The following is a 44102-nucleotide window of genomic DNA, read 5'->3' on the forward strand; positions in this document are numbered from 1 at the left end:
GATGACCCCCGCCCAGAAATTGAGAATGGCTGCGTAAGTTCTACGATCGAGCCCCCATAAAAATGGGGGGATTACCCTGACCCTGCCTGCCATCGCCACCATGGCCGTGGTGCGGCAGATGGGCTGACGCCCGGAGCGGGCACTGCCGAAAGAAGGCCGTCGCAAAAATGCGGCGGCCTTTTTGACTTGCGGCCCCGGCCAAAGGCCGCCACCATCCCGGCCAAGACGGAACCCATCGGGCATAGCTAAGGTTAACCTTATGAACATGCCCTAGGAGGAATGGCTCATGTGGACTTACGAACTCTTGATCCTGATCATTGCCGCGGTGGCGGCACTGGCATTCATGGCCAAGCAACGCCCCCAGCCTCGAAAGGTCCGCGCAATCGCCCCCCGCCCCCGCGCGAACAGATTGCATAACCGCCGGTATTGAGGCGTCAGCGCGGCTAGAAACGCCCCGCTACGGGCACCCCCGCGATTCCGCACTCGGCTCTCGGCCCCCGTCCTTGTCTCCCCGTCGGTTTCCGCCATGATGCTGGCAAAACCGGAGGGAGCCGACCTTGGACACCATTGAATATTTCTATTCCGCCCATTCCGCCTACGCCTATCTGGGGCATCGCAAGCTCTTGGAGATTTGCACGGCCCGCGGTGCGCGGCTGATGCATCGCCCCTTTGACCTCAACCCCGTGATCGCCTCAGGCCGTGTCAGCCATTTCCGCGGTTTCACGCCCCATTACATCGACTATTTCTTTGGACGAGAGATTGAGCGTTGGGCGCAGTATCGCGGGCTGGAGATTCTCAACCACCGCCCGACCCACCACGACAACCCGCTGAACCTTGCAAACGGCTACCTGATCGCCGCCGCTCAGGCAGGGCGGGATGTCGACGCGCTTTCTTTCGCGATTCTTCAGGCCCATTGGCGCGATGATATCGACCTCGCGAATCCCGAGCATCTGCGCCGCGCGACTGAAACGGTCGATCCCGATTGCGACGGGCTGATCGCACGGGCGATGGAAGAGGATGTGCAGGCAATCCACGCGCAAAACACCGAAGAGGCCATTGCCCGCGGCATCTTTGGCTCGCCCAGCTATTTTCTGAATGGTGACATGTATTACGGCCAAGACCATCTGGAACTGCTGGACCACGCCTTTGACCAGCCCTACCGCGACACGGGCTTCTACAACCCGCCGCGAGACGGATAAGACGCCCCGAAAGGGCCGTGTTCTTCAATTTTGGGTAGTGGCGGACCGAGGAGGATTCGAACCCCCGACCCCCTGATTCGTAGTCAGGTACTCTATCCAGCTGAGCTATCGGTCCACTGAGCGGGGGTTTAGTCTTAGCCCCGGGGAGTTGCAAGCCCTCGTTTCAAGGAAATGCAATTTTCTTCAAAAATCTACAGGGCGCCGTCCCCCTTGGGGAGTGTTATGTCAAAAGCCGTACCTTCCGGCCCGCTGCTGCGCAGCGCGAGGCTGCCACCGTGGCCACGCACCAGTTCGGAGGCGATTACCAGCCCCAAACCGGAGCCACCCTTGCGCGCCCCGCCCTGGAAGGCGGTGAAGAGATGCTCCCGCGCCTTGGGCGGCAGGCCGGGGCCGGTATCGCTGACGGTGATGCACCATGCTTCGCCCATATCCTCGGCCCGCAGATAGACTTCGCCCGGTTTGCCGGTGGCGGTGATCGCCTGCCGGGCGTTACGCATGAGATTTGCCAGCACGCGGTACATTTGTTCAGGATCCGCACGCACGGTGAGATTCGCGGGAATATCAGCGGCAAAGCGCACGATGCTTTCGGGATCGGCAAGGCGTTCGCCGTCTATGACCTCTTCCACCAGTTCTTCGAGCGGCATGAGCGTCAGCGTCGGCCCCGGCTCTTCGGCCTTGCCGAAGGCCAGCGTCGATTCGCATAGGTGCACCGCCCGGGTGATCGACCCCACAAGCTTGGGCGCCATGCGCTTCACGGTCGGGTCTTCGGACATTTCGATCCGGTCGGTGAACAGCTGGGCAGAGGTGAGGATGTTGCGCAGATCATGGCTGATCTTGCTGACGGCGCTGCCCAATTGGGCCAAACGCTCTTTCTGTTTGAGCGCCTGCGTGAGGTCGGTTTGCAGCTTCTGAAGCGCCTCTTCGGCCTCGCGCAATTCGGTCACGCTGGCGGAGGGTTCAATGATCCGCCGCGCATCTTCGGGTGCGGCGGCATAGCGCTGCATATGCCCCGCCACCCGTTTGATCGGTTTCAGCAGCAAGGCCCGCATGGCAAAGAACAAAAGCACCGCCGTGATGACCGAGATCACCGCCGAAAGGATGAGGATGCGAATCCCGTAGTCGAGCATGGCGACACGCATGGGCGCTGTCTCCATCGTGACCTCAATCAGCAGCCCCGCTTCGCGCACCGGCGCGCCGATCACGCGGACCACCTCATTCCCCGGGCGGAACAGCCGCAGCATCGCATCGCGGATCAAGATCGTCGCCGAGGCATCGCGCAAATCATAGGTCTGCGACACCATGCGCGGCATGGGCGACGCCAGCACCAATTGCCGCGCCTCATCCCGGCGCAGCACCACGTTGAACACCTCGGCGTTGCGCAGCAGCTCCTCTTCCAACTCCGGGTCGAGCATATCGTCGGCCAAAAGCGCCAGCGAGGCGATCTGCGCCCGCTCCAACCGGGTCAGCATATATTCCTCGCGGAACCGCGCGATGGAGGGGACAAAGATCAGCACTTCGGCCAGCATCACAAAGATGGTGGTGAGGATCAGCAGGCGGCCAGAAAGCGAGTGGATCATGGGCGATCTCAGGGCAAGAGGCGCTGCACGGCGCGCACCACCGTTTTGACCAGAGCGCTTTCGAACAGGCGCGGGCTGAAATAGGCCCCCGCCGCGCGTTTGTTAATCTCCGAGATCGTGGGGTAAGGGGCAACCATAGCAGCAATCTGGCTCATCTTCATCTTATTGACCAGCGCAAGCGACCACAGGGTGATCAATTCGCCCGCCTGATGGCCGACGATGCTGGCGCCAACCGGGCGGCCCTTGACCACCATGACTTTGATGAACCCTTTGGTCTGACGCTCGGCAATCGCGCGGTCGTTGTGGTTATAGTGGAACCGCACGACCTCCAGCTTGTCGCCATGCTCTTCGCGCGCCTGCGCTTCGGTCAGCCCCACCTGCGCCAGCTCCGGCGCGGCATAGGTGACCCATGGGATATGGTGCAGCTTCGTCTTGCTCGGCAGACCAAAGAGGATCGAGCGGATCACCACCCCGGCATGATAGCCCGCCACATGGGTAAATTGCAGCCCGCCTGCCACATCGCCGATGGCATAGACCCGGCGGTTGCTGCTGCGCAGGCTGTCGTCGACCTTGATGCCTGCCTTGGTGGTCTCCACTCCTGCCTTATCCAGATCGAGCCGGTCGATGTTGCTCTTGCGCCCCACGGCCATCAGCAAATGCGAGCCCTTGATCACGCGGCCATCCTTGGTCTCGACCGTGATCGCCCCCGCCGCACCGCTGACCTTGGCCGCATCGCTGCCTTCCTCGAAAACCACCCCCTCGTCCCGCATGGTCTGCAACACCACCTCGGACAATTCGGGGTCATCCTTGCCAAGCGCGCGACTGCCTTCGATCACGGTGACCTTGCAGCCCATCCGCACATGGGCCTGCGCCATCTCGATGCCGATAGGGCCGCCCCCGATGATAATCAGATGCTCGGGCTTCTCGCGCAGATCAAAGAGGGTCTCGTTCGTCTCATAGGGCACATCCTCCAGCCCCGGAATCGGCGGCACCAGCGGAGAGGAGCCGGTGGCCACGACGATGCGCCGCGCGGTTATGATAGTATCGCCCGCCTGCACCTCTTTATCGGAAATGAAACGCCCGTACTCGCGGATCACCCGCACGCCCAAGCCCTCGAACCGCTCAACCGAATCGACCGGCGCGATTTGCGAGATGACATCGGCCACGTGATCCTTGGCGGCAGCGTAATCCACCACCCCGGCGGCAGCCTCCACCCCGTATTGCGCGCTGTGTTGCTGGGTATAGGCGGCCTTGCCGGTCTTGATCAGCGCCTTCGAGGGCACGCAGCCATAGTTCAGGCAATCGCCGCCCATCTTGTGCCCTTCCAGCAGGGTCACATCCGCGCCCATCTTCACGGCCCCCGCTGCCACCGACAACCCGCCAGAGCCTGCGCCGATGATCAGAACGTCGGTCTTGATACGGTTGGTCATTTCAGCAGATCCTTCTTACCGGTAAATGTCTTGATCGCCACGGGCAGCAGCGACAGCACGCAAAGACCCAGAATGGGCAATAAAATATGAGGCTCGAAAATAATCCCAAGGTCGGGCGACTCACCCCGGGCGAAAACCGCACCTAGCCCTGCGCCCACCGAGGTAAAGACCAAGGCCCCCGGCATGATCCCGAAAAACGTCGAGATCACGAAGCGAAACAGCGGCACACCGAGAAAGGCCGGCAGCAGATTCGCGACAAAGAAGGGCACCACCGGCACCAGCCGGATAAAGAAGAGCATCGACCACTGGTTGTCGTCGATCCCCGCCTTGATCTTGCGCACCATGCCCTCAGAGGCGTCCATCCGCTCTTTCAACCGTGCGCCAAGGCCCCATTGCGCGGCCAGAAAGATCACCACCGCGCCCAAGGTCGCAGCACTGACGTTATAAAGCACGCCCGGAAACAGCCCGAAGAGGAAACCGCCCGTCAAAGTGGCCGCCGTGGCCCCCGGCAGGGAGAAAGCCACGATCACCACATAGGCGGCGACAAAGACAAGCGCGGTCAGCAGGTAGTTGCTGTCGCGAAAGGCGATCAGCGCCTCGCGATTGTCGCGCAGCGCGTCGAAACTCAGGTAATCGCGCAGGGTAAAGGCCCCGATGGCTGCGACGACGGCGATCAGCGCAAGGGGCAGATAGCGCATCAGCGCGGGTTTACTTTGGTCATTGCGGCTCATTTTCACACTTCCTTGGGCCTGCATCAGACCAATTTCGCTTTCCTCAATGATGGCGTGAAGCGGGGCGCGGGAACAGGCTCCTCACGCGCGCTTGATGGGACTTGTGCGGGAAAGGGCGATTTTGCAAAGTTACGGGGTGAACTGAAACAATTCCGGCCCCGCAAACCGGCATTTTGTTGCAAAGCGCGGTTTTTCCCTATCAGGGGGTTTGACTTGCGCGTCACGCCGCATTAGAGGACGGGCTTGAATTGACGCTGGCCGCGGTGGAACCTTCAAGTGATTCCGTGCCCAGCCAGCTTTAGATGGAGACGGAGCGATGAAACGCACCTTTCAACCCTCGAACCTCGTGCGCAAGCGGCGCCATGGTTTCCGCGCGCGCATGGCCACCAAAGCCGGCCGTAAGATCATCAACGCACGCCGCGCACAGGGCCGGAAATCGCTGAGCGCATAAGCGCCCTCGATCTTCGGAACCAGAATATGACACCGCCGGAGGCGCCCTTGAATGGCACTTGCGCCACGAAGGGGAACCCTGCCCCGGCGGTTTCCCTGCGTCTGGAGACCCTGACCAAACGGGCTGATTTCCAACGTGCCAGCCGCGCCAAACGCGTGGCCACCCCCGGCTTCATTCTACAAATGCGACCCCGCCGGGAGGATGAGCCCAGCGCGGCGCCCATTCGCGTGGGATTCACCTGTTCCAGGAAGGTCGGCAATGCCGTGGCCCGCAACCGCGCCAAGCGCCGCCTGCGCGAGATCGCGCGGCTCACCCTGCCGCAGGCCGGGCGCGCGGGCATGGACTATGTCTTTGTCGGGCGGCGCGAGGCGACAGCCACCCTGCCCTTTGATCAGTTGCTCGCCGATCTGGCCCGCGCGCTGGATATCCTGCATGGGGTCCGAAAATGACTCCCCTGGCCGCGCTTCTTGCCCTGCCGGTGCGCGGCTATCGGCTGATCTTCAGCCCATGGGTCGGGCATAACTGCCGCTATCAGCCCACCTGCAGCGCCTATGCGCTGGAAGCCTTGCAAAAACACGGCGGGCTACGGGGCGGATGGCTGGCCGCCCGCCGGATCGCGCGCTGCCACCCTTGGGGGCAAAGCGGGATCGATAACGTTCCCGATTAGCACCGAGCTTGCGGCAAAGGGGCAAAATGCCCTAGGTGAAGCCAAGCTGATAGTGAGAGACCGACGATGCTGGACGAAACCGACGAGATTCACCCCCTCTTTGCCGGTGCACCGCAAAGCACCGAGTTCAAGAAACTGCGCAAACGCATCGTACGCATGACCCGCGAGGCGATTGATCAATACGGCATGGTTGAGCCGACCGCCCAAGGCGCACCCAAGCCGAAATGGCTGGTCTGCCTGTCAGGCGGCAAAGACAGCTATACCCTGCTGGCGGTTCTGCACGAGCTGCAATGGCGCGGCCTGCTGCCGGTGGAGCTTTTGGCCTGCAACCTCGATCAGGGGCAGCCAAATTTCCCGGCGACCGTGCTGCCGGAATTTCTTGAAAAGATGGGCGTCCCGCATCGCATCGAATATCAAGACACCTATTCAATCGTGATGGACAAGGTCCCCGCCGGGCGCACCTTCTGCGCGCTCTGCTCCCGCCTGCGCCGGGGCAATCTCTACCGGATCGCGCGGGAGGAGGGCTGCTCTGCCGTGGTGCTGGGGCATCACCGCGACGACATCCTCGAAACCTTTTTTATGAACCTTTTCCATGGCGGTCGACTGGCAACCATGCCGCCCAAATTGGTTAACGAAGAAGGCGATCTTTTTGTCTACCGCCCCCTCGCCCATGTCGCGGAAAGCGATTGCGAGCGTTTTGCCACGGCGATGAACTACCCGATCATTCCCTGCGATCTCTGCGGCTCGCAGGACGGGCTTCAGCGGCAGCAGGTGAAGGCGATTCTCGACGGGTGGGAGGCCAATAGCCCGGGTCGTCGGCAAGTCATGTTCCGCGCGCTGATGAACGCCCGCCCCTCCCACCTGCTGGATCCCAAGCTTTTTGACTTCGCCGGGCTCATGCGGAACGTTGAGGGTACGGAGCAAGAACAATTTTAGATAACAATCCGCAAAAAAGCGGGTTCTGTTAACCCACAGCACACCCTAAAGGCGATATCCCTCCCCCGTCAGCGCAGGCATTGCGCGTATTGGGAAGGGATATCGCGATGGCAATTCACCGGCTTTCCGGGCTCACGCAACTGCGCCAGTCGTTCGCCGCTTTGCTCAGCGGTCAGGCTGCTTTGGCCTTCTTCCCCGCGCTGACGCTGCTGGCCTTTTGGATCGGCGGCGAAATGGCCCTGATCGCCGCCTCCGCTGCGCTGCCGCTTCTTTTTCTTGCGAGGCAGCGCTTTGGCGGGAATTCTCAGCCCCCCCAAGACGCGCGCGGCGGCATCCTACAGCGCAGCGCTTTTGAGGAGTTGGCCGAACAAGTTTTTCAAACCGCCCAATCTCGGGGGCGTTTGTCGGCCACATGTTTCATTGCGCTCGAAGGGCTTGACCAAATCTTCGAACGCCACGGTCAGACCGCCGCCGACACGGTCCTGCGGCAAAGCGGCGAACGATTGCAAGGAGCCCTGCGCGACGATGATCTCATCGGCAAGATGGGAGAGGCGCGGTTCGCCGTCTGCACGGCCCCTGTACGGCAGCTTGACCTTGAACTCTGCATTCAACTGGCCGGGCGGCTACAATCCGCTTTGGAAGAACCGTTTTTCGTCGATGGGGTTACGATCTACCTCACGGCCTCCGTCGGCTTTTGCCTTAACACCCGCACCCCGGGCGGGGATGCCGCCGCATGGCTTGCCGCCGCTGCCACCGCCCTGCGCAGTGCGCAGCGGCGCGGCCCCTCCTCCATTCGCGCCTTTTCCGACCAGATGCGCCGGGAAACCGAAAGCCGCGCCGAACTGCGCGAAGAGGTCGCGCAGGCCTTAGACAGTGGCCAAATACAACCCTGGTTCCAGCCGCAAATCTCAACCGACACAGGCCAGATCACCGGCTTTGAAGCCTTGGCGCGCTGGAACCATCCGGTACAGGGCATGATCCCACCATCGGATTTCCTGCCCGCCGTCGAAGAGGCCGGTCTGTTGGAGCGTTTGGCCGAAGTCATGATGTACCACTCTTTCGCGGCCCTCAAAGCCTGGGATGGGTCCGGCACCGTGGTGCCGCAGATCGGGGTGAATTTCGCCGGAGGTGAACTTGCCAACCCCCGGCTCATCGACAAAATCACTTGGGAGCTGGACCGGTTCGACCTGTCCCCCGACCGGCTCGCGATCGAAGTGCTGGAAACCGTCGTCGCCTCAACTGCCGACGATGTGATCACCCGCAATATCAACGCCCTGCGCAAGCTCGGATGCCGCATCGATCTTGACGACTTCGGCACGGGCCATGCCTCCATCGCATCCATCCGCCGCTTTTTCGTCAGCCGGATCAAGATTGACCGCTCTTTCGTCATGAAAGCCGACCGCGACCCCGACCAACAGCGCATGATCAGCGCCATTCTCACCATGGCCGAACGACTGGGCATTGAGACCCTCGCCGAAGGGGTGGAAACGGTGGGGGAGCATGTCTTGCTCGCCCAACTCGGCTGCGACCATGTGCAGGGATTCGGCATCGCCCGCCCCATGCCCTTTGAACAAACACTCGATTGGATCGCCCGCCACAACGCGAAACTGCAAGACGTGCCGCGCATCATGAATGGGCGTGCCACCTAGCGGGCTCTGTGCTTAGCCCGGGCCCGGGGGTATTAAGCGACGGAGGTCGCGACTGGCGAAGAGGTCTGAGGCAGAGGAGAACACCCCGCACCCCGAAGTACGGTCGCGCCCTCCGCCCCCTGCCTCGCTCAATGCCGGGGCCACCGCTCCCCCGCAACCGCCCCCGGCGAAACTTCGCAAAACCCATGCCAGATGGACCAAAACCACCCTGCATCCCCCTTCATCCCGCCCGATTCCACTTGACCTTTGGCCCCGCACTCTGTTGAACCCCCGTGATATTCAAAGACATCAGGTGGCGGTCCCCATGGACGAACAGAACAAGAATCTCATCCTTGCCACGGCGCTCAGCTTTGCCGTCATCCTCGTGTGGTTCCTTCTGTTCCCGCCCCCTGAAGCCGACCCGGCATTGGAACCCGGCAGTGAGATCAGCGAGACTGTCGAAGGCACTTCGGCTCCCGCCTCCACCGCCGATACCGCGGCCGCGCCCGGCACGGAAGATGGCGAAGGCGCCGCCCCCGAAGGCCGCCGCGCGGCACTGGCGGCAGCGCCCCGCGTGGCAATCGCGACCGACAAGGTAAGCGGCTCCATCTCGCTTATGGGCGGTCGGATCGACGATCTGAAATTGAACGATTACCAAACCACGCTCGACGCGGATGCCGAAATCGTGACCCTGCTCTCCCCCGAAGGGTCGAGCGATGCTTACTATGCGCTGCACGGTTGGGCCGCCGGTTCGGGCCTCGCCCCCGATGCCGTGCCGGGTGTCGACACGCTTTGGACCCTGAGCGCGGGCGAAACGCTAGACGTCGACAGCCCCGTGACCCTCACTTGGGACAATGGCGCCGGGCAGGTCTTTACCCGCACCATCTCGGTCGATGACCAATATATGTTCGACATCACCCAGAGCGTGACCAACAACGGCGAAGGCGCGGTGAACCTCGCCCCCTTCGGCATGATCGCGCAGCACGGGCTGCCCGAAGACCTGAAAAGCTTCTTCATCCTGCATGAAGGCGCCGTGGCCATGGCCAATGGTGAACTTGCCGAAGTCGATTGGGACGATATCGCCGAAGCCGATGTGAACAGCACCTGGGGCCGCCCCGCCGTGGTCACCGAAGGCGTCACCGAGGGCTGGGTCGGCTTTACCGATCACTATTGGCAGGCGGTGCTGATCCCCGACGCGGGCGAAACCTTTGAACAGGCGCTCACCTATGACCCGCGCGCGGACACCTACCGCGCCTTCACCCGCCAGCCCACCCGCTCGGTCGCGGCAGGCGAAAGCGTGAGCACCTCCAGCAAGTTTTTCGCCGGTGCCAAGGAATGGGAAACCCTTCAGGATTACCAATCTTCCGGCGTCGCCAAATTCATCGACAGCATCGACTGGGGCTGGTTCTTCTTCCTGACCAAGCCGATCTTCTGGCTGCTGCATGAGCTGAACAAACTTATCGGCAACATGGGTGTCGCCATCATCGGCCTGACCCTGCTGATCAAGGCGGTCCTTTTCCCGCTGGCGTACAAATCCTACGTCTCCATGGCGCGGATGAAAGAACTTCAGCCCGAGATGGAAAAGCTGAAGAAAGAAGCGGGCGACGACCGGCAGAAGATGCAGCAGGGCATGATGGAGCTCTATAAGAAGAACAAGGTGAACCCAGCGGCGGGCTGCCTGCCAATCCTGCTGCAAATCCCGATCTTCTTCTCGCTCTACAAGGTGATTTTCGTCACGATCGAGCTGCGCCATGCCCCCTTCTTTGGCCCGTTCCAAGACCTCAGCGCGCCCGATCCCACCTCGATCATGAACCTCTGGGGTCTCTTGCCCTATGCCGCGCCCGAGCCGGGTTCGATGCTGGCGCTGATCTTCATCGGCATCCTGCCGCTGCTCTTGGGTATCTCCATGTTCTTGCAGCAAAAGCTGAACCCGGCGCCCACCGACCCGACACAGCAGATGATCTTTGCATGGATGCCTTGGGTCTTCATGTTCATGCTGGGCGGTTTCGCGAGCGGCTTGGTGGTGTACTGGATCGCCAACAACACGATCACCTTCACCCAGCAATATCTGATCATGCGCAGCCAGGGGTACAAACCTGACCTCTGGGGCAATATCAAAGGCGGCTTCAAACGCACGCCCAAGAGCGCTGCCGCCAATGCGGATGCCAAGCCCAAATCGGGCAAGTCGAAAAAGTGATGCAGGTCACCGCGCTCAACCGGCATCCGCTCAAGGCCCATGGCCGCGAGACGGTTGAGCGTGTGACCCTGCGCGCGGGGCAATCCATGCCCTATGACCGGCTCTGGGCCGTGGCCCATGATGCCTCCAAAGCCGCGCCGGGAGACTGGGCGCGGTGTTTGAATTTCACCCGGGGGGCCTCTTCGCCGCAGTTGCAGGCGATCACGGCCAAGCTGGATGAGACGACTGAGATGCTCAGCCTGCGCCACCCAACGCGCGGCGAAATCACCTTCCACCCGGATCGCGAACAGGCGGCTTTCCTCGACTGGGTGCGCCCGCTCGTGACCGAAGGCCGCGCCGCTCCAGTGGATATCCTGCGTCTCGATGGCCGTGGCTATACCGACAGCGCGGAGCCAACGCTGTCGCTTAACAGCCTCACCTCCCATCGCGCCGTCGAAGACTTGGCAGCAGCCCCGCTGCAAACCGCCCGCTGGCGCGGCAACATCTGGTTTGACGGCGCCGCCCCTTGGGCCGAGTTCGACTGGCTGGGGCGTGACTTGAAAATCGGCGAAGCACGGCTGCATGTCTCCAAACGCATCACCCGCTGCCTTGCCACCACCGTAAACACCGACACCGGCGCGCGCGACGTGGACACGCTCGCCGCACTCGACCAATTGGGTCACCGGGATTTCGGTGTTACCCTGACCGTCACCAAGGGCGGAGAGATCGCCGTGGGCGACGAACTGGAGCTGATCTGATGCAAGTGAACTACACCATCGCCGAAGAGCCCGACGCCCCGAGCGCCGAGAAGGGCCGGATGCTTTTCGCCGGGGAGACGACATTCGTCAAAGGCGTGGTGGCGATGGATGGGTTGCCGCCCCCCGACCGGATGGAGGTCTGCTTTGCCGGGCGCTCCAACGTCGGGAAATCGACGCTGATCAACGCGCTGACAGGGATGAAAGCGCTGGCACGGGCGTCGAACACGCCGGGCCGGACGCAAGAGATTAACTTTTTTACCGCCGGGGAAGAGCACTACCTCGTCGACCTGCCGGGCTATGGCTATGCCAATGCGCCGCTACCGGTGGTCGAGAAATGGCAGCGCCTGCTGAAACAATACCTCTCGGGCCGCCAGACCCTGCGCCGCGCTTTCGTGCTGATCGACGCGCGCCATGGTGTGAAGAAGGTCGACAATGAGATCATGTCTCTGCTCGACAGTTCCGCCGTGACCTTTCAGGTCGTGCTGACCAAAGCCGACAAGGTCAAAGAGGCCGAGCGTGAGAAGATCCTGACGCAGGTGAAGGACGCGCTGAGCAAACACCCCGCCGCCTACCCGGAGATTGTCGTGACATCTTCGGAAAAGGGCTGGGGCATCCCTACGCTGCGTGCCATCATCGCCACGCTGGTATAGCACCTCCCGCCGCTATCGGCTTCCCATGGGTCAACAGATGAGAACGCAAGACATGAACCGCGACTGGATCGCCACCGCCCAAACCCTCAGCCAGGCTCTGCCCTTTTTGCAACGCTACGCCGATGCCACAGTGGTCATCAAACTGGGCGGCCATGCGATGGGCAGCGACGAAGCGATGGATGAATTTGCCCGCGATGTCGCGCTGATGCGGCAGGTGGGGGTGAACCCGGTGATCGTCCATGGCGGCGGCCCAATGATCAACGACATGCTGGCGCGGTTGAACATCAAGTCTGAATTCGTGAACGGCAAACGGGTGACCGATGCCGCGACCATGGAAGTGGTTGAGATGGTGCTCTCGGGCCTCGTCAACGCGCGGATCGTGCAGGCGATCTCGGAGCAGGGCGGCCGCGCGGTCGGTGTCTCGGGCAAAGACAGCGGCTTGATCGTTTGCGACCCCGAAGACCCCGCTCTGGGCCTCGTGGGCAATCCGACACAGGTCAACCCGCGCATCCTGCGGGACTTTGCCGACAAGGGCATCATTCCTGTCATCGCGCCGCTCGGCATGGGCCGCGGGGGGGAGACCTATAACATCAACGGCGACACCGCCGCTGGCGCCATCGCGGGCGCGCTGGAGGCCGACCGCTTGCTGCTGCTGACGGATGTGGCGGGCGTCAAGGACGGCAAGGGCGAGGTTGTGACTGACCTGACGGCGAGCCAGATCAACGAGATGATCGCCGATGGCACCATTGCGGGCGGGATGATTCCCAAGGTGCAAACCGCGCTGGACGCGCTCGAAGGCGGTGTGCGGGCGGCGGTCATCCTCGACGGGCGCGCGCCCAATGCCTGCCTGTTGGAGCTCTTCACCGAACACGGCGCGGGCAGCATCATTCGCAAGGGCTAGGCCCAAAGCGCTTGCCCCCTGCCCCTGCTTCGCGCCTATGATGGGTCGAGCAGTGAAAGGAACGACATGCGCCGCCTGATCCTGATGCGACACGCGAAATCGGACTGGTCCCATGGGACCGGCGACCACGACCGCCCCCTGAACGCCCGCGGGCGCGGGGCGGCCCAAGCCCTTGGCAATTGGCTGCGCGCAGAGGCGCTGCTGCCTGATGCGGTGCTCTGCTCAACGGCGGCCCGCACCCGCGAAACCTGCGCCCGCTTGGCGCTGCCTGAGGGTTGTCAGGTGGAGTACCTGCGCGAACTCTACCTCGCCGAGCCTGATCAGATCATCACCAGCCTGCGCCAGCGCGGCACGGGCAACACCCTGCTGCTGGTGGCGCATAACCCCGGCATCGCCGCTGCCGCCGTAGGGCTGTTGCAGCAGCCGCCCACGCAGGAAGCCTTTGATCGCTATCCCTCGGGCGCGACGACGGTGATGGATTTCGCGGTTGAAAGCTGGGCCGATGTCGCCCCCAGCAGCGGCCTGCTGCACGCCTTCACCGTCCCGAAACAACTGGTTTGAAACGCAAGCGCCCCGACCGAATGGCCGGGGCGCAGGTTTGACCTTGGTCCGATTTGCCCGGTTCAGTGCCCGAGAATCTGGCTCAGGAACAGCTGCGTGCGCGGGCTTTGCGGGTTGTTGAAGAAAGCCTCAGGCTCGTTCTGTTCAACGATCTGGCCTTCGTCCATGAAGATCACGCGGTTCGCCACCTGACGGGCAAAGCCCATCTCATGGGTCACGCAGAGCATGGTCATGCCCTCTTCGGCAAGCTCGATCATCGTGTCGAGCACCTCTTTGATCATCTCGGGGTCGAGCGCCGATGTCGGCTCATCGAACAGCATGACCCGCGGGCGCATGCAGAGCGAACGGGCAATTGCCACACGCTGCTGCTGGCCGCCCGAAAGCTGGCCGGGATACTTATTGGCCTGATCGGGGATTTTCACCTTTTCAAGGAAATGCATCGCCGTTTCTTCGGCTTCCTTCTTGGGCGTCTTGCGGACCCAGATCGGCGCCAGCGTGCAGTTCTCAAGGATCGTCAGATGCGGGAAGAGGTTGAAGTGCTGGAAGCACATGCCGACCTCTGAGCGGATCTTGTCGATGTTCTTGAGGTCCGAGCTTAGCAGCGTGCCATCGACCTCAATGGTGCCCTTCTGATGCTCTTCCAGCGCATTGATGCAACGGATCAGCGTCGACTTGCCCGAACCCGAAGGCCCGCAGATCACGATCCGCTCGCCCCGATGCACGGTCAGGTTGATGTCGCGCAGCACGTGGAAAGCCCCGTACCACTTGTTCATGTTGTCGATGCGGATCGCGACTTCGTCGGATACTTTCATTTGTGCGGTCTCAGCCATGCGAGAACCCTCCCTTAACGATGGTCAGTCGCAAGACGGCGTTCCAGCCACTGCGAGTATTGAGAAATGCCGTAGCAGACGATGAAGAACAGCACGGAAGCAAAGAGGAAAAGCTCCCAGTAGACGCCGTTCCAGTCGGTCGAGGCGAGGATCGGGCCGCGGATCATGCCGATGATGTCAAACAGCGAGATCACCGAGACCAGCGTGGTGTCCTTAAACAGGCCCACCGCGATATTGACGATGCCCGGGATCGAGATCTTCAGCGCCTGCGGCAGGATGATCAGCCGCATGGCCTGCGGGTAGTCGAGGCCCAAGCTGTCAGCGGCTTCATACTGGCCCTTCGGCAGCGCGGCGAGGCCACCCCGGATCACCTCGGCGATATAGGCCGAGGAGAACATGGTGATCATGATCACCACGCGGATGAAGAGGTCCACCCCCGAACCCGGCGGGAAGAAATATGCCAGCATCACGTTCGCCACGAATAGCAGCGTGATCAGCGGCACGCCGCGGACGAATTCGATGAAGACCACGCAGATGCCCTTGACGATCGGCAGGTGGGACTGACGGCCAAGCGCCAGCGCAATGCCGATGGGCAGCGACAGCGACACGCAGGTGATGCCCAGCATCATGTTAAGCATGAAACCACCAAGGTCACGGCTGGGGATCGCTTGCAGCAGCGGCGAGGCAGGGCGCAGCGCCTCGCCAATGAAGCCACCGAGATACCAGAGGATCACCGCAGCGACGACGCCGCCCGCCAGCGCCATGGCAAAGCTTTTCTGCACCAGACGGCTATAGACGACATAGCCCGCCACAACGCCCAAGAGCGCGAAGATCGGCCCCCAGATCGGCCCGCCCCAGATCAGCCAGAAGGCAAGGAACGGGTAGACGCCGGTGAAAAGCAGCAACTTGCGCGGCAGGTCGATGAAGAGCACGGGTGCGGCGGCAAGGAACAGCAGCACCAGCGCGAGGGTGGGACGCCAGTATTGATCGCTGGGATATTTGAAGCCGAAGAGCAGTTGATGCCAACGCTCGCTCAGCACCGAGAAACAGGCCCCGGTCGCGCCGTCCAGAATCTCACGACATTCCGACAGGCTGCTTGCCGACCAGACGCCGTTCAACAGCCAGGGCAGAGAGCCGGAGACCAGAAGATAGAGGAAATAGAGCGCTACAATCGTCAGGATCGCATTCGCCCATGTCGGGAAAAGGTTGTCCTTCACCCATTTCAGCGGGCCGCCGACCTTATCCGGCGGGGCCGCAGGCGGCAGCGAGGTTTCACGCACGAAGGCGATGGATTCAGCATGTGTGTCTGACATGGCTTAACGCTCCTTCAGCTTCGTTGCGTTGTTGTAGACGTTCATCACCATGGAGATGCCCAGCGAGATGACGAGGTAGAAGAGCATCAGAAGAACCACGCATTCGATCGCCCGCCCGGTCTGGTTCAGGGTGATCCCGCCCAGCGTCGCGGTGATGTCGGCATAGCCCACGAGGATCGCCAGCGAGGAGTTCTTGGTGATGTTGAGGTAGTTCGAGATGAGCGGCGGGATGATGACGCGCAGCGCCTGCGGCAGCACCACAAGGTTCATGATCCGGCCCGACCGGAGGCCCAAGGCTGCGGCGGCTTCGGACTGGCCCTTGCTGACCGCTTGAATGCCGGCGCGGACGTTCTCGGCAATGAAGGCACCGGTGTAGATCGACAAGGCGAACCACAGCGCGATCAGCGGCGCGCCGATCTGGATGCCGCCGCGGAAGTTGAAGCCCTTCAGCGCGGGGTAGTCGAGCCCGATCGGCATGCCCATGATGAAGAACATGATGATCGTCGGCAGCAACAGGATCGCGACCGAAGGCCAAAGCATCGGCAGCAGGCGACCGGTGTCATAAAGCAGCTTGGTCGCATAGCGGCGGTAGGCAAAGACGCCGATCACCGAGGCGACAAAGGTCGCCACCACGATCATCGACCCCGGCCCCCAGACCGGCCCGGGAATATAGACGCCCCGGTTGGTAAAGGCGAAAGAGCCCAGCATCATGGTCGAGGCCGGATCGTCACCGCGGAAGGCCGAAGGCGCGGGCATGGCGGCGGTCATGATGGTGTAGATGATCAGGATCCAGATCAGCACCGGGATGTTGCGGAAAATCTCGACGTAGCCCGCCATGAGCTTGCGGACCAGCCAGTTGTTCGACAGGCGCAGAACCCCGGCGATGACGCCAAAGATCGTGGCCGTGACACAGGCAAGGAAGGACACCAGCAGCGTGTTGATGATCCCGACCCAAGCCGCCTGAAGGTTCGACGATTGGCTGGTATAGGGGATCAGCGTCTGGTTGATGTCATAGCCCGCCGGATTGCCGAGGAACTGGAAAGAGATGTTCAAACCGGCGGCGCGCAGGTTCGCGGCAAGGTTCGATCCCAGATACCAGATCGCCGTGACCAGCAGCGCCAGCGCGATCACCTGAAAGGTGATCGACCGATAGCGGGTATCGCTCAACAGCATAGATGGCCGGAACGACGCCTTGGGAGGGTCGGAGAATGTCGTCATGTATGTATCCCTGTGTTCCGGCTTGTTTTTTATCGGTGCATTTGGCGCACCTTGGCCGAATCATTTTTGGTCGTAGATCGATTTATCTCGATCGTGGGTTTTTATTGTCTCGTTGGGGTTTCGTCAGTCGTTTTTTGACCGTTCTTCTTGTCAGTAGGGAGCTTTTGTTGACCAGAGGCAGGCAGCCCCACCGGCCAGAGGCGCAAGGGGCGCAGGAACTCCTGCGCCCCTCGCTTCGCGATTTAGCGGAAGGGCGGTGCGTAGAGCAGGCCACCGTCTGTCCACTGGGCGTTCAGCCCGCGTGCCAGACCGATCGGTGTCTCTTCCCCGATGTTCTTGGCAAAGATCTCACCGTAGTTGCCTTCGGCCATGATGGCGCGCTTGGCCCAGTCGGCGTCGAGGCCGATCATCTCACCCAGCGTGCCTTCGGTGCCCAAGAGGCGGGCAACTTCGGGGTTGTTGGTGTTGCCGGTCATCTCTTCGATGTTGGCCGAGGTGATGCCCAGTTCTTCGGCAGCGATCAGCGCGTTCAGCACCCAGCGGGTGATGTCGCCCCAGTCGTTGTCGCCGTGACGGACCAGCGGGCCCAGCGGCTCTTTCGAGATGATCTCGGGCAGCAGCACGTGCTCATCGGGGTTTTCGAAGGTCGCGCGTGTCGCGGCAAGGCCCGATGCGTCGGTGGTGTAGGTGTCGCAGGCACCGGCAAGGTACTGCTGCTGGCCTTCGGCGTTGGTTTCAACCGGGACGGGCTCGTAGCTGATGTTGTTCTTGCGGAAGAAGTCCGCGAGGTTCAGCTCGGTTGTGGTGCCGGTCTGGATGCAGACGGTCGCGCCGTCCAGATCCTTGGCCGAGGAAACGCCAAGCGCTTTCGGGACCATGAAGCCCTGACCGTCGTAGTAGTTCACGCCGATGAAGTCGAACTTCAGGTCGGTGTCACGGCTGAAGGTCCATGTGGTGTTCCGTGCGAGGAAGTCGATCTCGCCCGAGGCCAGCGCGGTGAAGCGGGTTTTGCCGGTTGTCGGCACGAATTCCACGGCGTTCTTGTCGCCCAGAACGGCGGCGGCAACGGCACGGCACACGGCCACGTCGAAACCTTCCCATTCGCCGTTGGCGTTCGGCGCGGCAAAGCCAGCAAGGCCGGTGGTCACGCCACAGTTCAGCTTGCCACGGGCTTTGACGTCATCAAGCGTGGCGGCACCAGCAGCACCGGCCGCAAGGCCAGCAACGGTCAGCGCGCCAAAAATTACGGTTTTTTTCATTTTTACCTCTTCCTGATAGTCCGCCACGTTCACTGGCGGTTAATCCGACGCCAGATGACGCCGAAAGCGATCTTGTGCAGGGTTTCCCCTGCTCAATGAAAAGCAGTGTGGGCGGATTCAGGTTTGAAGGTCAAGGGCGCGATGGGCAAAATCAGGGCGGGTTTTCACATCGAGTCGCAAAGCTTTTATCAAGTTAAGCAGCTTTGCAAAGCACTATTATTGCACATGCATGTAAAAACGCCTGCCGCTTGATTTCGGCCTCTTGCTCGGCCACGTCATCGCGGCCCCATTGCTCGGCCTGCCATGTCTCATCCAGCCGCGACAGGGCCCAAATTTCCTCGGGGTCAAAGGCCTGTTCGAGCGCAGCAAAGCCAAGGATCAGCGAGCCGGTGAGGCTCACAAGGTCATGAAAAGCCGCCAGTTCAAAGGGATCGAGCGCCGCCGTCCGCCGGTGCAACTCGGCCAGGGCTTCGGGCGCTTGCGGCTCATGCATGATGCCCTCCCGCGTCTCCAACCGCACGCCAAGGGTTTGCGCCGCCCAGTCCAGCATCGGATCCCACTCAGCCGATTGCCGGGCGACCAGACCTTCGGGGCTGTCGGCGCGGTAGCACAGAAGATCGCTGTCGCCATAGGCCGCGAGCATCTCGACGACCTCGGCCTTTTGCACCGCGACCTTGTCGATCGCGGCATTGGCGGTCTTGGTCACCGGCATGGTGCGCGGGTCGATTTGTTTCTCCTGCGCCTGCCATTCGGCGGCGACGGCCTCGGCCATGGCGCGGGTCGGCAGGGTCAGCAGGCGCTTGGCCGGGGTCTTCACCCGGCGGCCGTCCAATTCGACGGTGAAACCACCTTCGACCGCGACCACGGCGGCGTCTTTCCAAAAGCGTTTGGCTTTCCAGTCACTCATGCGGGAATGCTCCAGATTTGTTCCAGCAGGGCGGGCAGCGCCGCGAAATCCTCGACCAGATGCGCGGCGGCGGCCAGCCGTTCCGGGCCGTGATAGCCCCATTTGACGCCGATCCCGGTCACCCCGGCAGCGGCGGCCATATCCATGTCGAAAGAGGTATCGCCGATCATCACCGTGGCCTCAGGCCCTACCCCGGCATCGGCCATCGCCTGATGAATCATCGACGGATGCGGCTTGGAGGGATGAGAATCCGCCACCTGCTGCGTGATGAAAAGCCCCTCCAGCCCGTGACCGGCGATCAGCTTATCCAACCCGCGTTTCGATTTGCCCGTGGCGACGCCCAACAGCACCTCCGGCTCTGCGTGAAGACGCCGCAACGTCTCAACCGCGCCGGGGTAAAGCGGCGAGGATTGCGCCACCCCCGCCTCGGCCCGCAGTGTCATATAGGCAGCCTTATAGGCTTCAACCATCGCAAGGTGGTCCCCCGCCGGGCGCGTGGGGGCCAGCACCGTCATCGCCACATCCAGCGACAGGCCGACGATCGACAGGATCTCGGCCCGCGTTGGCGCGGGCGCCTCCACAGCCGCGAAGGCCGCCGTCATCGCCGCGACGATATCGCCTTGGCTGTCGACCAGCGTGCCGTCGACGTCAAAGATCACCAAACGGAGCGGTTTGCTCATTGCAGCGACTCGAAAGGGTCTTCTTCGGCGAGATCCTCGGTCCAGCCGAAGGTGTCCCAGCTATGCGCCATATGGTTGGGCAGTTCAGCGGTGATTGTCACCACCTTGCGCGTGTGCGGATGTTCGAAACGCATCATCCGCGCGTGCAGATGCAGCTTCTTCGAGATGATCCCGCCCAGTTGCGCGCCCCAGCCATCGCCGAGGTTCTCCTGCCCCGAACCGCCGTATTTGCCGTCGCCGACGATCGGATGCCCGATCTCGGCCATATGCGCGCGCAGCTGGTGGGTGCGGCCCGTGACCGGCTCCATCGCCACCCAAGACGCGCGCGAGCCGACGCGGAACAGTGTGGCATAAAGCGTATGCGCGCGTTTCGCGCCCGGCGTGTCGTCCATGTCGCGCGGGTGCACGGCGATCATCTTTTCGCCCTCGCCCTTGCGACCATGGCCGCCCGCCTTGACCAGACCGTATTTGATCTCGCCCAAATACGGGGTCGGTACGCCCGCGACGATGGCCCAATAAATCTTGCGCGTCTCGCGGTGCCGCATCGCCGCCGTCAGCGCCTTGGCCGCCGCGCGGGTCCGCGCCAAGAGCAGCACGCCCGAGGTGTCGCGGTCGAGCCGGTGCACCAGCCGCGGCTTTTCCTCGGCATCGAAAATGAGCGCCTCGGACAGCGCGTCGACGTGGCGGTCGGCCTGACCGGAGCCGCCCTGCACCGCCAGTCCGGCGGGCTTGTTCAGCGCGATGACATGGTCGTCGCGGTAGATCACGCAGTTGCGGATCATCTTGGCGTCCGCCTCGGTGATGCGTGTCCTCTTGGGCGGTGGGGGCGGCGCGGCATCGGGCAGCGGCGGCACGCGCACCTGCTGGCCCGCCTCGAGCCGCGTGTTGGCCTTGACCCGGCCCCCATCGACGCGGATCTCGCCCTTGCGGCACATCTTCTCGATGAGGCCCTGATTGATCTGCGGAAACATCCGCTTGAACCAGCGGTCGAGCCGCTGGTCGCCATCGCCCTCGGCGACGGTCACTGTCTGTACGCGGCTCATGCCAATACCTCTCGGGCCAACCAGAGACCCAGCAAACAGGCGGCCAGCGACAAGATCACCGAGGCCCCCACATATGAAAATGCGACCCCTGCCCGGTCCGCTTCGAGCAGCCGCAGGGTATCGAGTGAAAACGCCGAGAAGGTGGTGAAGCCACCCAAAAGCCCGGTCATCGCAAAGGGCAGCAGCAGCGCCTTATCGGCCAGCGCGACCCAGACCACCCCAATGAGGAGCGAACCTGCAACATTCACCGCAAGCGTGCCCAACGGAAAGCCGACGGCCAGACCGACAAGGTAGCGCAAGCACGCGCCCAGAGCGCCGCCGAGCGCCACCATGATCAGTGTTTTCATCATCGACACCCCATCGCGCGGGTGCGGCCCGAAGTCAAGTTTTCCGCTTGGCCCGCAGTCCGGCAAAGTAATCCTGCCGCTTTTTCAACTCTCGCTCGAAACCGCGCTCGACCGGCTCGTAGAGGCTGGGCCGCTCCATCGTGTCGGGGAAGTAGTTCTGGCCTGAGAACCCATCTTCGGCGTCATGGTCATAGGCATAGCCCGAGCCGTAGCCCTGTTCCTTCATCAGCTTGGTGGGCGCGTTGAGGATATGTTTCGGCGGCGGCTCCGACCCGGTGCTGCGCGCCAGACGCCGCGCGCCCTTGTAGGCCTTGTAGACGGCGTTGGATTTCGGCGCGAGGCAGATGTAGGTCAGCGCCTGCGCGATGGCCAACTCCCCTTCGGGGCTGCCGAGCCGCTCGTAGGTCTCCCATGCCTGCAGGCAAAAGGCCTGCGCCTGCGGATCGGCAAGGCCGACGTCCTCCACCGCCATGCGGGTGATCCGCCGCATCAGGTAGCGCGGGTCCTCGCCGCCCTCCAGCATCCGCCCCAACCAGTAGAGCGCCGCGTCCGGGTCCGAGCCGCGCATGGATTTATGCAGGGCCGAGATAAGATTGTAATGCGAATCCCCCGATTTGTCGTATTGCGCCGCGCGGCGCATGAGGCGTTTCGACAGGCCCGCCTTGTCGAGCGGGGCATCGTCCTTCCACGCGGTCACCTGCTCGATCAGATTGAGCAGCGCCCGCCCGTCGCCATCGGCCATCTCCAAAAGCGCCTCACGCGCTTCGGGTTGCAGCGGCAGGGGGTTGCCCAGCTCGCGTTCCGCCCGCTGCGCCAAGCGTTCCAGATCGCCATGCGGCAGGCGCTCCAGCACCAGCACCTGCGCCCGGCTGAGCACAGCGGCGTTGAGCTCGAAGCTCGGGTTCTCCGTGGTAGCGCCGACCAGAAGGATCGTGCCATCCTCCATATGCGGCAGAAAGCCGTCCTGCTGCGCCTTGTTGAAACGGTGGATCTCGTCGACGAAGAGCAGCGTCCCCTGCCCTTGCCGCCGCCGCATCTTGGCCGCGTCAAAAACCTTGCGCAGTTCCGGCACGCCCGAGAAAATCGCGCTGATCTGCACGAAATGCAGATCGGTCTCATCAGCCAAGAGCCGCGCGATCGTGGTCTTGCCGACGCCGGGCGGCCCCCAGAAGATCAGCGAAGACAGCGCCCCGGCGGCCAACATCACCGAAAGCGGCGCATCGGGGCCGAGCACTTGCTCCTGACCGATCACATCGCCAAGCGATTTCGGCCGCAACCGGTCGGCCAAGGGGCGGTGGCCGCCCTCTTCCGCCTTTTCCGTGTCTCCGAACAAATCCGCCACGCTACCCCCTGAACCGCAGCGCCATGCGCCGGTCACCGCGTTGTATCACCATTTGGATGCGGCGCACCTGCCCCGCGAGCAGCGCCACGAGGGCTGCGGTATCCTCCACCGCTACGCCGTTGACCGAAATGACCACGTCGCCATCCCTGAGCCCCACGCGTGGGCCGAAACGCCCGGCGTCGAGCACCACCACGCCCGCGCTTTCCAAGGGCAGGTTCATCTCGGCAATGACTGCCGGATTGATCCGCGCCGCTTTGAGCCCTGGCAGCAGGCTGCGCGCGCCCAAGGTGACCTCGGCCCGGTCCGGCACGTCCGGCGCGGCGATCAGGGCCACGGTCACCTCCTGCAGCCGCCCCTCGCGCATGACGCCCACGCGCGCGGAATGGCCCAGACCTGCCACCGACATGCGGTAGATCATCTCGGCGGGCGTGTTCACCGGCTGGTCGTCGACGCTGACGATCACGTCGCCAACCATCAGCCCCGCGCCGTTGAAGGGGCTGGCGGGATGCAGCCCGGAAACGATGATCCCGCCCGGACGGTCCAGCCCCAAGGGCCCCGCCATGTCGGCATCGACCGGCTGGCCCGAAAGCCCCGCCCAGGGGCGCTGGAAAGCGGTCTCCCCCGCGCGGGCCTGTGCGACGAAGGCGGCCACCAGATCGGCGGGAATGGCAAAACCGATGCCGTTGCTGCCGCCCGAGCGCGTCAGGATCGAGGTATTCACCCCGATGAGCCGTCCGCCCATGTCAATGAGCGCCCCGCCGGAATTGCCCGGGTTGATCGGCGCGTCGGTCTGGATGAAATAGCCCTGACCTCCCCCGCCCGCGGCGCCTGAGCGGGCCAGCCCCGAGACGATCCCGCTCGAAACGGTCTGGCCCACGCCGAAGGGGTTGCCGATGGCCAACGCAAGCTCGCCCACCTCCACCGCGTCGCTGTCGCGCAACTCAAGAAACGGCAGGTCCTCCGCGCCTTCGAGTTTGAGGATCGCAAGATCGCTGTCGGCATCGCCCAGAAGCACCCGGGCGCTGTACTCGCGCCGGTCGTTCAGCACCACGCGGATGTCGGTGGCGGTACCGACGACATGGTAGTTCGACACGACGATGCCGTCGGCGGAAAGGATCACGCCGGAGCCGAGCGAGTTCTGCACCCGGGGCCGCTCGGAGAAGGGATCGCGGAAGAAACGCTCGAAGAAGGGGTCGGCCTGCAGCGGCGTGCGGCGGGCCTTGGTGATGGTGCGGGCGTAGATGTTGACCACCGCCGGCGCGGCCTCCTTGACAAGCGGCACAAAGCTCAACTGCATCTGTGCGGCGGAGCTTGGTACCTGCTGCGCCATCGCGGGCGCGGCCAGTAGCATGAGGATCAGGGCAAGGGTTCTCATGCCCCAGATATGCGCAGGGACTGGGGCCGGTGCAACTGCGTTTTCCGTCACTCTCCCCTGCAAAAGAAAAGCCCCGCCGAGGGCGGGGCTTTCCGAATAACCATGGCGGGGATCTTATTCCGCCGCTTCTTCCTCGGCCAGACGCGCCTTATCGGCGGCACCCTTGGCGTCGCGGTCGCGGTCAACGAATTCGATGATCGCCATCGGCGCCATGTCACCATAGCGGAAGCCGGCCTTCAGAACGCGGACGTAGCCACCCTGACGGTCTTTGTAGCGCGGGCCCAGCACGTCGAACAGCTTGGCGACATACTGGTCTTCTTTCAGCTTCGACGCGGCCTGACGGCGGGCGTGCAGGTCGCCGCGCTTGGCGAGCGTGATCATCTTCTCGATGATCGGCTTCAGTTCCTTGGCTTTCGGCAAGGTGGTCTTGATCTGCTCATGCTCGATGAGCGAGCCTGCCATGTTCGAGAACAGCGCCTTGCGGTGTTCATGTGTACGGTTCAGGCGGCGGTATCCACGTGCGTGACGCATTGTCTTACTCCAATCGTGATGCCCTCTACGGGCGGTTTTGCTTTGTCTGGCCCGCGATGCGTGTCACGGGCTCTCCTTGGGGCTTGCGCCCGGTCTTCACGGGGTCCCGATTTCTTTGAAAGAAATCGGTGCCGGAAACTTTGAAAGTTTCCGGCGCCCGTATCTTAGAACGAATCCTCGAACTTCTTGGCGAGGTCTTCGATGTTTTCTGGCGGCCAGTCTTCGACGTCCATGCCAAGGTGCAGGCCCATGCCCGACAGCACTTCCTTGATCTCGTTCAAGGACTTGCGGCCGAAGTTCGGCGTGCGCAGCATCTCCGCTTCGGTCTTCTGAATCAGGTCGCCGATGTAGACGATGTTGTCGTTCTTCAGGCAGTTTGCCGAACGGACCGAAAGCTCCAGCTCGTCGACCTTTTTGAGCAGCAGCGGGTTGAACTCCAGACCGTCGTCGTCGTCCTGACGGGACGCCGATTCAGGCTCGTCGAAGTTCACGAAGATGCCCAGCTGGTCCTGCAGGATACGCGCGGCAAAGGCCACGGCGTCATCCGGCGTGATGGACCCGTCTGTTTCCACTTTCATGGTCAGCTTGTCATAGTCCAGCACTTGCCCCTCACGGGTCGGCTGCACGTCATAGGAGACCTTCTTGACCGGCGAGTAGATCGCGTCGATCGGAATGAGACCGATAGGCGCATCTTCGGGCTTGTTCTTGTCGGCAGAGACATAGCCCTTGCCGGTGTTGACGGTCAGCTCCATGTAGACGTCTGCACCATCGTCAAGGTGGCAGATCACATGCTCACGGTTCAGAATCTCGATACCGGCAGATTCGGAGATGTCACCGGCGGTGACGACGCCCGGACCTTTGGCGGAGATCGACAGGCGCTTCGGCCCTTCGACTTCCATGCGCAGGCTGACGCCTTTGAGGTTCAGGATGATGTCGGTCACGTCTTCGCGCACACCGGCGACGGAGGAGAACTCGTGCAGCACGTTGTCGATCTGCACGGAAGTGATCGCCGCACCCTGCAGCGAGGACATCAACACGCGGCGCAGCGCGTTGCCGAGGGTCAGACCAAAGCCCCGCTCCAGCGGTTCGGCCATGACGGTCGCCTGACGGGCCGGGTCATTGCCCGGCTTGACGTCAAGCTGTTGCGGCTTGATCAATTCAGCCCAATTCTTGTGGATCATGCGTCCCTCCATCCTTGTTTGTGCCTCATGTCCAAATGACACAAACGCTCGAGGTTTCTGAAAAGCGGTATGGGGCCGCACGCAAGGCGCGACCCCATGTAAATCAGTCCCGGCTTAAACGCGGCGGCGCTTCGGCGGGCGGCAGCCGTTGTGGGCCATCGGGGTCACATCACGGATCGAGGTGATGTTGAAACCGGCAGCCGCCAGAGCGCGCAGTGCGGATTCACGACCCGAACCGGGGCCCTGAACTTCGACTTCCAGCGTCTTGACGCCGTGATCCTGAGCTTTGCGGCCTGCATCTTCTGCGGCCATCTGGGCAGCGTAGGGTGTCGACTTGCGCGAACCCTTGAAGCCCATGGTGCCAGCGGAGGACCAGGAAATTGCGTTGCCTTGAACATCCGAGATCAGGATCTTGGTGTTGTTGAAGCTCGAGTTCACATGCGCCACACCTGCGGCGATGTTCTTGGAGACCTTACGCTTGGTGCGTGTCTTATCGCGTGCCATTGATCGAACCCTCCCTTATTTCTTCTTGCCAGCAATGGCCTTCGCGGGACCTTTGCGTGTGCGTGCGTTGGTATGGGTACGCTGGCCGCGAACCGGCAGGTTGCGACGGTGGCGCAGGCCACGGTAGCAGCCGAGGTCCATCAGGCGCTTGATGTTCATCTGCGTGTCACGACGCAGGTCGCCTTCGACGGTGTAGTTGGCGTCGATGTGCTCACGCACGGCCAGAACTTCGGCGTCAGACAGTTCGTTGACCCGGCGGGTCTCGTCGATGCCGACAGCTTCGCAGATGGCCTTGGCGGAGGAGCTGCCGATACCGGTGATATAGGTGAGGGCGATGGGAACCCGCTTTGCAGTCGGGATGTTTACGCCGGCAATACGTGCCACGTTAGCTATTCCTTTTCGTTGCGGGTCCGTGATTCCAGACCCTTTTTTCACAACACAAGCCCGAGGCGGTAAGACCATCGGGCTAAGGCTGATCAGGTGATCTTGCGGGGTTGGGCGGAACCCTTGCCGCAATTTGATTCTCTTACGAGATAGGGGTGACTATGAGGTTTTGCGCAGGGCGTCAAGGCCCGCACAAAACCTCATAGCTGATCGGCAGCGCGAAGGCAAAGGACAGCGCCCCCTGCCCCGCGCCGCCGGGAAATCACTTGTCCAGAACCTGCGCGATCGCGCCGCGCACTTCTTCGATCTGGCCCAGACCGTTCACGCCGCTGAGCATGTCTTTGGCATAGTAGTAGCCGATCAGCGGAGAGGTCTGTTTGTAATAGGCCATCAGACGGGTTTTGAGGCTTTCCTCATTGTCGTCTGCGCGGCGCTTGAACTCGGTCCCGCCACAGTTGGTGCATTTGCCATCTTCGGGAATCGGTTTGGTCAGGTCGTTATAGACCTCGCCGCAGCTTGCGCAGGTGGACCGCGCGGTGATGCGGGCGACCAGCGCCTCATCATCGACCTTCATCTCGATCACGGCGTCGAGGGTCTGGCCCTCTTGCGCCATCAAATCGGCCAGCGCATCGGCTTGCGCCAGCGTGCGGGGGAAGCCGTCGAAGATGAAGCCGCCATGTTCGGCCTTGTCGGTCAGCTTTTCGCGGATCAGGCCGATGACGATTTCATCGGTGACGAGCGCGCCGCGGTCCATCACGTCGGCCACGATCTTGCCCATCTCTGTCCCGCTGTCCTTGGCTTCACGCAGCATGTCGCCAGTGGACAGCTGAACCATGTTGCGGGTCTCGACCAGATGACGTGCTTGGGTGCCTTTGCCTGCGCCCGGAGGCCCGAGTAGGATAATATTCATCGACGTACGGGGCTCCGTTTCTTGCGTGTACCTTTGCCTTTGCCCGCGCCCTTGCCGCGCAGCTGAGACTTCTCAAGCAGACCTTCATACTGATGCGCCAGCAGATGGCTCTGAACCTGTTGGATCGTGTCCATGGTGACCGAGACGACGATCAGCACCGAGGTGCCGCCGAAATAGAAGGGGATCGCGAACTGGCCGCGCAGAATCTCAGGCAGAACACAGACCGCCGCCAGATAGGCCGAGCCGAGGACGAGGATGCGGTTGACCACATACTCCAGATACTCAGCGGTGCGCTTGCCGGGGCGGATGCCGGGCACGAAGCCGTTCTGGTTCTTCAGGTTATCGGCCACGTCATCAGGTTTGAAGCTGACGTTGAAGGTGTAGAAGTAGGCGAAGAAAACGATCATGCCCACGAAGAACAGCAGGTAAAGCGGCTGACCGGGGCCGAAGTTCGCCAAGAGCCAAGACATCACCGGGCTGGTGGAGTTGCCCGAGAAGGTGCTGACAGTGACGGGCAGCAACAGCAGCGAGGAGGCGAAGATCGCCGGGATCACGCCCGCCGGGTTCACCTTGATCGGCAAGTGGCTGGTGCCGCCATCGTACATTTTCATGCCGACTTGGCGGCGGGGGTATTGAATGTGGATCTTGCGCAGCGCGCGCTCCATGAAGACCACGAACATGATCGTCGCAATCACCATGACCAGCACGCCAACGATAACGGCGGGGCTGATGGCACCCGAACGGCCCGAGGCGAAGAACTGCGCGATGGCGGCAGGAACCTCGGCAATGATGCCGACGAAGATAATCAGCGAGATGCCGTTGCCGATGCCGCGTGCGGTGATCTGCTCACCCAGCCACATCAGGAACATGGTGCCGCCCACGAGGGTAATCATACAGGCCGCGATAAAGCCGAACCCCATCTGGCCATCGGCCACGATGTCACCGGCCTGAAGGCTCACGGCAAGGCCATAGGACTGCAAAGTCGCCAGCGCCACGGTACCGTAGCGTGTATACTGGTTGATCTTCTTGCGCCCCTGCTCGCCCTCTTTCTTGAGCTGTTCCAGCGCAGGCACCATGGAGGTCAGCAGCTGAACGATGATCGAGGCCGAGATATAGGGCATGATGCCCAGAGCGAAGATACCCATCCGGCCAAGCGCACCGCCGGTGAACATCGACACCATGCCGCCGATGCCTTGGCCTGCGCTCTCCATAAAGTCACGCAGCGCGCCACCGTCGATGCCGGGAACCGGAATGAAGGTGCCAAGGCGGTAAACGATAAGCAGCCCGAGCGTGAACAGAATCCGGTTGCGCAGGTCTGTTGCCTTGCCCAATGCGGACCAGCTCGTGTTCGCGGCCATGTTTTCGACGGCAGATACCATGAGGGGTCTCTTCTCTTGTTGCGAAAACGCCGCCCGGGCCGTTTTCCGGCGGGCGGCGTTCGGGAAAACTTGAGGTTATGTAAGCGGCTGGCGCGCCGCTCACAAGCCTTAAGGCCGCTTTACTCGGATGCCTCGGCCGCCTTGGGGGCGGTCACGGTCACCTTGCCGCCTGCCTTCTCGACCGCCTCGATGGCGGGCTTAGAAGCGCCAGCGACGTTCAGGTCGATCTTGGAGGTGATGTCACCCTTGGCCAGAACGCGGATACCGTCCAGCTCACGACGGACCAGACCGGAAGCGACCAGCGCTGCGGCGTCGATTGTGTTGCCGGCGTCGAGTTTCTTCGCGTCGATGAATTTCTGGATCAGGCCCAGGTTGACGACAGCGAAGGATTTGCGGTTCGGCTTGTTGAAGCCACGCTTGGGCAGACGCTGGTAGATGGGCATCTGGCCGCCTTCGTAGCCGTTGATGCTCACACCCGAGCGGGATTTCTGACCCTTGATACCACGGCCACCCATTTTACCCTTGCCAGAGCCGGGACCACGGCCAACGCGCATACGCTTCTTGGCTGCGCCTTCGTTGTCGGAAAGTTCGTGCAGTTTCATGTCGCTTCTCCTTATGCCGGAAATGGCCCCCAGCGACGGGAGTGGCCAAACGCGGCGTTGCGATTCCATTGCGACCCAACACGGGCCACCGGGGGCGTATAGGGGATGGCGGGGGGCGTGACAAGGGGGGCATGGCGCCTAGCGCTTTTTGCGCAGCCACGAGGGCCAGCGCCTGCCCGTGGGGTGGCGATCTTAACGGCTATCCGACCCACTTCATGGCGCAGCGATAGTGTACTTTATCAGGGTCGTGCCCACCCCCACCAAATCGCCAGCCTGCCGGTGCGGGCAGGCGATGGCCCGGCGCCCTCGGCTGGATTCCGAGCCTGCGGCCCAACGAAGCGACGCCCGCTGCCCCACAACGCAAAACGCCCCGCAGTTTCCTGCGAGGCGCTTTCGTAGGGTGGTCTTCCACCCTACCGCTGAAACCTAGCTTCAGCCTTTCTCTTCAACGATCTCGACCATATGCGAGACCTTGTTGATCATGCCGCGCACGGAAGGTGTATCTTCCAGCTCACGAGTGCGACCCATTTTGTTGAGGCCGAGGCCGACCAGCGTTGCGCGCTGTTTGGCGGGGCGGCGGATCGGCGAACCGACCTGCTTGATTACGAGTGTCTTGGCCATGCTTATGCCTCCTCAGCCACTTGAGCGGAGGACTCTACGTTGTCTTCACGCTTGGGCAGAATGTCAGCCACTTTCTTGCCGCGACGCTGCGCGACGGAACGGGGCGATTGCTCTTTCTTCAGACCGTCCAAAGTGGCGCGGATCATGTTGTAGGGGTTCTGCGAACCGACCGATTTGGACACAACGTCTTTCACGCCCAGCATCTCGAACACGGCACGCATCGGACCACCGGCGATGATACCGGTACCTTCAGGTGCTGTACGCATGATGACGCGGCCCGCGCCGTGGCGACCATGCATGTCGTGGTGCAGGGTACGGCCTTCGCGCAGTTGAACGCGGATCATCTGACGCTTGGCTTGCTCGGTCGCCTTGCGGATGGCCTCGGGCACTTCTTTCGCTTTACCCTTACCAAAGCCGACGCGGCCTTTCTGATCGCCCACGACCACGAGTGCGGCAAAGCCGAAACGCTTACCACCCTTAACGGTCTTGGACACGCGGTTGATCGCGACCAGACGGTCAGCGAATTCCGGGGTCTCGTCGCGTTGGTTGCGGCGGTTGCCCCCACGGTTGTCATCTCTTGCCATCTGGCATCTTCCTTTTTCTGTGGCCTCACCGGCCCTTAGGATCAATCCTGGTGAGCCGATGGCCCCCGGATCATCGAGAGGGCCTTCCCGGCCCTCTTCGCAGGAGAGCTATGCACGGGGCATAGCCTTCGTATGAAAGCGGGTGCGTGGTTGCCCACGCACCGCACAATCAGATCTTCAAACCGCCTTCACGCGCGGCGTCGGCCAGAGCCTTCACCTTGCCGTGGAAGAGGAAGCCGCCACGGTCGAAGTATGCTTCTTCGACGCCGGCTTTCTTGGCACGTTCGGCAATCGCGGCACCGACTTTGGTCGCTGCTTCGATGTTGTTTTTGCCAACCACGCCCAGATCCTTCTCCATTGAGGAGGCGGAGGCCAGTGTCACGCCGTTCACATCGTCGATCAGCTGGGCCGAGATGTTCTTGGACGAACGGTGTACCGACAGGCGAAGACGCCCGGCGTTGACTTTGCGGAGTTTGTTCCGAACGCGCATGCGGCGCTTCAGGAACAGCTGTCGTTTGGTATTTGCCATCAATCCGTTCCTTACTTCTTCTTGCCTTCTTTGCGGAAGATGAACTCGCCCTTATAGCGGATGCCTTTGCCCTTATAGGGCTCGGGCTTGCGCCATGCGCGGATGTTCGCGGCAACCTGACCAACGAGCTGTTCGTCGATGCCTTCCACAACGATTTCGGTCTGCTTGGGTGCCGTCACGGTCACGCCCTCGGGCGCAACGTAGTCGACATCGTGGCTGAGGCCGAGGTTCAGTTTCAGCGTGTTGCCGTTCATGGCCGCACGATAACCAACACCCTGGATTTCAAGCTCTTTCTTGAAGCCCGTGGTGACGCCGGTCACCAGGTTTTCGATCATGGTGCGGGACATGCCCCACTGCTGACGGGCGCGCTTGGACTTGCCGCGCGGAGTCACAGTGATTGCGTTGTCTTCGACCGCGAGGCTCACGTCATCAGTGGCACGGAAGCTGCGGGTGCCCTTAGGGCCCTTCACTTCGATGGTCTGACCGCTCACCTCTGCCGAGACACCCGAAGGCATAGCGACTGGTTTCTTACCGATACGAGACATTGTCTTCTCCTTAGAATACGGTGCAGAGCACTTCGCCGCCAACATTGGCAGACCGTGCAGATGCGTCCGACATCACACCTTTGGAGGTGGAGACAATCGACACGCCGAGGCCCTGACGGACGACGGGGATGTCATTGACGGACATGTAGACGCGGCGACCGGGCTTGGAAACCCGCTTCAGCTCGCGAATAACAGGTTCGCCTTCGTAGTACTTGAGGCTGATCTCGATGGCGGGGTGGCCATCGGCGCCCGTGACTTTTTCATAGCCGCGGATGTAGCCTTCGTCGGCCAGCACGTCCAGAACCCATGCACGCAGCTTGGAAGCCGGTGTCATGACGGTGGATTTGCCGCGCAGCGAAGAGTTACGGATGCGTGTCAGCATATCTGCGATAGGATCGTTCATCTGATGCGCTCCTTACCAGCTCGACTTGACCATGCCGGGAATCTGGCCGGAAGAGCCAAGGTCCCGCAGCGCGATCCGCGAAATTTTCAGTTTACGATAGTAGGCGTGGGGGCGGCCCGTCAGCTGGCAACGGTTGTGCAGACGCACAGCAGAGCTGTTGCGCGGCAGTTTCGCCAGTTTCAGGGAAGCGCGGAAACGCTCTTCCATCGGTTTGCTTTCGTCGCTCACGATCTCTTTCAGAGCCGCGCGCTTGTCAGCGTACTTCTTAACCAGTGCTTCGCGCTTCTTCTCGCGCTCAATCATGGATTTCTTAGCCATTTCTAATCCTTCCCGCGCTTATGAATTGAAGGGCATGTTGAATGCTTTCAACAGCGCCTTGGCTTCAGCGTCGGTTTTCGCCGTGGTGGCGATCACGATGTCCATACCCCAAGTCTCGTCAACTTTGTCGAAGTCGATTTCGGGAAACACGATATGCTCTTTCAAGCCCATGGCGTAGTTGCCACGGCCGTCGAAGCTCTTGCCCGAGATGCCGCGGAAGTCGCGGATACGGGGCATTGCGATCGTGATCAGACGATCGAGGAATTCGTACATACGGTCGCCACGCAGGGTCACTTTCGCACCCAAAGGCATGTCCTCACGCACGCGGAAACCAGCGATGGATTTCTTGGCCACGGTTGTCAGAGCCTTCTGGCCTGCAATCGCGGTCAGGTCTTCCTGAGCCGACTTGGCTTTCTTGCTGTCGCGCACGGCTTCGGCACCGCAGCCGATGTTCAGAACGATCTTGTCCAGCTTGGGGATCATCATGTCGTTCTTGTAGCCGAATTCCTCTTTCAGGGCGGCGCGGATCTTCTCGCGGTATTCGGCCTGAAGGCGGGGTGTGTAGGTTGCGGTATCAAGCATCGATCACGTCCCCCGTGGTCTTGGCAAAGCGCACTTTCTTGTCGCCTTCGATTTTGAAACCCACGCGGGTGGCTTTGCCATTGGCATCCACCAGTGCGAGGTTGCTCAGGTCGATCGGCATCGCTTTGGGGATGCGGCCGCCTTGAGATGTCTGTGTCTGGCGCGTGGCGCGGATGGCGATTTTCACGCCGTCAACGATGGCCTTGTTCGACTTGGGGTCAACGGACGAGATGGTGCCCGTCTTGCCTTTGTCCTTGCCGGACAGGACGATGACCTTGTCACCTTTGCGAAGTTTAGCAGCCATGATTACAGCACCTCCGGAGCGAGCGAGATGATTTTCATGAAGTTCTTCGCGCGCAGCTCACGAACGACCGGCCCGAAGATACGGGTGCCGACCGGCTCGTTGTTGTTATTCAGGATAACAGCGGCGTTGCGGTCGAAGCGGATGGCGGTGCCATCTTCACGACGAACTTCTTTGGCGGTGCGAACGACGACGGCCTTGCGGACGTCGCCCTTTTTCACACGACCACGCGGGATGGCTTCCTTGACCGACACGACGATGATGTCGCCGACGGACGCGTATTTACGCTTGGAACCACCCAGGACCTTGATGCACTGAACACGGCGCGCGCCGCTGTTGTCAGCAACATCCAGGTTGGTCTGCATCTGGATCATTTGGTTTCTCCCGACCTTCTGGGGGGCGATGCGGCCCTCATCCCAGGGTTTCGTTTAAGGGGCTCAGGCCTCGGCTTTGTCCGAAGTCAGAACTTCCCAACGTTTGGTTTTCGACTTGGGGGCACATTCGATGATGCGCACAGTGTCGCCCACCTTGAACGTGTTGTTCTCATCGTGAGCCCGGTACTTTTTGGACTTACGGATGGTCTTTTTCAGAACCGGATGCGTAAAGCGGCGCTCTACGGAAACGGAAACTGTTTGTGCGTTGGCGTCCGATGTCACGGTGCCTGTAAGGATACGCTTGGGCATGTTTCAGGCTCCTATTATTCGGCTGCCGCAGCAGCGGCTTTCTGGTTCAGCACGGTGTGGACACGGGCCACGTCACGCTTAACAGTCTTCAGACGTGCGGAGTTCTCCAGCTGGCCGGTGGCCTGCTGGAAACGCAAGTTGAAGGATTCTTTTTTCAGGTTCACAAGTTCGTCGCGGAGCTGGTCCGGCGTCTTGTCGTGCAGTTCGCTGGCTTTCACGGCCTCTTCCTTTCAACATCACCAGTAGGCCCCTGTCAGGGTGACCATGATTCTGGTGGAGTTCATGATGAAAGGTGCCAATACGCGTTGAGGTCGCACATGGCAACCCCCGTTGGCCCGCATCCGCGCTTTTGGCGCAAATAGGCTGGCGATAGGGGTATGTTCGGCGTAAGGAGGAACCATGTCAAACATCAAATCGCTTTTCGCCACCCGCCTCTATCACGCCGCCCTGTCGGACCATGGCAAGCCCATCGACACCGATGAACTGGCCGCCTCTTGCTTCTCGATTGCCGAGGATGATGAGGCCGGTCAGGACTGGTGCGAGGAGAACGGCTATGCGGGCTACACCTCTTATGCCTCGCTGGATGACCTGCCCTACCGCTTTCCGATCTTCGCGGATCTGAAGAAGGTGCTGGACGCACATGTTGCGGCCTTTGTCGAGGATCTGCAGTTCGATCTGGGTGACCGCAAGTTGGTGCTCGACTCGCTTTGGCTGAACATCCTGCCCGAGGGCGGCATCCACACCTCGCATATCCACCCGCATTCGGTGATTTCAGGCACGACCTATGTGACCATGCCCGAGGGCGCCAGCGCGATCCGCTTCGAAGACCCGCGCCTGGCGATGATGATGGCCGCCCCGGGCCGGATGAAGGACGCGCGCGAGGAGCTGCGGCCCTTCATCTATGTGGCCCCCGAAGCGGGCGACGTGCTGCTGTGGGAAAGCTGGCTGCGGCACGAGGTACCGATGAACATGATCGAGGAAGATCGGGTTTCGGTGAGTTTTAACTACAACTGGGAGAGCTGAGGTTCGGCACCTGCGGCCTGAGTCCGGGCCGGGGTGGCAATGACATGCTTCTTGCCCTGATGGAAAACTTGCCCGACAGTTGATCGCATTTAAAAGGTCATTCGCGTCGCCATGTTTCTCCGCCTGCTCTTCCTCGCCTCAGCCGCCGCCACGGTCGCCGCCTTCCTGTACCCCACATTCCGCGACCTTCTGCTCATCGCCCTGCCCTGCGTCATCGCCAGCGCGATCCTCCTCCTGCGATCACTCCGCTGGGGGCGCAAAGACTGGGTCATCGTCGACGGCTCCAACGTCATGTTCTGGAAAACCGGAGCACCTGACATCCGCGCCGTGCGCGAGGTGGTGGACGAACTCCGCGCGCGCGGACAATCCCCTTGCGTGGTCTTCGACGCCAACGCGGGATACCGCCTCATTGGCCGGTATCAACATGACAAGGCGTTGAGCAGCCAGCTCGACCTGCCCGCAAGCCGCGTGATGGTCGTCCCGAAAGGCACGCCCGCCGACCCCTACATTTTGAAAGCGGCCCGCGATCACCGCGGCCGGATCGTCAGCAGGGACCAGTTCCGGGATTGGAGCGAGGCCCACCCCGAGATCGGCACCCCGGGCCATCTGGTGAAAGGCGGCTACCGGGGCGGGAAACTCTGGCTCGCACTGGACCGCGAAGACTGACAAAGCAAAACCCCCGCCGATCGCTCGACGGGGGTTTCTTTTCTCTCAGCCACCCCTTGCGGGGCTTCGGGCTTACCAGTCCTCGCGGACCACGACCCGGGTCTTGATCGGCAGCTTCATGGCTGCCAGACGCAGGGCTTCGCGCGCTACGTCTTCGCCGACACCGTCGATCTCGAACATGATGCGGCCCGGCTTGACCTTGGCGGCCCAGAAGTCGACGGAACCTTTACCTTTACCCATACGAACTTCGACGGGCTTGGAGGTTACCGGAACATCCGGGAAGATGCGGATCCAGACACGGCCCTGACGCTTCATGTGACGCGTCATGGCGCGGCGTGCCGCTTCGATTTGGCGGGCGGTAACCCGCTCCGGCTGCAGTGCCTTCAGGCCGTAGGTGCCGAAGTTCAGGTCAGACCCGCCCTTCGCCAGACCCTTGATCGAGCCTTTGAACTGCTTGCGGAATTTAGTACGCTTTGGTTGAAGCATTTCTCATTCCCCCTTAGCGACGACCGCCGGCACCGCGAGGTGCTGGGCCGTCTTGGAGTTCCTGTGCCTTGCGGTCACGCGCGGCGGGGTCGTGTTCCATGATCTCGCCTTTGAAGATCCAGGTCTTGATCCCGATGATGCCGTAGGCGGTGGACGCCTCGACATGCGCGTAATCGATGTCGGCACGCAATGTGTGCAGCGGCACGCGACCTTCGCGGTACCATTCGGTACGCGCGATTTCGGCACCACCCAGACGACCCGCGAGGTTCACGCGGATGCCCAGTGCGCCCATGCGCATGGCGTTCTGCACGGCACGTTTCATGGCACGGCGGAAAGACACCCGGCGCTCCAGCTGCTGTGCAATGCTCTCACCAACCAGATGTGCGTCCAGCTCGGGCTTGCGGACCTCAACGATGTTGAGGTGCAGTTCCGAGTTGGTCATCTTGGCAATCTTCTGGCGCAGCGTCTCGATGTCCGCGCCTTTCTTGCCGATGATGACGCCGGGGCGTGCTGTGTGGATCGTGACGCGGCACTTCTTGTGCGGACGCTCGATGATCACACGGGCAACACCGGCCTGGTGGCACTCTTTCTTGATGAAGTCGCGGATTGCGAGGTCTTCGAGCAGAAGATCACCGTAATCCTTGGTGTCGGCGTACCAGCGGCTGTCCCAGGTGCGGTTCACCTGAAGGCGCATACCGATCGGATTGACTTTGTTACCCATCAGGCTTGCTCCTCAACTTGACGCACTTTGATCGTGATCTCGGCAAACGGCTTGATGATCTTGCCGAACCGGCCACGGGCACGCGGGCGACCGCGCTTCATGGTCAGGTTCTTGCCGACATAGGCCTCGGCCACGATCAGCTCATCGACGTCCAGGTTGTGGTTGTTTTCCGCGTTGGCGATGGCGGACTGAAGGCATTTCTTCACGTCCTGCGCGACCCGCTTCTTGGAGAAGGTCAGGTCGGTCAGCGCCTTGTCCACGGACTTGCCACGGATGAGGGCAGCAACCAGGTTCAGTTTCTGCGGGCTCGTACGAAGCATGCGCAGTTTCGCCATTGCTTCGTTGTCTGCCACGCGGCGGGGATTCTTATCCTTGCTCATGGCTTATTTCCGCTTCGCTTTTTTGTCGGCGGCATGACCGTAGTAGGTCCGCGTCGGGGAGTATTCACCGAACTTCTGACCGATCATTTCTTCGCTGACGTTGACAGGAATGTGCTTGTGACCGTTGTAGACGCCGAACGTCAGACCCACGAACTGGGGCAGGATCGTGCTGCGGCGCGACCAGATCTTGATCACTTCGTTGCGGCCGCCCTCGCGGGAAGCCTCTGCCTTTTTGAGGACATAAGAGTCGACAAAAGGACCTTTCCATACTGAACGAGCCATTGATTAACGCCCCTTCTTCTTGGCGTGACGCGAGCGGATGATAAGCTTGCTGGACGCTTTGTTCTTGTTGCGGGTCTTGGCACCCTTCGTCGGCTTACCCCAAGGAGTAACCGGGTGACGACCACCAGAGGTCCGGCCTTCACCACCGCCGTGCGGGTGGTCGATCGGGTTCATCACCACACCACGCACAGAGGGACGGATGCCCTTGTGACGCATGCGGCCCGCTTTACCGTAGTTCTGATTGGAGTTGTCGGGGTTGCTGACGGCACCAACGGTGGCCATGCATTCCTGACGCACGAGACGCAGCTCGCCAGAGCTCAGACGGATCTGAGCGTAGCCACCGTCACGACCCACGAACTGGGCGTAGGTGCCGGCGGCACGGGCGATCTGACCGCCTTTGCCGGGCTTCATCTCGATGTTGTGGACGATCGTACCGATCGGCATGCCCGAGAAAGGCATCGCGTTCCCGGGCTTGATGTCCACTTTGGCGCCGGCGATGATCTTGTCGCCGATGGCCAAACGCTGCGGGGCCAGGATGTAGGCCTGCTCGCCGTCTTCGTACTGGATCAGTGCGATGAAGGCGGTACGGTTGGGGTCATATTCGATCCGCGCGACAACAGCGGACATGTCCAGCTTGTTACGCTTGAAATCAACGATACGGTAGAGGCGCTTTGCACCACCACCTGTACGACGCATTGTGATTCGTCCGGTGTTGTTCCGGCCACCGGATTTGGTCAGACCCTGAGTAAGGGCTTTGACCGGGCGGCCTTTCCACAGCTCCGAACGGTCGATCAGTACCAGTCCACGCTGGCCTGGCGTCGTCGGTTTGTACGACTTGAGTGCCATGTTCTCTGTCTTCCGTTTGCTAGGCACGCTCGCACCGAGATGAAAGCGCGTTGGTTATAGGGCCCCGAAGGTCCCCTGTGGGAGTGGTGGATGGGTTTAAATCTCTTGCGAGGCAGGCATCCCAGCCACCGGGATCGTTCAAATAGCCAAACCCCGGACGAATCCGGGGTCTGAGCCGATGTGGCGACCTAACAGGTTCGCAACAGCCCGTCCAGTGGGCATGGCGAAAATCCTCCTCCCTGCCCCGCAGAAAAGAAAGGAAGGCGCCGAAGCGCCTTCTTCTATTGGTTTAGCAGTTACCCAAGGTGGGTATTAGTCAAGGCCAACGCTCTCGGCCAGACGCATACCGGGGTCGAGGATTTCAACTTCGGCTTCGTTGAATTCCGGCACGCTTTCCAGACGCTCCTCGGTCACGCCGGGGACGATGACTTCGTCTTCACGCATGATCAGCTTTTCAACCGGAATGGCGACTTCGTTTTCGCCCATACCAAGGAAACCACCAACGCCGATGATCGCAACAACGGTGTCACCACGGACGCCGATGAAGTCGATTTCGCCAACATCTTCACCGTTTTCGGTAGCAACGCTACGGCCGGTCAGTTCTTCTGCGGTCAGGTTGAAGATCGGCAGACGCTGCACGTTCTCCTGATAGCGGGCACGGTCTTCTTCGGCCATATTGCCCTGCTCGTCGGCGTTGAAGTCTTCCATCAAGACACGCGCTTGCTCTTGCTCGACGTCGATCTCGGCGCCTTCGGCACCTTCAACGTTAACCTGCGGCGCTTCGGCTTCTTCGACGACGACATTCGCGTCTTCGCCCTGCTGCACGTTCACGTTGGCTTCTTGCTGCTCAACGTCGACGCGGGCTTCTTCGGATTCAGCCACGTTTACATCGGCTTCGGCCTGCTCAACGGTCACGCGCGGCTCGGCTTCTTCGATGGTTACTTTCGGCTCGGGGCGCACAAACTTCACGACGGGTTCGGGCTGCTCGAGGTCAACGATCGGCTCGCCGGTGTCGACATCAACCTGTGGCTTAGGCACCTGCACGGTTACGACGGGCTCGGGGATGCGCACGGTAACCTGCGGCTGGGCCTGCTCAACGGTGATGATGGGAGCCTGCTGCTGCACGCGAACGGTCGGCTCGGGAACGGCGACGTTCACTTCGGGCTGGCCCTGCTCAACAGTCACAACGGGTGCGTCCTGCGAGACGTTCACATCGGGCTCGGGAACGGTCACGTCAACTTCGGCGTCTTCCTGCTCGACAACCACTTGGCCGCCAGCAACATTCGCGGTCGCGGCTGCGCCACCTTCGACTTCGGCTTCCATCTCGGCTTCGACTTCGGCATTGCGCTCGATGGTCTCTTCGACGTTCTCAGTCGCATCCTGCGCCAGAACCGGAGCGGCCGCGAAAAGGGCAACGGCGGATACGCCAGCCATGAGTGTTTTGGTATAGATCATTAGGTCTCTCCCGTGTTCGTTTACGATAAGTGAGGCGCGCAGCACCCCGTCTTCCACGGTGAGACAACCGGCAGCTTTCTGCTCTGTTCCAAATAAATTGAGCTCTTTTTTTTGGAACTTTTAAGGGGTCGCCGCATGATTGAACCCGGCGGCAGCAGGATCGCGTATGAGTAATATCACGACCTCAAAACGCAAAAACCCCCGCCAAGGCGGGGGCTTTTTTCATCATTAGCGAGGGCTTCAAGCGGCGCGACGTGCCTGCGCGAAGGACAGCAGACGTTTGCTTTTCTCATCCCAAAGGTGCAGCCGCGCGTTGGCGAGGCTTTCGCGAATGGTCATGCGATTACCTTCGGCCAAGGCCACATGATCCCGCAGCACCTCTGGCAGACGATAGAACGGAATGCGGCTGTAAAGATGGTGCACATGGTGAATGCCGATATTCGCGCTCAGCCATTGCAGCGGACGGGGCAGGATATAATGCGACGAGCCGTGGAACGCCGCATCGTGCAGGTCCCAAGCGTCGTTCTCTTCCCAATGGGTCGTCTCGAACTGATGCTGCACATAGAACAACCACATCCCCGCCGTCGCCGCCAACAGGGTGCTGGGCACGAAGATGAGCAGAATGGGCATGATCCCCCCGAAATAGAAGATCACTGCAAGTGCTACGAGGATCGTCAGGTTGGTGCCCATCGCGCTCAGCCAATAGCGTGTCTGCGCCATCAGCCCCAGCGGGACGCGGTTCTGCACGAAAAACAGATAGGTCGGCCCAAGACCAAAGAGCACGATCGGGTTCCGATACAAGCGGTAATGCAGTCGCCCGAACAGCCCAAGCGCGCGATACTCCGCCACGGTGAGTGTATGGATGTCGCCGATTCCGCGACGGCCAAGGTTCCCGGCCGAGGAATGGTGGATCGAATGGGTCCGTCGCCAGACATCATAGGGCGTCAGCGTCAGCACCCCCAACACGCGGCCCACCCAATCGCTTGTGCGACGGCTGCTGAAAAAGGCCGCATGGCCGCAATCATGCTGGATCGCGAAGAGCCGCAGCAAGAAGCCCGCGTTCACCAGCGAGATGGCAAGCGTCAGCCAGCCGCTGATCGAGAGCGCCCACCAAGCGAGCGCCCACAGGAGAATGAAGGGGCCAAGCGTGATCGCAAGTTCAAAACTGCTGCGCCACGTGCTCGGCTCGCGGTAACGGGCCAGCACGCGCACCCAGTCGCGCGCGTTCGACACGTCCGCAGACGCGCCAGAGGTAGATTTTTCGTGGGACATGGACCTGCTTTTTGTCGTTATCCGAGGTCTTGTAGAGGAAAGCGCGCAGCAAGCAACGCCCACGGTGCTTTTTGGCCCCCCATTGCCGCATTTAGGCCGGAAACGGCCTGTGAGGTTTAGGGTTCATCCACCGCTGAGATTCCGGGCCCGGCGGCATTCAGCCCCCCAGTTCCACCTCAAACGAAAAAGGCCCCCGCAACGCGGAAGCCTTTCCCAAATTCCAAACCGAAGGCTTACAGTCCGGTGGAGACGTCGATTGTGTTGCCCTCTTCGAGCGTCACATAGGCCTTTTTCACGTCTTTGCGGCGGCCCATTTGGCCCCGGAAACGCTTGACCTTGCCTTTGGTGATGGTCGTGTTCACGGCCTTCACCTTGACGTTGAAGAGCGCCTCGACGGCCTCTTTGATCATCGGCTTGTTGCTGTCGATCGCGACTTCGAAGACGACGGCGTTCTGTTCGGACGCCATGGTTGCCTTCTCGGTGATGACCGGCTTGCGGATCACGTCGTAGTGTTGATGCTTGGCGCTCATTTCAGGCGTGCCTCCAATGCTTCGATCCCCGCTTTGGTGATCACCAGAGTGTCACGCTTGAGGATGTCATAGACGTTTGCGCCCATCGACGGCAGGATGTCCAACCCATCGATGTTGCGCGCGGCCTGTGCGAAGTTCTCGTTGACCGAAGCGCCATCGATGACCAGCGCGCGTTTCCAGCCCAGGTTCGAGACCTGCTTGGCCAGAGCGGCGGTTTTGCCCTCGGAAGTTGCTTCGTCGATGATGACCAGCGAACCGGCTTTTGCTTTGGCGGACAGCGCGTGGCGCAGGCCCAGCTTGCGGAACTTCTTGGTCAGCTCGTGGCCGTGGCTGCGCGGGGTCGGACCTTTGTAGATACCACCCTTGCGGAAGATCGGCGCGTTGCGGTCACCGTGGCGTGCGCCGCCGGTGCCCTTCTGGCGATAGATCTTCTTGGTCGAGTAGCTGGTCTCGGACCGGGTCTTGACCTTGTGCGTCCCCTGCTGCGCGTTGTTACGCTGCCAGCGCACGACGCGGTGCAGGATGTCGGCACGCGGCTCCAGGCCGAACAGGGCTTCGTCCAGGTCTACGGACCCGGCTTTGCCACCGTCGAGTTTGATGACATCGAGTTTCATGCGTCACCTTCTTTCTTGTCAGCGTCGGCATCGGAATTGTCGGCATCCGAACCTTCAGCTGCGATTTCGGCTTCTGCGGCTTTCAGCGCTTCAGCTTCCTGTGCGGCTTGCTCTTCGGCCAAACGCTTGGCTTCGGCTTCTGCCTCTGCGGCGGCTGCGGCGGCGGCCTCTTCGGCGGCTTTCGCGGCTTCGTCAGCGGCAGATTTCAGAGCGGCGGGCAGAATCGCGTCTGCGGGGAACGGCTTTTTGACCGCGTCCTTGACGGTGACCCAGCCACCCTTGGAACCGGGAACGGCGCCTTTGACCATGATCAGGCCACGCGCGCTGTCGGTCTTGACGACTTCGAGGTTCTGCGTGGTGACACGGGCAGCACCCATGTGACCGGCCATTTTCTTACCTTTGAAAACCTTGCCGGGGTCCTGACACTGGCCGGTGGAGCCGTGCGAACGGTGGCTGATGGAGACACCGTGTGTCGCCCGCAGACCGCCGAAGTTGTGACGCTTCATCGCACCGGCAAAACCTTTACCGATCGATGTGCCTGCAACGTCAACATACTGACCGGCGAAGTAATGGTCAGCGGTGATTTCCTCACCGACGTTGATCATCGCATCCGCGTCGACGCGGAATTCGGCCAGCTTGCGCTTGGGTTCCACTTTCGCCGCGGCGAAGTGACCACGCATGGCTTGGCTTGTGCGTTTGGCTTTCGCCGTACCGGCACCGAGCTGAACGGCGGTGTAGCCGTCACGTTCCGCGGTGCGCTGTGCGACAACCTGAAGCTTGTCCAGCTGGAGCACGGTCACAGGGATCTGCTTGCCGTCTTCCATGAACAGCCGGGTCATGCCGACTTTTTTTGCAATAACGCCTGAGCGCAACATATGATTACCCTCCCGGCTTTACGATTGCAGCTTGATCTCGACGTCCACGCCAGCGGCGAGGTCGAGCTTCATCAGCGCGTCCACGGTCTGGGGGGTCGGATCGATGATATCCAGCAGACGCTTGTGCGTGCGGATTTCAAACTGGTCACGGGATTTCTTGTCGACGTGGGGACCACGCAGAACGGTGAATTTCTCGATCTTGTTCGGCAGCGGAATGGGACCGCGAACCGAAGCGCCTGTGCGCTTGGCGGTGCTGACGATTTCCTGAGTGGAGGCATCGAGCACCCGGTAGTCAAACGCCTTCAGGCGAATGCGGATGTTCTGGCTTTGAACGGCCATATGCATATCCCTTGTTTTGGGATTCTAACGGATTGGAGGAAGCAGGCTCATCCGGCCCCCTCTTCGCGCCTTGGTAATAAATCAAACGGGGCGCGTCTAACGCACCCCGGTTCGATGCGCGTCCTATAGGGGGAATCAAAGCAAGTGGCAAGAGGGTTCTAAAAACCCCCGTGTTTTTAGAACCAGTGCGCAAAGTCACGCCGCCCCGGCGTGACCGCGCACCCCGTCAGCGTTGAATCACAACCGGAAAACGCGCCGTCTCCCCCAGTATCACGCGCACGCCAAACGCCCCTCTCCCGCCAAAGCAAAAGGCCGCAGCAAAAGCTGCGGCCTTTCGAATATCTGAACCGTGGTCCCCGGTCAGGCCAGGGGGAGGGCTCTCATCGCTCCTGCGGAGCGACTGCCGCCCACCGGGTCCGTTTCAAAATCACTCAGTGATTTTGGAAACGACGCCCGCGCCGACAGTGCGGCCACCTTCGCGGATCGCGAAGCGCAGACCGTTTTCCATGGCGATCGGTGCGATCAGCTCAACGCCGAAGGATACGTTGTCGCCGGGCATGACCATCTCGGTGCCTTC

Annotated in this window: 55 protein-coding genes, 1 tRNA gene and 1 pseudogene; 13 read left to right on the forward strand and 44 right to left on the reverse strand. The window is 61.6% G+C overall.

The genetic code is table 11. The annotated features are described in order from the left end of the window. Window positions 1–557 precede the first annotated feature (557 nt). Entirely contained in the window at window positions 558–1199 is a 642-nt protein-coding gene (locus tag ACGYLD_RS16645; RefSeq protein WP_271692991.1) for a 2-hydroxychromene-2-carboxylate isomerase, read from the forward strand. A 38-nt stretch (window positions 1200–1237) separates the two neighbouring features. Here the strand turns inward: ACGYLD_RS16645 and ACGYLD_RS16650 are convergent. The 4 genes from ACGYLD_RS16650 to ACGYLD_RS16665 all read right to left on the reverse strand — a co-directional run bounded on the left by ACGYLD_RS16650 (window position 1238) and on the right by ACGYLD_RS16665 (window position 4937). Then, window positions 1238–1314, reverse strand: a tRNA-Arg gene (locus ACGYLD_RS16650). Between the two features lie 76 nt (window positions 1315–1390). Next, window positions 1391–2776 carry a HAMP domain-containing sensor histidine kinase gene (locus ACGYLD_RS16655; protein ID WP_271692990.1) on the reverse strand — a complete coding sequence of 462 codons (1386 nt, stop codon included), beginning with the start codon at window positions 2774–2776 and terminating at the stop codon, window positions 1391–1393. Between the two features lie 8 nt (window positions 2777–2784). Further along, window positions 2785–4206 carry a dihydrolipoyl dehydrogenase family protein gene (locus ACGYLD_RS16660; RefSeq protein ID WP_394403255.1) on the reverse strand — a complete coding sequence of 474 codons (1422 nt, stop codon included), beginning with the start codon at window positions 4204–4206 and terminating at the stop codon, window positions 2785–2787. Next, window positions 4203–4937, reverse strand: coding sequence for a TVP38/TMEM64 family protein (locus ACGYLD_RS16665; protein WP_271692988.1), 735 nt, complete (start codon window positions 4935–4937; stop codon window positions 4203–4205). Before ACGYLD_RS16665 ends, ACGYLD_RS16660 begins: the two co-directional genes overlap by 4 nt. A gap of 316 nt (window positions 4938–5253) precedes the next feature. Here ACGYLD_RS16665 and rpmH point away from each other — a divergent pair, with 316 nt between their 5' ends. From rpmH to ACGYLD_RS16715, 10 genes are all read left to right on the forward strand, one after another. Further along, window positions 5254–5388: a 50S ribosomal protein L34 gene (gene rpmH / locus ACGYLD_RS16670; RefSeq protein ID WP_007118882.1), complete on the forward strand. Its 135-nt coding sequence runs from the start codon at window positions 5254–5256 to the stop codon at window positions 5386–5388. Between the two features lie 26 nt (window positions 5389–5414). Then, window positions 5415–5837: a ribonuclease P protein component gene (gene rnpA / locus ACGYLD_RS16675; RefSeq protein WP_271692987.1), complete on the forward strand. Its 423-nt coding sequence runs from the start codon at window positions 5415–5417 to the stop codon at window positions 5835–5837. After that, on the forward strand, window positions 5834–6055 hold the full coding sequence (yidD, locus tag ACGYLD_RS16680; RefSeq protein WP_067267460.1) for a membrane protein insertion efficiency factor YidD: 222 nt from the start codon (window positions 5834–5836) through the stop codon (window positions 6053–6055). The genes rnpA and yidD overlap by 4 nt, the downstream gene beginning before the upstream one ends. A gap of 66 nt (window positions 6056–6121) precedes the next feature. Further along, the gene (ttcA, locus tag ACGYLD_RS16685; protein WP_067267458.1) at window positions 6122–6991 is read left to right on the forward strand and encodes a tRNA 2-thiocytidine(32) synthetase TtcA; all 870 of its coding nucleotides are present in this window, start codon (window positions 6122–6124) and stop codon (window positions 6989–6991) included. Between the two features lie 107 nt (window positions 6992–7098). After that, complete coding sequence (locus tag ACGYLD_RS16690; RefSeq protein WP_394403257.1) at window positions 7099–8640, forward strand: putative bifunctional diguanylate cyclase/phosphodiesterase; 1542 nt, start codon at window positions 7099–7101, stop codon at window positions 8638–8640. A 304-nt stretch (window positions 8641–8944) separates the two neighbouring features. Beyond that, window positions 8945–10816, forward strand: coding sequence for a membrane protein insertase YidC (yidC, locus tag ACGYLD_RS16695; protein ID WP_394403259.1), 1872 nt, complete (start codon window positions 8945–8947; stop codon window positions 10814–10816). Continuing rightward, window positions 10816–11553 carry an MOSC domain-containing protein gene (locus ACGYLD_RS16700; RefSeq protein ID WP_394403261.1) on the forward strand — a complete coding sequence of 246 codons (738 nt, stop codon included), beginning with the start codon at window positions 10816–10818 and terminating at the stop codon, window positions 11551–11553. Before yidC ends, ACGYLD_RS16700 begins: the two co-directional genes overlap by 1 nt. After that, window positions 11553–12203, forward strand: a complete 651-nt coding sequence (gene yihA, locus ACGYLD_RS16705; protein ID WP_093927124.1) for a ribosome biogenesis GTP-binding protein YihA/YsxC — start codon at window positions 11553–11555, stop codon at window positions 12201–12203. Before ACGYLD_RS16700 ends, yihA begins: the two co-directional genes overlap by 1 nt. 37 nt (window positions 12204–12240) lie before the next feature. After that, window positions 12241–13104 (forward strand): acetylglutamate kinase, encoded by an 864-nt coding sequence (gene argB, locus ACGYLD_RS16710; RefSeq protein ID WP_322328378.1) that lies wholly within the window; start codon window positions 12241–12243, stop codon window positions 13102–13104. Between the two features lie 66 nt (window positions 13105–13170). After that, window positions 13171–13665, forward strand: coding sequence for a SixA phosphatase family protein (locus ACGYLD_RS16715; RefSeq protein WP_394403263.1), 495 nt, complete (start codon window positions 13171–13173; stop codon window positions 13663–13665). Between the two features lie 62 nt (window positions 13666–13727). Here the strand turns inward: ACGYLD_RS16715 and ACGYLD_RS16720 are convergent, their stop codons facing one another. From ACGYLD_RS16720 to rpmC, 28 genes are all read right to left on the reverse strand, one after another. Further along, window positions 13728–14495: an amino acid ABC transporter ATP-binding protein gene (locus ACGYLD_RS16720; protein ID WP_067263096.1), complete on the reverse strand. Its 768-nt coding sequence runs from the start codon at window positions 14493–14495 to the stop codon at window positions 13728–13730. Window positions 14496–14509: 14 nt separating this feature from the next. Further along, a complete protein-coding gene (locus ACGYLD_RS16725; RefSeq protein ID WP_394403265.1) occupies window positions 14510–15808 on the reverse strand; it encodes an amino acid ABC transporter permease in 1299 nt (432 codons plus the stop codon). Window positions 15809–15811: 3 nt separating this feature from the next. Further along, window positions 15812–17026, reverse strand: coding sequence for an amino acid ABC transporter permease (locus ACGYLD_RS16730; RefSeq protein WP_067263100.1), 1215 nt, complete (start codon window positions 17024–17026; stop codon window positions 15812–15814). 242 nt (window positions 17027–17268) lie between these two features. Next, complete coding sequence (locus tag ACGYLD_RS16735) at window positions 17269–18285, reverse strand: amino acid ABC transporter substrate-binding protein (RefSeq protein WP_209218372.1); 1017 nt, start codon at window positions 18283–18285, stop codon at window positions 17269–17271. A gap of 193 nt (window positions 18286–18478) precedes the next feature. After that, window positions 18479–19192, reverse strand: a complete 714-nt coding sequence (locus tag ACGYLD_RS16740; protein WP_271692980.1) for an ATP12 family chaperone protein — start codon at window positions 19190–19192, stop codon at window positions 18479–18481. Then, window positions 19189–19872 carry an HAD-IA family hydrolase gene (locus ACGYLD_RS16745; protein ID WP_271692979.1) on the reverse strand — a complete coding sequence of 228 codons (684 nt, stop codon included), beginning with the start codon at window positions 19870–19872 and terminating at the stop codon, window positions 19189–19191. Before ACGYLD_RS16745 ends, ACGYLD_RS16740 begins: the two co-directional genes overlap by 4 nt. Then, window positions 19869–20915, reverse strand: a complete 1047-nt coding sequence (locus ACGYLD_RS16750; protein ID WP_394403267.1) for an RluA family pseudouridine synthase — start codon at window positions 20913–20915, stop codon at window positions 19869–19871. The genes ACGYLD_RS16745 and ACGYLD_RS16750 overlap by 4 nt, the downstream gene beginning before the upstream one ends. Beyond that, complete coding sequence (locus tag ACGYLD_RS16755; protein WP_271692977.1) at window positions 20912–21265, reverse strand: CrcB family protein; 354 nt, start codon at window positions 21263–21265, stop codon at window positions 20912–20914. Before ACGYLD_RS16755 ends, ACGYLD_RS16750 begins: the two co-directional genes overlap by 4 nt. 31 nt (window positions 21266–21296) lie before the next feature. Beyond that, window positions 21297–22604 carry a replication-associated recombination protein A gene (locus ACGYLD_RS16760; RefSeq protein ID WP_271692976.1) on the reverse strand — a complete coding sequence of 436 codons (1308 nt, stop codon included), beginning with the start codon at window positions 22602–22604 and terminating at the stop codon, window positions 21297–21299. A gap of 1 nt (window position 22605) precedes the next feature. Beyond that, window positions 22606–23979: a trypsin-like peptidase domain-containing protein gene (locus tag ACGYLD_RS16765; RefSeq protein ID WP_271692974.1), complete on the reverse strand. Its 1374-nt coding sequence runs from the start codon at window positions 23977–23979 to the stop codon at window positions 22606–22608. A 114-nt stretch (window positions 23980–24093) separates the two neighbouring features. Further along, window positions 24094–24510, reverse strand: coding sequence for a 50S ribosomal protein L17 (rplQ, locus tag ACGYLD_RS16770; RefSeq protein ID WP_067263154.1), 417 nt, complete (start codon window positions 24508–24510; stop codon window positions 24094–24096). A 164-nt stretch (window positions 24511–24674) separates the two neighbouring features. Continuing rightward, on the reverse strand, window positions 24675–25691 hold the full coding sequence (locus ACGYLD_RS16775; protein ID WP_007118862.1) for a DNA-directed RNA polymerase subunit alpha: 1017 nt from the start codon (window positions 25689–25691) through the stop codon (window positions 24675–24677). Window positions 25692–25805: 114 nt separating this feature from the next. Next, a complete protein-coding gene (rpsK, locus tag ACGYLD_RS16780; RefSeq protein WP_067263152.1) occupies window positions 25806–26195 on the reverse strand; it encodes a 30S ribosomal protein S11 in 390 nt (129 codons plus the stop codon). A gap of 15 nt (window positions 26196–26210) precedes the next feature. Next, the gene (rpsM, locus tag ACGYLD_RS16785; RefSeq protein WP_067263150.1) at window positions 26211–26579 is read right to left on the reverse strand and encodes a 30S ribosomal protein S13; all 369 of its coding nucleotides are present in this window, start codon (window positions 26577–26579) and stop codon (window positions 26211–26213) included. Between the two features lie 262 nt (window positions 26580–26841). After that, on the reverse strand, window positions 26842–27489 hold the full coding sequence (locus ACGYLD_RS16790; protein WP_271688297.1) for an adenylate kinase: 648 nt from the start codon (window positions 27487–27489) through the stop codon (window positions 26842–26844). After that, window positions 27486–28868, reverse strand: a complete 1383-nt coding sequence (gene secY, locus ACGYLD_RS16795) for a preprotein translocase subunit SecY (RefSeq protein WP_271692973.1) — start codon at window positions 28866–28868, stop codon at window positions 27486–27488. Before secY ends, ACGYLD_RS16790 begins: the two co-directional genes overlap by 4 nt. A 119-nt stretch (window positions 28869–28987) precedes the next feature. Beyond that, complete coding sequence (rplO, locus tag ACGYLD_RS16800) at window positions 28988–29470, reverse strand: 50S ribosomal protein L15 (protein WP_271692972.1); 483 nt, start codon at window positions 29468–29470, stop codon at window positions 28988–28990. Window positions 29471–29902: 432 nt separating this feature from the next. Further along, window positions 29903–30091, reverse strand: a complete 189-nt coding sequence (rpmD, locus tag ACGYLD_RS16805; RefSeq protein WP_067267994.1) for a 50S ribosomal protein L30 — start codon at window positions 30089–30091, stop codon at window positions 29903–29905. A gap of 2 nt (window positions 30092–30093) precedes the next feature. Beyond that, a complete protein-coding gene (rpsE, locus tag ACGYLD_RS16810; protein ID WP_067267992.1) occupies window positions 30094–30675 on the reverse strand; it encodes a 30S ribosomal protein S5 in 582 nt (193 codons plus the stop codon). Window positions 30676–30844: 169 nt separating this feature from the next. Beyond that, window positions 30845–31204 carry a 50S ribosomal protein L18 gene (gene rplR / locus ACGYLD_RS16815; protein ID WP_271692971.1) on the reverse strand — a complete coding sequence of 120 codons (360 nt, stop codon included), beginning with the start codon at window positions 31202–31204 and terminating at the stop codon, window positions 30845–30847. An 11-nt stretch (window positions 31205–31215) separates the two neighbouring features. Beyond that, window positions 31216–31749: a 50S ribosomal protein L6 gene (gene rplF / locus ACGYLD_RS16820; protein WP_067267988.1), complete on the reverse strand. Its 534-nt coding sequence runs from the start codon at window positions 31747–31749 to the stop codon at window positions 31216–31218. Window positions 31750–31759: 10 nt separating this feature from the next. Beyond that, window positions 31760–32152, reverse strand: coding sequence for a 30S ribosomal protein S8 (rpsH, locus tag ACGYLD_RS16825; protein ID WP_271692970.1), 393 nt, complete (start codon window positions 32150–32152; stop codon window positions 31760–31762). 12 nt (window positions 32153–32164) lie between these two features. Beyond that, the gene (gene rpsN, locus ACGYLD_RS16830; protein WP_136720403.1) at window positions 32165–32470 is read right to left on the reverse strand and encodes a 30S ribosomal protein S14; all 306 of its coding nucleotides are present in this window, start codon (window positions 32468–32470) and stop codon (window positions 32165–32167) included. An 18-nt stretch (window positions 32471–32488) separates the two neighbouring features. After that, window positions 32489–33052, reverse strand: a complete 564-nt coding sequence (rplE, locus tag ACGYLD_RS16835) for a 50S ribosomal protein L5 (protein WP_209218383.1) — start codon at window positions 33050–33052, stop codon at window positions 32489–32491. Next, complete coding sequence (gene rplX / locus ACGYLD_RS16840) at window positions 33045–33356, reverse strand: 50S ribosomal protein L24 (RefSeq protein WP_067267981.1); 312 nt, start codon at window positions 33354–33356, stop codon at window positions 33045–33047. Before rplX ends, rplE begins: the two co-directional genes overlap by 8 nt. A gap of 2 nt (window positions 33357–33358) precedes the next feature. Continuing rightward, window positions 33359–33727 carry a 50S ribosomal protein L14 gene (rplN, locus tag ACGYLD_RS16845; protein ID WP_005621870.1) on the reverse strand — a complete coding sequence of 123 codons (369 nt, stop codon included), beginning with the start codon at window positions 33725–33727 and terminating at the stop codon, window positions 33359–33361. Between the two features lie 63 nt (window positions 33728–33790). Then, window positions 33791–34036: a 30S ribosomal protein S17 gene (rpsQ, locus tag ACGYLD_RS16850; RefSeq protein WP_067267977.1), complete on the reverse strand. Its 246-nt coding sequence runs from the start codon at window positions 34034–34036 to the stop codon at window positions 33791–33793. A 14-nt stretch (window positions 34037–34050) separates the two neighbouring features. Further along, window positions 34051–34254, reverse strand: a complete 204-nt coding sequence (gene rpmC, locus ACGYLD_RS16855; protein ID WP_209218384.1) for a 50S ribosomal protein L29 — start codon at window positions 34252–34254, stop codon at window positions 34051–34053. A 181-nt stretch (window positions 34255–34435) separates the two neighbouring features. Between rpmC and ACGYLD_RS16860 the strand changes: the two genes are divergently transcribed. Continuing rightward, window positions 34436–35059, forward strand: coding sequence for a TIGR02466 family protein (locus tag ACGYLD_RS16860; RefSeq protein ID WP_271692969.1), 624 nt, complete (start codon window positions 34436–34438; stop codon window positions 35057–35059). Window positions 35060–35170: 111 nt separating this feature from the next. Beyond that, the gene (locus ACGYLD_RS16865; protein WP_271692968.1) at window positions 35171–35725 is read left to right on the forward strand and encodes a hypothetical protein; all 555 of its coding nucleotides are present in this window, start codon (window positions 35171–35173) and stop codon (window positions 35723–35725) included. Between the two features lie 72 nt (window positions 35726–35797). Here ACGYLD_RS16865 and rplP read toward each other — a convergent pair whose 3' ends face one another. The 12 genes and pseudogenes from rplP to tuf all read right to left on the reverse strand — a co-directional run. Then, window positions 35798–36211: a 50S ribosomal protein L16 gene (gene rplP / locus ACGYLD_RS16870; protein ID WP_007118841.1), complete on the reverse strand. Its 414-nt coding sequence runs from the start codon at window positions 36209–36211 to the stop codon at window positions 35798–35800. A gap of 13 nt (window positions 36212–36224) precedes the next feature. After that, the gene (gene rpsC, locus ACGYLD_RS16875) at window positions 36225–36932 is read right to left on the reverse strand and encodes a 30S ribosomal protein S3 (protein WP_067267970.1); all 708 of its coding nucleotides are present in this window, start codon (window positions 36930–36932) and stop codon (window positions 36225–36227) included. After that, window positions 36932–37312: a 50S ribosomal protein L22 gene (rplV, locus tag ACGYLD_RS16880; protein ID WP_067267968.1), complete on the reverse strand. Its 381-nt coding sequence runs from the start codon at window positions 37310–37312 to the stop codon at window positions 36932–36934. Before rplV ends, rpsC begins: the two co-directional genes overlap by 1 nt. Window positions 37313–37315: 3 nt before the next feature. After that, window positions 37316–37594, reverse strand: a complete 279-nt coding sequence (rpsS, locus tag ACGYLD_RS16885; RefSeq protein ID WP_067267967.1) for a 30S ribosomal protein S19 — start codon at window positions 37592–37594, stop codon at window positions 37316–37318. A gap of 3 nt (window positions 37595–37597) precedes the next feature. After that, a complete protein-coding gene (gene rplB / locus ACGYLD_RS16890) occupies window positions 37598–38440 on the reverse strand; it encodes a 50S ribosomal protein L2 (RefSeq protein ID WP_067267965.1) in 843 nt (280 codons plus the stop codon). Window positions 38441–38752: 312 nt separating this feature from the next. Continuing rightward, window positions 38753–39895, reverse strand: coding sequence for a PRC-barrel domain-containing protein (locus ACGYLD_RS16895; protein ID WP_394403271.1), 1143 nt, complete (start codon window positions 39893–39895; stop codon window positions 38753–38755). A 240-nt stretch (window positions 39896–40135) separates the two neighbouring features. Then, complete coding sequence (locus tag ACGYLD_RS16900; RefSeq protein ID WP_271692966.1) at window positions 40136–41167, reverse strand: fatty acid desaturase; 1032 nt, start codon at window positions 41165–41167, stop codon at window positions 40136–40138. 233 nt (window positions 41168–41400) lie between these two features. Continuing rightward, window positions 41401–41697: a 50S ribosomal protein L23 gene (locus ACGYLD_RS16905; protein ID WP_067267962.1), complete on the reverse strand. Its 297-nt coding sequence runs from the start codon at window positions 41695–41697 to the stop codon at window positions 41401–41403. Then, on the reverse strand, window positions 41694–42311 hold the full coding sequence (gene rplD, locus ACGYLD_RS16910) for a 50S ribosomal protein L4 (protein WP_067267960.1): 618 nt from the start codon (window positions 42309–42311) through the stop codon (window positions 41694–41696). The genes ACGYLD_RS16905 and rplD overlap by 4 nt, the downstream gene beginning before the upstream one ends. After that, complete coding sequence (rplC, locus tag ACGYLD_RS16915) at window positions 42308–43186, reverse strand: 50S ribosomal protein L3 (RefSeq protein ID WP_271692965.1); 879 nt, start codon at window positions 43184–43186, stop codon at window positions 42308–42310. Before rplC ends, rplD begins: the two co-directional genes overlap by 4 nt. An 18-nt stretch (window positions 43187–43204) precedes the next feature. Further along, complete coding sequence (gene rpsJ, locus ACGYLD_RS16920; protein ID WP_067267998.1) at window positions 43205–43525, reverse strand: 30S ribosomal protein S10; 321 nt, start codon at window positions 43523–43525, stop codon at window positions 43205–43207. A 427-nt stretch (window positions 43526–43952) separates the two neighbouring features. Further along, window positions 43953–44102 (reverse strand): annotated as a pseudogene (gene tuf / locus ACGYLD_RS16925) (elongation factor Tu); the annotation flags it as partial.

This window comes from Sulfitobacter sp. 1A12056, from assembly GCF_043558125.1.
GTDB classification, from domain to species: domain Bacteria; phylum Pseudomonadota; class Alphaproteobacteria; order Rhodobacterales; family Rhodobacteraceae; genus Sulfitobacter; species Sulfitobacter faviae.

Bases quoted from the DNA above. Each gene is read 5' to 3' on its own strand.
- ACGYLD_RS16655 (WP_271692990.1), bottom strand. From the start codon at position 2,776: ATGATCCACTCGCTTTCTGGCCGCCTGCTGATCCTCACCACCATCTTT.
- ACGYLD_RS16660 (WP_394403255.1), bottom strand. From the start codon at position 4,206: ATGACCAACCGTATCAAGACCGACGTTCTGATCATCGGCGCAGGCTCT.
- ACGYLD_RS16665 (WP_271692988.1), bottom strand. From the start codon at position 4,937: ATGAGCCGCAATGACCAAAGTAAACCCGCGCTGATGCGCTATCTGCCC.
- rpmH (WP_007118882.1), top strand. From the start codon at position 5,254: ATGAAACGCACCTTTCAACCCTCGAACCTCGTGCGCAAGCGGCGCCAT.
- rnpA (WP_271692987.1), top strand. From the start codon at position 5,415: ATGACACCGCCGGAGGCGCCCTTGAATGGCACTTGCGCCACGAAGGGG.
- yidD (WP_067267460.1), top strand. From the start codon at position 5,834: ATGACTCCCCTGGCCGCGCTTCTTGCCCTGCCGGTGCGCGGCTATCGG.
- ttcA (WP_067267458.1), top strand. From the start codon at position 6,122: ATGCTGGACGAAACCGACGAGATTCACCCCCTCTTTGCCGGTGCACCG.
- ACGYLD_RS16690 (WP_394403257.1), top strand. From the start codon at position 7,099: ATGGCAATTCACCGGCTTTCCGGGCTCACGCAACTGCGCCAGTCGTTC.
- yidC (WP_394403259.1), top strand. From the start codon at position 8,945: ATGGACGAACAGAACAAGAATCTCATCCTTGCCACGGCGCTCAGCTTT.
- ACGYLD_RS16700 (WP_394403261.1), top strand. From the start codon at position 10,816: ATGCAGGTCACCGCGCTCAACCGGCATCCGCTCAAGGCCCATGGCCGC.
- yihA (WP_093927124.1), top strand. From the start codon at position 11,553: ATGCAAGTGAACTACACCATCGCCGAAGAGCCCGACGCCCCGAGCGCC.
- argB (WP_322328378.1), top strand. From the start codon at position 12,241: ATGAGAACGCAAGACATGAACCGCGACTGGATCGCCACCGCCCAAACC.
- ACGYLD_RS16715 (WP_394403263.1), top strand. From the start codon at position 13,171: ATGCGCCGCCTGATCCTGATGCGACACGCGAAATCGGACTGGTCCCAT.
- ACGYLD_RS16720 (WP_067263096.1), bottom strand. From the start codon at position 14,495: ATGGCTGAGACCGCACAAATGAAAGTATCCGACGAAGTCGCGATCCGC.
- ACGYLD_RS16725 (WP_394403265.1), bottom strand. From the start codon at position 15,808: ATGTCAGACACACATGCTGAATCCATCGCCTTCGTGCGTGAAACCTCG.
- ACGYLD_RS16730 (WP_067263100.1), bottom strand. From the start codon at position 17,026: ATGACGACATTCTCCGACCCTCCCAAGGCGTCGTTCCGGCCATCTATG.
- ACGYLD_RS16735 (WP_209218372.1), bottom strand. From the start codon at position 18,285: ATGAAAAAAACCGTAATTTTTGGCGCGCTGACCGTTGCTGGCCTTGCG.
- ACGYLD_RS16740 (WP_271692980.1), bottom strand. From the start codon at position 19,192: ATGAGTGACTGGAAAGCCAAACGCTTTTGGAAAGACGCCGCCGTGGTC.
- ACGYLD_RS16745 (WP_271692979.1), bottom strand. From the start codon at position 19,872: ATGAGCAAACCGCTCCGTTTGGTGATCTTTGACGTCGACGGCACGCTG.
- ACGYLD_RS16750 (WP_394403267.1), bottom strand. From the start codon at position 20,915: ATGAGCCGCGTACAGACAGTGACCGTCGCCGAGGGCGATGGCGACCAG.
- ACGYLD_RS16755 (WP_271692977.1), bottom strand. From the start codon at position 21,265: ATGATGAAAACACTGATCATGGTGGCGCTCGGCGGCGCTCTGGGCGCG.
- ACGYLD_RS16765 (WP_271692974.1), bottom strand. From the start codon at position 23,979: ATGAGAACCCTTGCCCTGATCCTCATGCTACTGGCCGCGCCCGCGATG.
- rplQ (WP_067263154.1), bottom strand. From the start codon at position 24,510: ATGCGTCACGCACGTGGATACCGCCGCCTGAACCGTACACATGAACAC.
- ACGYLD_RS16775 (WP_007118862.1), bottom strand. From the start codon at position 25,691: ATGATCCACAAGAATTGGGCTGAATTGATCAAGCCGCAACAGCTTGAC.
- rpsK (WP_067263152.1), bottom strand. From the start codon at position 26,195: ATGGCACGCGATAAGACACGCACCAAGCGTAAGGTCTCCAAGAACATC.
- ACGYLD_RS16790 (WP_271688297.1), bottom strand. From the start codon at position 27,489: ATGAATATTATCCTACTCGGGCCTCCGGGCGCAGGCAAAGGCACCCAA.
- secY (WP_271692973.1), bottom strand. From the start codon at position 28,868: ATGGTATCTGCCGTCGAAAACATGGCCGCGAACACGAGCTGGTCCGCA.
- rplO (WP_271692972.1), bottom strand. From the start codon at position 29,470: ATGAAACTGCACGAACTTTCCGACAACGAAGGCGCAGCCAAGAAGCGT.
- rpmD (WP_067267994.1), bottom strand. From the start codon at position 30,091: ATGGCCAAGACACTCGTAATCAAGCAGGTCGGTTCGCCGATCCGCCGC.
- rpsE (WP_067267992.1), bottom strand. From the start codon at position 30,675: ATGGCAAGAGATGACAACCGTGGGGGCAACCGCCGCAACCAACGCGAC.
- rplR (WP_271692971.1), bottom strand. From the start codon at position 31,204: ATGGCAAATACCAAACGACAGCTGTTCCTGAAGCGCCGCATGCGCGTT.
- rplF (WP_067267988.1), bottom strand. From the start codon at position 31,749: ATGTCTCGTATCGGTAAGAAACCAGTCGCTATGCCTTCGGGTGTCTCG.
- rpsH (WP_271692970.1), bottom strand. From the start codon at position 32,152: ATGAACGATCCTATCGCAGATATGCTGACACGCATCCGTAACTCTTCG.
- rpsN (WP_136720403.1), bottom strand. From the start codon at position 32,470: ATGGCTAAGAAATCCATGATTGAGCGCGAGAAGAAGCGCGAAGCACTG.
- rplE (WP_209218383.1), bottom strand. From the start codon at position 33,052: ATGCTTGATACCGCAACCTACACACCCCGCCTTCAGGCCGAATACCGC.
- rplX (WP_067267981.1), bottom strand. From the start codon at position 33,356: ATGGCTGCTAAACTTCGCAAAGGTGACAAGGTCATCGTCCTGTCCGGC.
- rplN (WP_005621870.1), bottom strand. From the start codon at position 33,727: ATGATCCAGATGCAGACCAACCTGGATGTTGCTGACAACAGCGGCGCG.
- rpsQ (WP_067267977.1), bottom strand. From the start codon at position 34,036: ATGCCCAAGCGTATCCTTACAGGCACCGTGACATCGGACGCCAACGCA.
- ACGYLD_RS16860 (WP_271692969.1), top strand. From the start codon at position 34,436: ATGTCAAACATCAAATCGCTTTTCGCCACCCGCCTCTATCACGCCGCC.
- ACGYLD_RS16865 (WP_271692968.1), top strand. From the start codon at position 35,171: ATGTTTCTCCGCCTGCTCTTCCTCGCCTCAGCCGCCGCCACGGTCGCC.
- rplP (WP_007118841.1), bottom strand. From the start codon at position 36,211: ATGCTTCAACCAAAGCGTACTAAATTCCGCAAGCAGTTCAAAGGCTCG.
- rpsC (WP_067267970.1), bottom strand. From the start codon at position 36,932: ATGGGTAACAAAGTCAATCCGATCGGTATGCGCCTTCAGGTGAACCGC.
- rplV (WP_067267968.1), bottom strand. From the start codon at position 37,312: ATGAGCAAGGATAAGAATCCCCGCCGCGTGGCAGACAACGAAGCAATG.
- rpsS (WP_067267967.1), bottom strand. From the start codon at position 37,594: ATGGCTCGTTCAGTATGGAAAGGTCCTTTTGTCGACTCTTATGTCCTC.
- rplB (WP_067267965.1), bottom strand. From the start codon at position 38,440: ATGGCACTCAAGTCGTACAAACCGACGACGCCAGGCCAGCGTGGACTG.
- ACGYLD_RS16895 (WP_394403271.1), bottom strand. From the start codon at position 39,895: ATGATCTATACCAAAACACTCATGGCTGGCGTATCCGCCGTTGCCCTT.
- ACGYLD_RS16900 (WP_271692966.1), bottom strand. From the start codon at position 41,167: ATGTCCCACGAAAAATCTACCTCTGGCGCGTCTGCGGACGTGTCGAAC.
- ACGYLD_RS16905 (WP_067267962.1), bottom strand. From the start codon at position 41,697: ATGAGCGCCAAGCATCAACACTACGACGTGATCCGCAAGCCGGTCATC.
- rplD (WP_067267960.1), bottom strand. From the start codon at position 42,311: ATGAAACTCGATGTCATCAAACTCGACGGTGGCAAAGCCGGGTCCGTA.
- rplC (WP_271692965.1), bottom strand. From the start codon at position 43,186: ATGTTGCGCTCAGGCGTTATTGCAAAAAAAGTCGGCATGACCCGGCTG.
- rpsJ (WP_067267998.1), bottom strand. From the start codon at position 43,525: ATGGCCGTTCAAAGCCAGAACATCCGCATTCGCCTGAAGGCGTTTGAC.